Annotated in this window: 54 protein-coding genes and 1 pseudogene; 39 read left to right on the top strand and 16 right to left on the bottom strand. The window is 51.4% G+C overall.

The genetic code is table 11. From position 1 onward, the window contains the following. Positions 1 to 125: 125 nt before the first annotated feature. From ACFPQ4_RS13125 to ACFPQ4_RS13105, 5 genes are read left to right on the top strand one after another with little or no spacing between them, the layout of a single operon-like run. Positions 126 to 560 (top strand): hypothetical protein, encoded by a 435-nt coding sequence (locus ACFPQ4_RS13125; RefSeq protein WP_378112316.1) that lies wholly within the window; start codon positions 126 to 128, stop codon positions 558 to 560. A gap of 24 nt (positions 561 to 584) precedes the next feature. Next, positions 585 to 2156 carry a methyl-accepting chemotaxis protein gene (locus tag ACFPQ4_RS13120; RefSeq protein WP_378112315.1) on the top strand — a complete coding sequence of 524 codons (1572 nt, stop codon included), beginning with the start codon at positions 585 to 587 and terminating at the stop codon, positions 2154 to 2156. A gap of 13 nt (positions 2157 to 2169) precedes the next feature. Further along, positions 2170 to 2601, top strand: coding sequence for a chemotaxis protein CheW (locus tag ACFPQ4_RS13115; RefSeq protein ID WP_378112314.1), 432 nt, complete (start codon positions 2170 to 2172; stop codon positions 2599 to 2601). Next, positions 2598 to 5126 carry a chemotaxis protein CheW gene (locus tag ACFPQ4_RS13110; RefSeq protein ID WP_378112313.1) on the top strand — a complete coding sequence of 843 codons (2529 nt, stop codon included), beginning with the start codon at positions 2598 to 2600 and terminating at the stop codon, positions 5124 to 5126. Before ACFPQ4_RS13115 ends, ACFPQ4_RS13110 begins: the two co-directional genes overlap by 4 nt. 19 nt (positions 5127 to 5145) lie before the next feature. After that, positions 5146 to 7311 carry a GGDEF/EAL domain-containing response regulator gene (locus ACFPQ4_RS13105; RefSeq protein WP_378112312.1) on the top strand — a complete coding sequence of 722 codons (2166 nt, stop codon included), beginning with the start codon at positions 5146 to 5148 and terminating at the stop codon, positions 7309 to 7311. On the opposite strand, the gene ACFPQ4_RS13100 is transcribed toward ACFPQ4_RS13105, so the two are convergent. Beyond that, complete coding sequence (locus tag ACFPQ4_RS13100) at positions 7280 to 9847, bottom strand: hybrid sensor histidine kinase/response regulator (RefSeq protein ID WP_378112363.1); 2568 nt, start codon at positions 9845 to 9847, stop codon at positions 7280 to 7282. The two genes, ACFPQ4_RS13105 and ACFPQ4_RS13100, sit on opposite strands and share 32 nt — an antisense overlap. A gap of 246 nt (positions 9848 to 10093) precedes the next feature. Continuing rightward, positions 10094 to 10705 carry a superoxide dismutase gene (locus ACFPQ4_RS13095; RefSeq protein ID WP_378112311.1) on the bottom strand — a complete coding sequence of 204 codons (612 nt, stop codon included), beginning with the start codon at positions 10703 to 10705 and terminating at the stop codon, positions 10094 to 10096. Between the two features lie 363 nt (positions 10706 to 11068). Between ACFPQ4_RS13095 and ACFPQ4_RS13090 the strand changes: the two genes are divergently transcribed. From ACFPQ4_RS13090 to ACFPQ4_RS13055, 8 genes are all read left to right on the top strand, one after another. After that, positions 11069 to 11491: a GNAT family N-acetyltransferase gene (locus ACFPQ4_RS13090; RefSeq protein ID WP_378112310.1), complete on the top strand. Its 423-nt coding sequence runs from the start codon at positions 11069 to 11071 to the stop codon at positions 11489 to 11491. Between the two features lie 111 nt (positions 11492 to 11602). Next, on the top strand, positions 11603 to 12166 hold the full coding sequence (locus ACFPQ4_RS13085) for a DUF402 domain-containing protein (RefSeq protein WP_378112309.1): 564 nt from the start codon (positions 11603 to 11605) through the stop codon (positions 12164 to 12166). A gap of 17 nt (positions 12167 to 12183) precedes the next feature. Beyond that, positions 12184 to 12786 carry a signal peptidase I gene (gene lepB / locus ACFPQ4_RS13080; protein ID WP_378112308.1) on the top strand — a complete coding sequence of 201 codons (603 nt, stop codon included), beginning with the start codon at positions 12184 to 12186 and terminating at the stop codon, positions 12784 to 12786. 14 nt (positions 12787 to 12800) lie between these two features. Next, entirely contained in the window at positions 12801 to 13940 is a 1140-nt protein-coding gene (gene queG / locus ACFPQ4_RS13075; RefSeq protein WP_378112362.1) for a tRNA epoxyqueuosine(34) reductase QueG, read from the top strand. A 53-nt stretch (positions 13941 to 13993) separates the two neighbouring features. After that, entirely contained in the window at positions 13994 to 15016 is a 1023-nt protein-coding gene (locus ACFPQ4_RS13070) for an HD-GYP domain-containing protein (RefSeq protein WP_378112307.1), read from the top strand. Positions 15017 to 15106: 90 nt separating this feature from the next. Continuing rightward, a complete protein-coding gene (locus tag ACFPQ4_RS13065) occupies positions 15107 to 15373 on the top strand; it encodes a YneF family protein (protein WP_378112306.1) in 267 nt (88 codons plus the stop codon). 20 nt (positions 15374 to 15393) lie between these two features. Further along, a complete protein-coding gene (gene folE / locus ACFPQ4_RS13060) occupies positions 15394 to 15987 on the top strand; it encodes a GTP cyclohydrolase I FolE (protein WP_378112305.1) in 594 nt (197 codons plus the stop codon). A gap of 160 nt (positions 15988 to 16147) precedes the next feature. Continuing rightward, on the top strand, positions 16148 to 17224 hold the full coding sequence (locus ACFPQ4_RS13055) for a Gfo/Idh/MocA family protein (protein WP_378112304.1): 1077 nt from the start codon (positions 16148 to 16150) through the stop codon (positions 17222 to 17224). A 92-nt stretch (positions 17225 to 17316) separates the two neighbouring features. On the opposite strand, the gene ACFPQ4_RS13050 is transcribed toward ACFPQ4_RS13055, so the two are convergent. Further along, the gene (locus ACFPQ4_RS13050; protein WP_378112303.1) at positions 17317 to 18450 is read right to left on the bottom strand and encodes a superoxide dismutase; all 1134 of its coding nucleotides are present in this window, start codon (positions 18448 to 18450) and stop codon (positions 17317 to 17319) included. Positions 18451 to 18530: 80 nt separating this feature from the next. Beyond that, positions 18531 to 19565 (bottom strand): alpha/beta hydrolase, encoded by a 1035-nt coding sequence (locus tag ACFPQ4_RS13045; protein WP_378112302.1) that lies wholly within the window; start codon positions 19563 to 19565, stop codon positions 18531 to 18533. A gap of 215 nt (positions 19566 to 19780) precedes the next feature. Between ACFPQ4_RS13045 and ACFPQ4_RS13040 the strand changes: the two genes are divergently transcribed. Beyond that, complete coding sequence (locus ACFPQ4_RS13040; RefSeq protein WP_378112301.1) at positions 19781 to 20524, top strand: IclR family transcriptional regulator; 744 nt, start codon at positions 19781 to 19783, stop codon at positions 20522 to 20524. A gap of 26 nt (positions 20525 to 20550) precedes the next feature. Here the strand turns inward: ACFPQ4_RS13040 and ACFPQ4_RS13035 are convergent, their stop codons facing one another. Together ACFPQ4_RS13035 and acnA are read right to left on the bottom strand one after the other, a co-directional pair. Then, complete coding sequence (locus tag ACFPQ4_RS13035; RefSeq protein ID WP_378112300.1) at positions 20551 to 21615, bottom strand: SepM family pheromone-processing serine protease; 1065 nt, start codon at positions 21613 to 21615, stop codon at positions 20551 to 20553. Positions 21616 to 21778: 163 nt separating this feature from the next. After that, a complete protein-coding gene (gene acnA, locus ACFPQ4_RS13030; protein WP_378112299.1) occupies positions 21779 to 24490 on the bottom strand; it encodes an aconitate hydratase AcnA in 2712 nt (903 codons plus the stop codon). 231 nt (positions 24491 to 24721) lie between these two features. Between acnA and ACFPQ4_RS13025 the strand changes: the two genes are divergently transcribed. Both ACFPQ4_RS13025 and ACFPQ4_RS13020 read left to right on the top strand, forming a co-directional pair. Next, the gene (locus ACFPQ4_RS13025; protein ID WP_378112298.1) at positions 24722 to 25813 is read left to right on the top strand and encodes an amidase domain-containing protein; all 1092 of its coding nucleotides are present in this window, start codon (positions 24722 to 24724) and stop codon (positions 25811 to 25813) included. Between the two features lie 13 nt (positions 25814 to 25826). After that, a complete protein-coding gene (locus ACFPQ4_RS13020; RefSeq protein WP_378112297.1) occupies positions 25827 to 26981 on the top strand; it encodes a D-alanine--D-alanine ligase in 1155 nt (384 codons plus the stop codon). A 107-nt stretch (positions 26982 to 27088) separates the two neighbouring features. Here the strand turns inward: ACFPQ4_RS13020 and ACFPQ4_RS13015 are convergent, their stop codons facing one another. Next, positions 27089 to 27739 carry a DNA-binding response regulator gene (locus ACFPQ4_RS13015; protein ID WP_378112296.1) on the bottom strand — a complete coding sequence of 217 codons (651 nt, stop codon included), beginning with the start codon at positions 27737 to 27739 and terminating at the stop codon, positions 27089 to 27091. A 184-nt stretch (positions 27740 to 27923) separates the two neighbouring features. Between ACFPQ4_RS13015 and ACFPQ4_RS13010 the strand changes: the two genes are divergently transcribed. The 6 genes from ACFPQ4_RS13010 to ACFPQ4_RS12985 all read left to right on the top strand — a co-directional run bounded on the left by ACFPQ4_RS13010 (position 27924) and on the right by ACFPQ4_RS12985 (position 32668). After that, positions 27924 to 28247, top strand: a complete 324-nt coding sequence (locus tag ACFPQ4_RS13010) for a hypothetical protein (protein WP_378112295.1) — start codon at positions 27924 to 27926, stop codon at positions 28245 to 28247. A gap of 33 nt (positions 28248 to 28280) precedes the next feature. After that, positions 28281 to 29300 (top strand): UV DNA damage repair endonuclease UvsE, encoded by a 1020-nt coding sequence (gene uvsE / locus ACFPQ4_RS13005; RefSeq protein ID WP_378112294.1) that lies wholly within the window; start codon positions 28281 to 28283, stop codon positions 29298 to 29300. 151 nt (positions 29301 to 29451) lie between these two features. After that, entirely contained in the window at positions 29452 to 30222 is a 771-nt protein-coding gene (fabI, locus tag ACFPQ4_RS13000; protein WP_378112293.1) for an enoyl-ACP reductase FabI, read from the top strand. Positions 30223 to 30537: 315 nt separating this feature from the next. After that, complete coding sequence (locus ACFPQ4_RS12995; RefSeq protein ID WP_378112292.1) at positions 30538 to 31389, top strand: inositol monophosphatase family protein; 852 nt, start codon at positions 30538 to 30540, stop codon at positions 31387 to 31389. Between the two features lie 192 nt (positions 31390 to 31581). Next, positions 31582 to 32406 carry a sulfite exporter TauE/SafE family protein gene (locus tag ACFPQ4_RS12990; RefSeq protein ID WP_378112291.1) on the top strand — a complete coding sequence of 275 codons (825 nt, stop codon included), beginning with the start codon at positions 31582 to 31584 and terminating at the stop codon, positions 32404 to 32406. 22 nt (positions 32407 to 32428) lie between these two features. Then, on the top strand, positions 32429 to 32668 hold the full coding sequence (locus tag ACFPQ4_RS12985) for a hypothetical protein (RefSeq protein ID WP_378112290.1): 240 nt from the start codon (positions 32429 to 32431) through the stop codon (positions 32666 to 32668). 48 nt (positions 32669 to 32716) lie between these two features. On the opposite strand, the gene ACFPQ4_RS12980 is transcribed toward ACFPQ4_RS12985, so the two are convergent. Beyond that, the gene (locus tag ACFPQ4_RS12980; RefSeq protein WP_378112289.1) at positions 32717 to 33799 is read right to left on the bottom strand and encodes a sulfate ABC transporter substrate-binding protein; all 1083 of its coding nucleotides are present in this window, start codon (positions 33797 to 33799) and stop codon (positions 32717 to 32719) included. A gap of 294 nt (positions 33800 to 34093) precedes the next feature. On the opposite strand from ACFPQ4_RS12980, the gene ACFPQ4_RS12975 reads away from it, so the two are divergent. Together ACFPQ4_RS12975 and ACFPQ4_RS12970 are read left to right on the top strand one after the other, a co-directional pair. Further along, positions 34094 to 35119: a sulfate ABC transporter substrate-binding protein gene (locus ACFPQ4_RS12975; protein WP_378112288.1), complete on the top strand. Its 1026-nt coding sequence runs from the start codon at positions 34094 to 34096 to the stop codon at positions 35117 to 35119. A gap of 26 nt (positions 35120 to 35145) precedes the next feature. After that, a complete protein-coding gene (locus ACFPQ4_RS12970) occupies positions 35146 to 36516 on the top strand; it encodes a WG repeat-containing protein (RefSeq protein WP_378112287.1) in 1371 nt (456 codons plus the stop codon). Positions 36517 to 36588: 72 nt separating this feature from the next. Here ACFPQ4_RS12970 and ACFPQ4_RS12965 read toward each other — a convergent pair whose 3' ends face one another. Together ACFPQ4_RS12965 and ACFPQ4_RS12960 are read right to left on the bottom strand one after the other, a co-directional pair. Then, complete coding sequence (locus ACFPQ4_RS12965; RefSeq protein WP_378112286.1) at positions 36589 to 37905, bottom strand: glutamate-1-semialdehyde 2,1-aminomutase; 1317 nt, start codon at positions 37903 to 37905, stop codon at positions 36589 to 36591. Between the two features lie 5 nt (positions 37906 to 37910). Continuing rightward, positions 37911 to 38930: an LCP family protein gene (locus ACFPQ4_RS12960; protein WP_378112285.1), complete on the bottom strand. Its 1020-nt coding sequence runs from the start codon at positions 38928 to 38930 to the stop codon at positions 37911 to 37913. 145 nt (positions 38931 to 39075) lie between these two features. Between ACFPQ4_RS12960 and ACFPQ4_RS12955 the strand changes: the two genes are divergently transcribed. Genes ACFPQ4_RS12955 through ACFPQ4_RS12945 form a run of 3 tightly spaced genes read left to right on the top strand, consistent with a single transcriptional unit; the run spans position 39076 to position 41738 of the window. Beyond that, positions 39076 to 40155, top strand: coding sequence for an ABC transporter ATP-binding protein (locus ACFPQ4_RS12955; RefSeq protein ID WP_378112284.1), 1080 nt, complete (start codon positions 39076 to 39078; stop codon positions 40153 to 40155). Further along, positions 40148 to 40942: an ABC transporter permease gene (locus ACFPQ4_RS12950; RefSeq protein ID WP_378112283.1), complete on the top strand. Its 795-nt coding sequence runs from the start codon at positions 40148 to 40150 to the stop codon at positions 40940 to 40942. The genes ACFPQ4_RS12955 and ACFPQ4_RS12950 overlap by 8 nt, the downstream gene beginning before the upstream one ends. A 7-nt stretch (positions 40943 to 40949) precedes the next feature. Next, positions 40950 to 41738: an ABC transporter permease gene (locus tag ACFPQ4_RS12945; RefSeq protein WP_378112282.1), complete on the top strand. Its 789-nt coding sequence runs from the start codon at positions 40950 to 40952 to the stop codon at positions 41736 to 41738. An 874-nt stretch (positions 41739 to 42612) separates the two neighbouring features. On the opposite strand, the gene ACFPQ4_RS12940 is transcribed toward ACFPQ4_RS12945, so the two are convergent. Next, entirely contained in the window at positions 42613 to 43284 is a 672-nt protein-coding gene (locus ACFPQ4_RS12940; RefSeq protein WP_378112281.1) for a DNA-binding response regulator, read from the bottom strand. Positions 43285 to 43579: 295 nt separating this feature from the next. On the opposite strand from ACFPQ4_RS12940, the gene bcp reads away from it, so the two are divergent. The 5 genes from bcp (at position 43580) to ACFPQ4_RS12915 (ending at position 48107) form a co-directional block, all read left to right on the top strand. Beyond that, complete coding sequence (bcp, locus tag ACFPQ4_RS12935; protein ID WP_378112280.1) at positions 43580 to 44107, top strand: thioredoxin-dependent thiol peroxidase; 528 nt, start codon at positions 43580 to 43582, stop codon at positions 44105 to 44107. Between the two features lie 81 nt (positions 44108 to 44188). Next, a complete protein-coding gene (gene guaA / locus ACFPQ4_RS12930; protein WP_378112361.1) occupies positions 44189 to 45709 on the top strand; it encodes a glutamine-hydrolyzing GMP synthase in 1521 nt (506 codons plus the stop codon). A 159-nt stretch (positions 45710 to 45868) separates the two neighbouring features. Further along, entirely contained in the window at positions 45869 to 46834 is a 966-nt protein-coding gene (locus tag ACFPQ4_RS12925) for a tyrosine-type recombinase/integrase (RefSeq protein WP_378112279.1), read from the top strand. Positions 46835 to 47134: 300 nt separating this feature from the next. Continuing rightward, positions 47135 to 47467, top strand: coding sequence for a hypothetical protein (locus ACFPQ4_RS12920; RefSeq protein WP_378112278.1), 333 nt, complete (start codon positions 47135 to 47137; stop codon positions 47465 to 47467). Between the two features lie 34 nt (positions 47468 to 47501). After that, a complete protein-coding gene (locus tag ACFPQ4_RS12915; RefSeq protein WP_378112277.1) occupies positions 47502 to 48107 on the top strand; it encodes a DUF4304 domain-containing protein in 606 nt (201 codons plus the stop codon). 74 nt (positions 48108 to 48181) lie between these two features. Here ACFPQ4_RS12915 and ACFPQ4_RS12910 read toward each other — a convergent pair whose 3' ends face one another. From ACFPQ4_RS12910 to ACFPQ4_RS12890, 5 genes are all read right to left on the bottom strand, one after another. Next, a complete protein-coding gene (locus ACFPQ4_RS12910; RefSeq protein ID WP_378112276.1) occupies positions 48182 to 48364 on the bottom strand; it encodes a hypothetical protein in 183 nt (60 codons plus the stop codon). A gap of 41 nt (positions 48365 to 48405) precedes the next feature. Beyond that, complete coding sequence (locus ACFPQ4_RS12905) at positions 48406 to 49212, bottom strand: hypothetical protein (RefSeq protein ID WP_378112275.1); 807 nt, start codon at positions 49210 to 49212, stop codon at positions 48406 to 48408. Positions 49213 to 49544: 332 nt separating this feature from the next. Beyond that, a complete protein-coding gene (locus tag ACFPQ4_RS12900; RefSeq protein WP_378112274.1) occupies positions 49545 to 50849 on the bottom strand; it encodes a hypothetical protein in 1305 nt (434 codons plus the stop codon). A 480-nt stretch (positions 50850 to 51329) separates the two neighbouring features. Beyond that, positions 51330 to 51899, bottom strand: coding sequence for a hypothetical protein (locus ACFPQ4_RS12895; RefSeq protein WP_378112273.1), 570 nt, complete (start codon positions 51897 to 51899; stop codon positions 51330 to 51332). Between the two features lie 199 nt (positions 51900 to 52098). Continuing rightward, entirely contained in the window at positions 52099 to 52359 is a 261-nt protein-coding gene (locus ACFPQ4_RS12890) for a hypothetical protein (RefSeq protein WP_378112272.1), read from the bottom strand. A 361-nt stretch (positions 52360 to 52720) separates the two neighbouring features. Here ACFPQ4_RS12890 and ACFPQ4_RS12885 point away from each other — a divergent pair, with 361 nt between their 5' ends. The 7 genes and pseudogenes from ACFPQ4_RS12885 (at position 52721) to ACFPQ4_RS12855 (ending at position 57609) form a co-directional block, all read left to right on the top strand. Beyond that, the gene (locus ACFPQ4_RS12885; protein ID WP_378112271.1) at positions 52721 to 53035 is read left to right on the top strand and encodes a hypothetical protein; all 315 of its coding nucleotides are present in this window, start codon (positions 52721 to 52723) and stop codon (positions 53033 to 53035) included. 181 nt (positions 53036 to 53216) lie between these two features. Further along, complete coding sequence (locus tag ACFPQ4_RS12880) at positions 53217 to 53792, top strand: recombinase family protein (protein ID WP_378112270.1); 576 nt, start codon at positions 53217 to 53219, stop codon at positions 53790 to 53792. A gap of 117 nt (positions 53793 to 53909) precedes the next feature. Next, positions 53910 to 54692, top strand: coding sequence for a sce7726 family protein (locus ACFPQ4_RS12875; protein WP_378112269.1), 783 nt, complete (start codon positions 53910 to 53912; stop codon positions 54690 to 54692). A gap of 16 nt (positions 54693 to 54708) precedes the next feature. Further along, positions 54709 to 55653, top strand: coding sequence for a sce7725 family protein (locus ACFPQ4_RS12870; RefSeq protein WP_378112268.1), 945 nt, complete (start codon positions 54709 to 54711; stop codon positions 55651 to 55653). Next, positions 55654 to 56742 carry an RES family NAD+ phosphorylase gene (locus ACFPQ4_RS12865; RefSeq protein WP_378112267.1) on the top strand — a complete coding sequence of 363 codons (1089 nt, stop codon included), beginning with the start codon at positions 55654 to 55656 and terminating at the stop codon, positions 56740 to 56742. It begins immediately after the preceding gene. Positions 56743 to 56879: 137 nt separating this feature from the next. Then, positions 56880 to 57068, top strand: a pseudogene (locus tag ACFPQ4_RS12860) (GMP synthase (glutamine-hydrolyzing)); the annotation flags it as partial. Positions 57069 to 57231: 163 nt separating this feature from the next. Then, on the top strand, positions 57232 to 57609 hold the full coding sequence (locus ACFPQ4_RS12855) for an SMP-30/gluconolactonase/LRE family protein (protein ID WP_378112266.1): 378 nt from the start codon (positions 57232 to 57234) through the stop codon (positions 57607 to 57609). Positions 57610 to 57671: the final 62 nt, after the last annotated feature.

The raw sequence follows: 57671 nt of genomic DNA, 5'->3' as shown, positions 1-57671 counted from the left end.
ACATGCTTTTATAACATTCAGTAAAGAGAAGATCACATATTTCATTGGTATCTTTAGCTTATCAACTAATGAATCGAAAGTGATGAACCGAAAGGGGCAATCACCATGAAAGAGCGTGATTATCGATGACTTTAATCGAGTTTTACAAAAATCTAATCGTCGAGGCGTTCCAAAAGTTCGAGCCGGTGTGGCAAGAAGATCTTAAGTATGGGCTCGGTTTTAGATGGATCAAGCGCAACTATCCGCAAAAAGAGCAATTTCAAATTACGGATTTGATGTCCGAGCCTCCCGTACTCATGTACTCGATCGTGCTTCCGGAGCCGTACTTGCATACGACGATCTACGAAGAAATCAAAAATTATAAGTCGCAGTACGAATTAACGTTAGCCATCTTGGATCGCAAGCTCTGGTTGAACGCAACGATCTCTACGGCCAACCTGCAAGATTCCATCATGGGCTTCATTAACCAGGCGCGCAGCCAATTGATGAATATCGTCGATTGCACGATCGCGCTCCAGGACGACATCCAGTCATCGGCAATCGGCGAGTCAATACACTAATCGAAAAACAGGGAGCGATAATTAATGAAACTTTCTATCCGCGCTAAACTATTGGGCAGCTTCACGATCATACTCGCATTGCTTGTAACCGTAGGCATTACGGCGGTCATGCAAATGAAATCGCTTAATACGTCCGTCAAAGTCGTCCAGAACAACTGGTTGCCGAGCATTAACAAGTTGTCGGAGATGCGCAGCGACTATAGCGGCCTCACGGGGTCTATTCTGGCCATGGCGATCACGCCGGACATGGAAAAGAAAGCTAACTATGAGAAGTCGCTTGCCGATACGATCGCAAAGTTCAATACGGCGCTTGTAGATTACGAGAAGTTAGTTCTACCCGAGGAAAGAGTGTACTTTGATGCGGTTAAAACAAACTCAGCAACGCTCTTCGATCAGCTCTCGGTTATCGAAAGCGCGATTAACGAAGGCAAGTCCAACCCGGAAATTTTAGCGTTGCTGACTACGGCAAGTCCGCTTGTGCAAGAAGGCAAAACGAAATTAAACGAATGGATTCAATTTAACGTCGACGGATCGGCAGGCGAAGTCAAACACGCCAACGACTCGAATACGAGAGGCGTCACGATCATTATCGTACTTAGCGTGATCGCAGTACTCGCCGGTCTAGCGCTCGCAATCGTTATCTCGGAGAAAATACGCCGAGGCGTGCAATCGGTACTTAACGTCGCGACGAAAGCGGCGAATGGAGATTTGCGAGAAATCGCGACGGCTCGCAGCAAAGACGAGATCGGCGTGCTGGCGACTTCCTTCAACGGTATGATGGATAATTTGCGCAAGCTGATCGGTCAGACGCTCGATTCCGCCCAAAGCGTAGCGGCGGCCGCGCAAGAAATTTCGGCTACGACCGAGGAGATCGCCAAGGGCAGCACCGGCCAAGCGGAAGCCGCGCAGACGATCAGCGAGCTCGTGCAAGAGATGACCCGCGCGGTGAACGCGGTAGCCGACAACGCGGAATCGGTGGCAACGCTATCCGATCGGACGCGTCGCGGCGCCGAAGAAGGCGGAGCAGCCGTACTAGCTTCGATTAAAGGCATGGAACGGTTGTCCAAGCAAATGCATCTGTTAGAGCAAGATTCCGAGAAAATCGGTCAAATTATCGAAGTCATCGACGAAATCGCCGAACAGACGAACCTGCTCGCCTTGAACGCGGCGATCGAAGCGGCTAGAGCTGGCGAGCAAGGGCGCGGATTCGCAGTCGTCGCCGACGAAGTTCGCAAGCTGGCGGAGCGCAGCGGAGAAGCTACCAAGCAAATCGCGACGATTATTAAAGGCATGCAAAACAATACGGATCATAGCGTGAAGGCAGTGGAAGAAGCATCCGAGCTGTCGGCGAAGACGGGAGCCACGTTCGACAATATCGTTCGCATGGTAGGCGAGACTGCGACGCAAGTCGCCGAGATCGCGGCAGCCAGCGAAGAACAAGCGGTTCAATCCGAGGAAGTGCTGCGCGCCATCGAGACGATCGCGGCGGCCAGCGAACAATCGGCCGCGGCCGCGGAAGAGACGGCAAGCTCCTCGCACGCGCTGGCCCAATTGTCGGACGAGCTGAATCAGAACGTAACTATCTTCAAGGTGTGAGGAGCAACATCAAATGAGCGATCATATCGTCATCGGTCTTAACGAAATGAAATACGGTCTTGCGATCGCCGAGATTCAAGAGATTATTAAAATACTGCCGATTACGGATATTCCTAACGTGCCGCATTACATCGAAGGCGTCATCAATTTGCGGGGAACGATCGTGCCGGTGATCGGACTACGGGCGAGATTTCAACTGCCGGCACGCGAGGCGGATGCTTCCAGTCGAATCGTTATCGTGAATACGGCTGCGGCCGAAGAGGCAATCGGATTGCTCGTGGACAACGTAATGCAAGTCGTACCTTTCGAGGAAGTGCTGCCCGCACCGGACGGCGTAGGCGGAGGAGATCAATCTTACGTTAAAGGCATCGGCAAACTGGACGGCCAGCTCATTAGTTTGCTCGACTTAAGCAAAGTGTTAGGGATGGGAGAGAACGGACAATGAACGATTCATTCGCCTCGGCGTACCTAAGCGTGTTTTTGGACGAGCTGGAAGAGCAACTGCAAGTCTTGGACCATTCCATTCTCGAGCTCGAGGACGGCGGCAATTTGCCGGAGACGCTTCAGACGATATTCCGTGCGGCGCATACGCTTAAGGGCTCGACCGCAGCGATGGGCTTTAACAAGATGAAAGACGTTACGCACAAAGTAGAAAGCGTGTTCGATCTCCTTCGAAACGGGCGTCTTACGGTTAACGCGACGCTCATCGACACTTTGTTCCAGTGCATCGATTATTTGAAAAGCCAGAGGGAGCTACTGCGGCAAGGCAATTACGAGGAACAGCCGAACGACAAGCTGATTCAGCTATTGGGCGAATGCTTGAACGGTCCGTCGGAAGCGGTATCGGAAGCAGCTCCGGCCGCTGCCGAACCGGCGCCAGCTGCGGAAGCGGCCTCTGGTGAGTCGTTCGTGCCGAACGTGGAACCGGGAACCGTGTACCGCTTAGTGGAAGTCAAGCTGGCGGAACAAGCGGACATGCCGATCGTCAAAGCGATGGTCGTGCATCGGAATTTGAGCGAGCTAGGCGAAATCGTAGGCGTGTTCCCTTCGATGGATGATTGGGAGGAAGAAGCGCTGTTGCTTGCCGGACCGATCACGTATGCGGTAGTGACCGAGCACGATAGCGAAGCGATCGTAGCGAATTTGCTGCAAATTTCCCAAGTGGCTGAAGTTCGCATCGTTGCCGGAGCCGAAGTCGTAAGGCTGGAATCGCAGCCGATCGTTGCTGCGGATTCGGAAGACGTACTATCCGACGCCAAAACGGCGGAAGCCGGCGCCAAGCCTGGCAAAGACGCCAAAGTGCAAATTCAGCAGACCGTTCGCGTAGACATTAACCGGTTAGAGCACCTGCTCAACCTTGTCGGCGAGCTCATTATCGACAATACCCGTCTGCAGGACGTCAAACGTAAATTCGGAGAACGCTTCAAGCAAGAGCCTGAGAACGCGCTGCTAAGCGACGTGACTGATCATCTGAGCCGTGTCGTGTCCGAGCTGCAGGACGGCATGATGAAAACCCGTATGATGCCGATCGAGCAGCTGTTCAATCGGTTCCCGCGCATGGTTCGCGATCTTGCGCAACAAGCGGGCAAAGAGATTACGTTGTCTATCGAGGGCAAGGAAACGGAGCTCGATCGGACGCTTATCGAGGAAATCAGCGACCCGATTATCCATATTTTGCGCAATTCGGCAGATCACGGTCTGGAAACGCCGGAGGAGCGGGAAAAGCTCGGCAAAAGTCGCAAAGGCAACATTATGCTTCAAGCGAGCCACCAAGAGAACGCGATCGTCATTAAAATCGCGGACGACGGCCGCGGGATCGACGCGAACAAGATCAAGCGCAAATCGATTCAAAACGGATACGTGACGCAAGAGGAAGCCGACAGAATGTCGGACAAAGAGCTGATCGCGCTAATCTTCCGTTCGGGCGTATCTACGGCGGAGCAAGTGACGGAATTGTCCGGTCGCGGCGTCGGTATGGACATCGTCCGCGCTCATATCGAGAAGCTGAACGGGATCGTCGATATCGATACATCGCTGGGAGAAGGCACCGTATTCACGATCAAGCTGCCTCTCACGCTGGCCATTACAAGATCGTTGCTAGTCGAGCTGGGTAAACATCGCTTCGCGATTCCGCTCGTGAACGTGCTGGAAACGTTCCGTCTAAGCTCGGGCGATATACAGAACGTGCACGGACGCGAAGTATGCGTCGTACGCGGCAGCATTCTGCCTCTCGTCCGCATGCATCGCGCGTTCGGAACGACGGAGAACGGCGCGGGAGATCGCGGTTATGCCGTCATGATCGGTATCGCGGACAAACGCGTCTGCCTATATGTCGATCGTCTGATCGCGAATCAGGAGATCGTCATGAAATCGCTAGGCACGTATTTGGGACAGGTGCCTTACGTATCCGGCTCCACGATAATGGGTGACGGAAGCATTGCTCTCATACTCGACGTCAACGCCGTCATTCGCGAAGCGGGCACGATCGTGGCGCAGTCACGCGAGACGGAAGACAAGCATATCGCCAGCTTGAACAAGCTAGTTATGTTCCAACTGGAGCAAGAGCATTACGCGCTCGATATCGGACGAGTGAAAGAAATCATTAAAGTGCCTTCGATCTTGCGAGTAGCGAACGCTCCGAGAGAAGTGCTCGGCTTGATTAACCTGAGGGGCTCGCTGCTTCCGGTCATGGACGTTCGTCCTTGCCTCGGATTGCCTCAAGCGGTGCATAACGAGGCGTCCCGCATCTTGATCATGAACGAGGCAGGCCGCGATGTCGGAGTTCTCGTCGACGAAGTGACGGAAGTATTCAATATTCATGCCAACGCGATCGAGCCTGCCCCGGATCATATCGCGAACGTGTCGCAGCACTATATTCGCGGGATTTGCAAGCAGAAGGACCGCTTGGTCATCCTGCTTAAGATGGACGAACTGATCGGAAAATACGAGCTTGAAGCCCTGCATGCGTAGGACGAGGCGGTGATCGGATTTGGATAAAAAGCGGGTATTGGTCGTCGACGACTCCGCCGTAATGCGCCGGATGGTATCCGTATTATTGGAAGAAGAAGGCGGTTTCGAAGTCGTTGGCACTGCAGTGAATGGGGTTGACGCGCTGCAAAAGGTCGGTCTGCTGCTCCCCGATCTCGTAACGATGGACATCGAAATGCCGGAGATGGACGGGTTGACCGCGTTAGGCCAACTCATGGAGATCGATGCGCTCCCCGTCATCGTGCTAAGCACGCACGCGCACGAAGGCTCGATGTATGCGATTAGGGCGCTTGAGTTGGGCGCGGTCGATTTCTTCCACAAAGACAAGCTTTTGCAGCACCCGCGCAATCGGCATGCGGAGGAAGAATTTCTGTTGCGTTGCCAAGCCGCATTGACGAGCCGCCCGTTATTGCGGCGAGGACTCGAGGCCGGCCATAAAGTGAAGCTTATTAAAGAGCTGCTCGAGATGATTGCCGGCATGCTTCAGGAAGAGTCGTGCGCCGCGTCTGCCATTTCCGGATGGCGGAGCGCCTTGGGACTTAACGGGTTGTATTTGAAGCTGCGTCGCGAAGGAGGACGATTCGTCGTTGTCGACGGCGAAGGCTCGATGCTGCGGAAGCTTGGCTATCAAACCGACATTCTGGTGAACAGGGAAATCGAAGAGCTGTTCCCGGTGGAGCACATACACGAATGGCTATCGCATTGCGAAAGGGCATGGAACGGGGAAGCCTCCGTAAGCTACGATAAGGATTGGAAAAGCCTGTCGGTCATGACGGTGTTTCGTCCGATCAGGCGCGAGGGGGAAGTCGTGGAAGTCATCGCTCTATCGGTGGATACGTCGGAGCAAAGACGGCTTGAAGCGCGGATGCACGATATGGCGAACCATGATCTTCTGACGGGGTTGCCGAACAGGCGATACCTTGTGAGCCGGCTTGGGCGCGCCGTGCAAGAGATGAACGGATTCGCGGTGCTCAGCGTCAACTTGGATCATCTTAAGTTAGCGGTCGACACGCTTGGGCAAGAGATCGGCGATCAGCTGCTGCAGCTGATCGCCAGAAGATTGCGGAGCAGCGCCATCGGCCAGGTTAACGTATTCCGTTCCAGCGGCAATCAATTCCTATGTTTGCTGCCGAATGCCTCGCGAGAGGATGCGAGCGTGTTCGCGGATAAAATCATCGAAGCGATCCGCCAGCCGATTCGTCTTGGCGGGCACGACGTCTATTTGTCCGCTAGCGTAGGGGTAAGCTTGTATCCGCAGGATCATGCCGATGCCGAGCATCTGATTCGGTACGCGGAGATCGCCAAGGATCAAGCCGAGCTGCAGGGAGGCGACAATTGTCAATTTTACGATCCGCGCTATCAAAGATTGATTCAACGCAGAATGGAGATCGAATTCCATCTGCGCAAAGCGCTGGAGAACAACGAGTTGCTGCTGCAGTATCAGCCGGAGATGTGCATAACCGACCATAGGATCGTCGGTTTTGAAAGTTTAGTTCGATGGAACAGTCCGAAGCTCGGGCTAGTGTCGCCGGCCGAATTCATCCCGGTCGCGGAAGAGACAGGGTTGATCTATCAACTCGGAGAATGGGTGCTTCGCGAAGCTTGCAGGCAGAACAGAAAGTGGCAGGATGCCGGCATATCCGGGTTGTTCGTAGCGGTCAATTTGTCTTCGAGGCAATTTTACGATCAGAAGCTAGCGGACAAGGTCGGCGCGATTTTGCAAGAAACCGGCTTGTCCCCGAAAGGCTTGGAGCTTGAAATTACCGAAAGCATGACGATGAACAGGCAAAGCGCGACGCCGACCCTGCAGACTCTGAGACAGCTTGGCCTGTCGGTGGCGCTCGACGACTTCGGTACCGGATACAGCTCGCTCGCTTACTTGAAAGAGCTTCAGATCGACAAGCTGAAAATAGACAGGTCCTTCGTATCGGAAATTACCAAAAGCACAATCGACGCTTCGATCGTGAATACGATAATTACGCTCTGCAAAGATTTGAAACTGTGCGTGACGGCAGAAGGCGTAGAATCGGAGGAAGAGCTCCTTCTTCTAAGCCAACTGGGATGTAATATCGCGCAAGGCTTCTTGCTCAGCAAGCCGATCGACGCGGATCAAGTTCCTGGTTTCTTGAAGCGGTTCAGCGACGGATCAGTCGCTTCAATAAGCTGAACAGTTCGATCGGATCGAACGGTTTCGTAATATAGGCGGCCATACCCACGTCTAGCACTTGCTCTTGCACGCCTTTCATCGCGTCGGCTGTCATCGCGACGATCGGCGTTTGTTTGGCTTCGGGGAGTTGCTTGATGCTGCGCGTCGCCGTTATGCCGTCCATGACCGGCATGTGCAGATCCATCAGGATCACGTCGTAACGATGTAATCCGGCAAGCTTAACGGCTTCGATGCCGTTCTCGGCAACGTCAACCTGCACGCCCATTTCTTTCAGAATCTCCGAGGCGACAAGCTGATTGATTTCGTTATCTTCCGCGAGCAGGACGCGGGCGCCATGCAATTCGGTGAACTTATCGGATTGCTCGATCCGCTTCGTCGCGGCATGTTGCGGGTAAAATTGCTGCTTGAATAGTCCGACAAGCTCGTTATACAGCTGGGAATGGCTGATTGGATAGTGAAGCAGCTTCTCGATGGCAGGCGATTGTACGCCCGTCAAGTAGCCCGACTCGTGAGTGGCGGTCATGAGCACGATGACTTGAACGGTTGCGAAGGATTCGGCCTTTAATTTCTCCGCAAGTCGAACCGCGTCTGTATTCCGAAGCTTCCAATCGATGATAGCGAGCTCGAAATTGCGATTGCGGCGGAGCAAGTCGAGCGCTTCCTTTTCATTTTCGGCCGTGTACACGGTGCAATGGAATTGCTCTAGCTGGCTCTTCAGAACGAGGAGCAACTCGGCATTATCGCAGACGAGCAACGCGCGCAGCTTCGTTAACGGGGAGCTCGCCGCATTCAATAGGGACGCATCGTTTGCTTTACCGAATCTCGCGGTGAAGGAGAAGCAACTGCCTTGGCCGATCGCGCTCTCGACTTCGATCGTTCCTCCCATGAGCGAAACTAAATTTTTGCTGATTACGAGACCGAGTCCGGTGCCTCCGTATTTGCGAGTCGTTGACATATCGGCTTGGGTGAATTCCTGGAAGAGCAGCTTTTGCTGCTCTTCCGTCATTCCGATGCCCGTATCGCGTACGGCGAACGCGAGCGTCAAGCTTTCCGCGTCCTTGCTCGCTACGCGAACCTCGAACGAAATAGACCCGTTGTCGGTAAACTTCACGGCATTGTTGGACAGATTGAGCAAAATTTGATTCAGCCGAATCGGGTCGCCTACGATCATTTGGGGGACTTCGTGGTGAATGTCGTAATTCAGCTTCAGGCCTTTATCATAGGCTTTGAGGCTAATGAGATTCGACACTTGGCTGAATACGTCGTAGAGATCGAACGCGACATGCTCGATGTCGACTTTATTCGCTTCTATCTTGGAGAAATCAAGCACGTCGTTAACGAGCGCGATTAAATTATGGGCGGACATGATCGTACGATCGACGTTCATTCGTTGTTGATCGCTCAGCTGCGACTGCTGAAGCAAATAGCTTAAGCCGATAATGCCGTTCAGCGGCGTGCGGATTTCATGACTCATGTTGGCCAGGAACGAGCTCTTCGCACGATTTGCGGCTTCGGCGGCTTCCTTGGCGTCGGCCAGCATCGCGTTTTTGCTTTCCAGCTCCGCCGTCCGTTCCGCGACCAGCTCTTCGAGATGCTCCCTGTATTGCAATAGCGATTGCTCGTGCATTCTTAGTTCGGTAATGTCGTGTCCGGTACCCGAGATTTGAACGACTTTGCGGTCGGAGTCGAAGATCGGCGATAGCGTAATCTGAAGGGTGTACCGATCGTCCCAGCCCGTACGTAGCGACGTTTCGAAGCTTAGCGATTGTTTGGTCTCAAGCACATGATGGAAACATTCCCACCAAGCTTGCCTTACCGGCAGATCGACGATGAGATCGGGCACCAGCTTGCCTACCAATTCGCTGGTCGAAATCTTCGTCATCTCGGCTAACCTTTGATTGGCTTGCGTAATGATGCCGTCGAGATCGCAGCTATAGATGATGTCGGGAGAGTTTTCTACTAGCGTCCGGTAGCGTTCCTCGCTCTCCTTGAGTTTCCGTACGGTCGAGAGCCGCCTGAACTCGAACGAGATCAAGGAGTAATACAGCGGCACGGCCACGGTATGGAAAATGAGGAAAGTGGCGCCGAGCTCTTTCAAAAAGTAGGTTTTAGTTACCTCGGGAGCGATGAACGTCCACAATAAGGTCTGGACGCCTACGATCAGGCCGAGCAGCCAACCGAAATTATCTAGGAGGGACGGCTTAGTTATTCTCCACCGATAGGCAAATAGGCTAATTAACGTAGTCGTCAAGATCGCGGATACGGGAAACAGCAGCGTTCCGCCCAAATAAATGCGATAGCCGACGACGGCAACCGTCGTAATGCACACGGAGATAGGCCCGCCGACGATGCCCGACAGCAGTACGCTGACCAGTCTCGCATCCGCATGCAAGCCGTGCTCGGTCGTGATAGGCATTTGCATGACGATCAATCCTATGATGGAGAAAGTCACGCCGTAAATGATAGATTGTATGCGTTCTGATCTTATGGCGAATAGAGGATGGAGCCATCTTAATAAGAAAACGAAGGTAACCATAATAGCGCTGTACTGAGCAAAGTAGACTAAGATGTTCAAGCGACTTACCCCCGGCTTTGATTCTATTATTAGATTTATTAGAATCAGCATACTACCGCGGCAGAGCGGCAGGCAAGACAAATTAAACCATTATCCACGTTAATTCGACTTCCATAATATGGGCGCATTGTGACCTGGCAGAAGACAAAAAAAAGAGGAGATGCAGGGGGTTCCCCCGGCATCTCCTCTTGGGCTATAAACGGCTTATTATTTCGCAGCGTCGTACGTTGCGCCGACTGCGTTCCAGTCAACGACGTTCCAGAAAGCGGCGATGTAGTCAGGGCGTTTGTTTTGGTATTTCAGGTAGTAAGCATGCTCCCATACGTCGAGTCCGAGCAAAGGCGTGTCGCCTTCCATGATCGGGCTGTCTTGGTTAGGCAGGCTGTATACTTTGAGGTTGCCGTCTTTGCTAAGCGCGAGCCAAGCCCAGCCGGAGCCGAAACGCGTTGCGCCGGCGGCAGCGAACGTTTCTTTGAATTTATCGAATCCGCCAAGCTCGGCGTCGATCGCGGCAGCTAGCGCGCCGGACGGTTGTCCGCCTCCGCTTGGGCTGATCGTCTTCCAGAACAAGGAGTGGTTCGCGTGGCCTCCGCCATTGTTGCGAACCGCGGTACGGATAGCTTCCGGAACGCTATTCAGATCGGCGATAAGGTCCTCAACGCTCTTGCTCTCCAATTCAGGAGCGGATTTAAGCGCGTTGTTCAGGTTCGTCACGTAAGCATTGTGGTGACGGCCATGGTGGATCTCCATCGTAGCGGTGTCGATGTTCGGTTCGAGCGCGTCGTGCGCATACGGAAGTGCAGGCAATTCATGAGCCATGAGTAAGTACCTCCTAATAATAATTGTTCTAATGTAGCTAACGAACCTTATTATCCCTTATTTCGGAAAGTAAAGCAACGTGTATGTTTGTAAAGTCGGCCCGACGTCGCCAAAGCTTCCGACGTGAATGGGAAGGCCTAGAATGAAGATAGGATCTCCATTATTCGATCGCTTATTCCGTCGAAAAATAGACCTGCCCCAGATATTGGATGAATAAAGCGGTTTCATTGAAATTTCGTAAGTTTCTACAAAAAAATTTAATGTTTTTTTAACAAAAGTGAAGGAATTATCGCGAAATTGTCGTAAGATTAAACTTGCATAAAACACGGCTGTAAAACTTTTTGCCCGAGGAGATTGTACACCATGCAGATTCGTTCTTTCCAATTGTCGGACTATCGGTCCGTTGCGGAGCTTCTAGAGGAAGTGTTGTCTGAGGAATGCTGCGAGGAGACAATGGGCGCTTTCGCCAGACAATTGTCTTGGGACAGCGAGCTCGTTCTCGTCGCGGAGTCGGCCGGATCGATCGCGGGCGTTCTAATCGGAACAATCGACAAGCAAAAAGGATACGTATATCGGATCGCGGTCTACGAGCAATATCGGGGTCAAGGCGTCGGACGAGCCTTGGTGGCGAGCATGAGCAGTCGGTTCCGCCAACGCAAAGTGCAGAAGATGCTAATCGCGGTGGACAAGCACAACGAATATCTGCGTCCATTCTACGAGTCGCTGGGCGTCGGATCGTCGGATTTCGCGCATTTGACGCAGCCGCTATCGATCGTAGCCGGTTAAAGAAGCAGAATAAGAGATTGTCCTTGATAGCATATCTTCGAGCCGTTGCTTTTGGCAGGAAGATATGCTTTTCTTATAGTATCGCGGTAGGACGAGGGGGTCGTAACGCGCGTGAAAACAACCGAAAATCCTTACGAACGGTTCGTGATCAAAAGCTTCAAACATGACGGTTCCCTTCACCGGACGTGGATGGAAAATTGGCAGGTACCGCGCGAATCGTTGCATCCCGAGCATGCCGAGGGACAACCGGCGTGGGTATATTTGAACGATCAGACGACGATTGTCGAGAGCGACGGCAAGACGTGGGTCAGCAAAATTCCCGCGGTATCTTTTTTCTTGCCGAACGAATGGTTCAACGTCGTGGCTTTGCTTGAAGATTCGGGCATTCGATATTACTGCAATCTTGCCTCCCCGCCGTATCGATACGGCGACGTGCTGACGTACATCGATTACGATCTCGACCTCGTCGTGCTTCCGGACGGCTCCGTTCACGAGTTGGATCGGGACGAGTTCGTACGGCACAAGACGGATTACCGTTACGGTGACGAAGTTCTAGATCAGATCGATATCGCATTGGGCAGGCTTCGCGAAACGATTCGCAAACGGTCGTCGCCTTTCGGAGACGACGTCGCCTACCGATATTATGAACAATGGAAGAAACAGACGAACGCATAAGGAGAGAGCTCGCAGCCATGAGTGAGATAAGTCAACAACCGCGGGCTTTGGGCCCCAAGGGGAAGACCCGCACCGAGAAGAGCCCTTATTTGACCGGCTGGAAAAAAGAGCTGTGGGACTGGTCCAAGGCGCTTATCGTCGCATTCGTCATCGTACTTCTGCTTAAAGCATACGTATTTCAGCTTTCCACGGTAAAGCATCAATCCATGCAGCCAACGCTCTATGAGAACGAATGGCTGTTCATTAATAAGATCGCGTACGAATTCGGCGATCCAAAGCGCGGCGACGTCGTCATCCTGAAGGATCCTAGCGAGGATGATACCCGCAAAGAACATCTCGTCAAGCGCATTATCGGGATGCCCGGCGATACGCTCGAAATTCGCAACGGTCAGCTGTATATCAACGGAGAACTGAAAGTCGAGTCGTACACCGACGTGAAAATCGAAGACGGCGATTACGGGCCGGTAACGGTCACCCCGGATCACTACTTCGTCATGGGAGACAACCGGCATTTGAACGGCAGCAAAGACAGCCGCACGTTCAACGAAGTACCGATCTCCATGATTGAAGGGCGAGGCGACTTTATTTTGTGGCCGATTAGTAAGTGGGCTAAGCTGTGAGTCGGCCGGTAACGATGGACGTAGGCTTCTGGCAAGCGTTCAAGGAAGACATGCTCGCGGCGGCCGGGGAGATGGGCATCGACAAGCTGGGCGTTACCACGGCCGATCCTTTCCTGGAGTTGAAGCAAAGATTAGTGCGCCATCGCGAGCTAGGCTTCGAATCGGGCTTCGAAGAGCCGGACCTGGACAAGCGGACGGAGCCGGGTTTGCTGTTGCCCGGCGCGCGCAGCATTATCTCGATTGCCGTCGCCTATCCGTCCAAGCTGAAGGATGCGCCCGTATCCGAGCCGGGCTTGAGGCGGGGGATCCTGTCTCGCTCCGCTTGGGGAGAAGATTACCATCAGGCGCTTAGGCGCAGGATGGTACGACTGTCCGAGTGGATCGTTGCCAGGTTGCCGGACGCCGAGTTATTGTCGATGGTCGATACGGGGGCGTTGTCGGACAGGGCGGTCGCAGAGCGCGCGGGTATCGGATGGAGCGGCAAAAACTGTTCGGTCATTACGCCGGAGCTCGGTTCATGGGTCTATCTCGGCGAGATGATCACTAACTTGCCATTGCCGCCCGATCAATCGCTCGAGGACGGCTGCGGCGACTGCACGCGCTGCATCGACGCTTGTCCAACCGGGGCGCTCGTCGGCCCCGGACAGCTGAACGCGCAACGCTGCATCTCCTATATTACCCAGACCAAAGGATTCGTCGAAGACGAACTGATGCTGAAAATCGGCAACAGGCTGTACGGTTGCGATACGTGCCAAATCGTCTGTCCCGTTAATCGCGGTATAGACGTCCGGCTGCACGAAGAGCTGCTTCCCGATCCGGAAGTCGCCAAGCCGCTTTTGCGGCCGATATTGACGATGGGCAATCGCGAGTTCAAGGAACGGTTCGGCAGCAGCTCGGCGGCTTGGCGGGGAAGGAAACCGATTCAGCGCAACGCGCTTATCGGTCTCGGCAACTTCAAAGACCGGGAGTCCGTGCCGGACGTAGTTCGCGCGCTGAACGATGATCCGCGCCCGGTGCTAAGGGCAACCGCGGCTTGGGCGCTCGGGCGAATCGGCGGAGATGAAGCTAAGCTCGGCTTGGAGCAAGCGAAGCTAGGAGAGCAAGATCCAGACGTACTCGCCGCGATCGATCGCGCATTAACGGCGCAAGCATAGTTACTCGTACATCTAGAATTGACTTCATACGCATAAGGCGGGAGTGAACGACTATGAAATTCGTCGACATCGAGACAGTAGAAGCCGGGCAAATGCTTGGAAGAACGATTTTTTCATCTAACGGTACGGTTTTGTTGTCCGCCGGGGTTCAATTGACGGTATACATGATCAGCACGTTGAAGCGGCTTGGCGTGACGGTCGTCTATCTCGACGATCCTAAATTCCGCGATATTACGCAAGACGAAGTGATTTCCGAAGAGACGAAGCGTATGGTCGTGGGCCAAATGTCCGAGACGTTCGAGGCGCTGCGTTCCGGCAAGCCGTTCAATACGAAGGCGATCAGCCAGTCGGTAGACCAATTGCTCGACGACGTCATGCGCAATCAGAACATGCTTGTCCAGCTCGGTGATATTCGCACGGCGGACAACGCGATGTTCCTTCATGCGATCAACGTCTGTATGATGTCTTCGCTTCTCGGATTGAACATGGGGCTGAACATGCTTCAGTTAAAAGAACTTGCGATCGGCGCGCTGTTGCACGATATCGGCAAGCTAGACGCGCCGGAAGTGGAGGAAGGCCGTACGCACCATACTTGGAGAGGCTTCGAAATGCTGAAGATGAAGCGCGAATACAGTTTGCTCTCCGCCCACGTTGCGTTCCAGCATCATGAGCACGTGGACGGTACGGGCGTTCCGCGCAAGCTGTCCAGCGAAGATATTCATCTTTACGCCAAAATAGTGGCGGTAGCGAATCGCTACGACAACATGATCTTCGGCTCGAACGGAGAACCTCCGATGCAGCCGCACGTAGCTTGCGAACGGCTGAACGCTTTGTCCGGGACGGAACTGGACCATGAAGTGCTCGTTCAATTCATGAGAATCGTATCCGTCTATCCGAACGGGTTTTCCGTCAAGCTGTCCAATCGGCAGACGGGCGTCGTCGTTAGCCAGCATCGCGGCTTGCCCGGAAGACCGGTCGTACGCGTCATAGACAAAGACGGCGAAGTCGCCGTCGGCGCGGCGCAGATCGATCTCGCGCAGCAGACGACGCTGTTTATCGAAGAAGTAATGCAATAGGGACGGCACGATCGCCGTTTGCGCCTGCGCATTGAGCCATGCTATCATAGTACGACAGATTCATAATGACATTGCCTTGGGGGTATTCCTATGTGGTCTTGGTTAATTCCGATTCTTACGTTAATCGTCGGTCTGATCGTCGGTTTTGTAGTCGGCGTGTTCTATTTGCGCTCCCAAATGACGAAGATGCAAAACAATCCCGAAATGCTACAGAAGATGGCGAAGCAAATGGGTTACAATATGAACAGCCAACAGCTGAAGCAAGCGCAACAAATGATGAAAAACCAAGGCGCGGGCGGCAACCAGAAGCCGGCTCCGCCAAGCAATAACAAAAACCATCCGAAGTTCCGCAGATAGGATGGATTGGGGGAATCGCCGTGGCGGGAGCCAAAGATTACGTCAATTCGCAGGTCGGCCGTAACCGCGAACAGATCGAGTTTCATGTCCGCGAAATTTTGAAGCTCGTCGGTGAGAACGTGGAACGGGAAGGTTTGCTAGAGACGCCTGCCCGCGTTACCCGCATGTACGAGGAAATTTTCGCCGGTTACGAGGTTGATCCCCGCGAGGTGTTAGGGGTAACGTTCGACGAGCAGCACGAAGAGCTAGTAATCGTGAAGGATATCGTCTATTACAGCCAATGCGAGCATCATATGGCGCCTTTCTTCGGAAAAGCGCATATCGGATATATTCCAAGCGGCAAGATCGCCGGATTAAGCAAGCTGGCGCGTCTGGTCGAGGCGGTATCGCGTCGTCTGCAAGTGCAGGAGCGGATTACGTCGCAAATCGCGGATATACTGGACGAAGTGCTGCAGGCGCATGGCGTTATGGTCGTCGTGGAAGGCGAGCATCTGTGCATGTGCGCGCGCGGCGTCAAGAAGCCGGGCAGCAAGACGGTCACGTCCGCGGTCAGAGGTCAGTTCCGTCAGAGCTCGGCGCTTCGCGCGGAGTTTCTGGGGCTCATTAAACAATAACAAGATCGAAGAAGGCCGGGGCGCGCATGCCTCGGCTTTTTTTGCGCGACAAATGACCATAAGAAGTAAGCCAAATTGGCTCTCACCCCGCGAAACGTTCTGATTTATGATAAGGGAAGCAAAGTTATCTATCGACCATCCACTGGAGGAATTGATTCCTATGTCTAAAGCTAGCAAACTTCGCCTCGGTCTGATCGGCGCGGGCAATATCGGCAACGTGCATTTGCAAGAGTTCGGCAAGCTGACGGATACGTGCGAATTCGTAGCGATTACGGACGTATACTTGCCGCTTGCGGAGCAAAGAGCGCAGCAATACGGCATCGCGGTCGTATCCCCGTCGCCGGAAGAGCTTATTCGCCGCGAAGACGTGGACGCGGTTATCGTCGCCGTTCCGAACTCGGCGCACGCGTCGCTGACGATCATGGCGCTGGAGCATGGCAAGCACGTGCTCGTCGAGAAGCCGATGGGCCTTGACTCCGAAGCAGCCAAAGAAATCGTTCGCGCTCAGAAGCGGACGGGCAAAACCGTCATGGTCGCGCACCAAATGCGCTGGGAACCGCTCGCGCTTCAAGTGAAAAGCCAAGTCGAGCGCGGCGAGCTAGGTAACATTTATACGGCGAAAACCGGCTGGTACCGTCGCAAAGGCATTCCGGGCTGGGGCACGTGGTTCACGCAGCACGCGCAATCCGGCGGAGGCCCGCTTATCGATATCGGCGTTCATATGCTGGATCTGGCATTCTTCCTTATGGGCGAACCGAAGCCCGTATCGGTATACGGCTCGACGTACGCGGAGTTCGGCCCGCGCAAAAAAGGGATCGGCAGCTGGGGCAAACCGGATTGGAACGGCATCTATGACGTCGAGGACTTGGCGACGGCGATCATCAAGATGGAAGACGGCAGCTCTTTGACGCTGGAAGTAAGCTGGGCGGTTCATATGGATACCGACAGCTCGCCATTCTTGCACCTGATGGGCTCCGACGGCGGCGCCGTATTGCGCGGCAACTCCGGCAAGTTCTTGACCGAGCGCTTCGACCAAACCGTCGATATCGATCTGGCGGCGCCTGCCGATGACGAAGGCGCGCGCGTTCGTCTGAGCCGCCACTTCCTCGAGTGCGTTCGCGAAGGCAAGACGCCTTGGACTTCCGCGGAAACCGGCTTGCGCAGCAACCTGATCATCGACGCGATCTACGAGTCTTCCCGTAGCGGCCGCGAAGTGAAGCTGGACTGGAGTTTGTAACATGCGAACATTCGCATAGAAACGAATAAGTTAGGGCTCTCCCGCAAGGTCGTCGTTGTACGCGACCGCTGGGAGAGCCCTTTTTTATCGGATCAGAACGGATTCCACTGCAGCTTCATCGCTTCATGATGCCTAGCGGCGACATAGGGCCAATTCACGACGTTCCACCAATCTTTCACGTAACCCGCGCGGTCGTTTTGATGCTTCAAGTAATAGGCGTGCTCCCAGACGTCCAGGGGCAGCAGAGGCACGACATCCCACTGGGACAGGTTCTGATGCTTCTCGGCCGTTAGCACTTCCAGACGGTGGCTTCTCGGGCTCCAGACGAGTATCGCCCAGCCGCCACCCTCGACTTTGTTCGCCGCCTCCGTGAATTGCTTTTTGAACGCCTCATAACTGCCGAAGCTGCGCTCGATGTCTTGCAACAGAAACCCGCTAGGCTTGCCCCCGCCCCTAGGGGACATCGATTCCCAGAAGATCGTGTGCAAGTAATGGCCGGCGCCGTTAAAAGCTAGCTCGCGCTCCCAATGCTTCACGAGGTCGAAATCCCCGGTTTTCCTAGCTTCCGCAAGCTTTGTTTCCGCTTTGTTCAAGCCGTCGACATAGCTCTGATGGTGCTTGTCATGGTGAATTCGCATCGTCTTCTCGTCGATCCACGGTTCAAGCGCTTTATAGGAATAGGGCAGAGGAGGGAGCTTATGGCCGCCGATCGGCACTACGTTGCCCGGCAAAGCCTGATCGCTCATATCGCCCATCGGTTCGCCCGGACTCGGCCGCGAGTATGCATCCGCCGGTTCGGGTCCGCCATAGCCTTCGGGAGTGTCCGTCGACGCCTCTTCGTTGCGCGGCAGCATTTTCGGCAAAACACCTTCGGGCAAAGCGCGAATAGCCTCGCTGTTCGCTTGCAGCAAATGCAGGTGCTGGGCGAACACCCGAGATTGATGCAACGTCTCTTGCACTAGCTGAGGCAAGCGGACGCGCCATTCATCGGCGGAATCCACGGGTCGGTTCTTGTCCGAATTTCGGACTTCTTGCTTGGCCAGCTGCACGATTTCCCGCGTCCGGGCAAAAGCGCTCTCCCAATCGCGGAGCAGTTGAACGTAAGGCGGCTCCAGTTCAGGTATGAGCTCGCGAATCGCCGTCGAATGCTCAAGTTCTTGAAGCTTGCTTGCTATAATGTCGTCCAACAAGCGAATCGGCAAGCGATCACCGTAAGTCGGCAACATGAATAAAACCCCTCCTCGTACGCTACGTTAAGGTCGTCTTCTTACCCAACGTATGCACGGGAGAGGGGTTCTTATGCAAGTTATATCGCCGCTAAGGCGCTGGTATTGGCTTTGGTTATGGCTACGGCGTCGACTTCGTCCAGGAACGCGGTCGTGCGCGCGATATATTCCTCGGGATGCGTCCGGAAAATCATCTCGTGAATCGCGCCGGGCACGATCCACAGTTGCGACAACGCGTTCGTCTGGGCGCGTGCGATGTTCTCGGCCAGGTAGGTCGGCGCTTTGTCGTCCGCGGTCCCGTGAATGAGCAGAATAGGGAAATCGTATGCCGTCGTCTGTACTTGCTCGGACGGAATGTCCGCAAGAGAGGCGCCGCTGACTAGCGGGAAAAACCAGCGGATCAGCGAGACGGACGGGTCTTTCGGTACGTTGATCTGCTTGCGCAAATTATAATAGAGCGTATCGTCGTCAGGGAGGAACGTGCTGTCCAAGATCATCGCGTCGACAGGATCCGATTTCAGAGCGGCTTGCAACGCCGTGCCTGCTCCCATCGAGAATCCCCATACGACGAGCTCGTCGCTGCCTTGGGATCTCGCATATTGGATGGCGCCTAGCAATTGCTCCGATTCTATGCGTCCGCCGGTCGCGGGCGTGTGGTGGGTTTTGCTCGCGAAACCGTAGTCAAACATAAGAACGTTATAGTTCCGAGCGTGAAGCAAGGAAGCGAGGTCGTACATCGGCACCCAGGACTCTTCCCGGTTCGTGCCGTAGCCGTGGCTGAGCACGACCGTCTTGCGGCTGTCCGCCGCGGGTATCCACCAGCCGTCGACTAACGAGTTGTCGTCGATGCTAGGGAACGTAACTTCCGAGTAATCGAGATGGATGGCGAGCTTCGGATTGGAAGCTAGCGGAGCGACATAGGGATGGGCAAGCCGATAGGCCGCGTAACCGTGGAGACCTAATATAATGGCAAGCAGTAGACTGAGCAACACTAAAGAAACATTGAACGCGATGCGCCATGCGCGGTGCGCGGGTCTGCTCTTAGTCGGGGCTAACGGTGCCGGTAGCGTTCCGGCGCCGCCGCCGAGAGGTAGTGGCGTAGACAGTGTTGTCATGATCGATCGCCTCTCTTTGCAAGCGCTTGCTTATCTTTGTACCTTCATCCTAGAATGCCTGCGAGGTAGCGTCAATGCGACGCGGACACTTGTAAGCGCCGCGTAATCAAATTGTAATAAAGCGCTTCCAACATTTACGCGACGGACGGATTGCGTTATACTAGGCGTAACAGGGTTTCATACAATGAAACGTAATAAGAGGAGGTTCGATGACGATGGAAGATGACAAAAAGACGGTTAGAGCCGTCGAGCGGGCGCTGGACGTGCTGCTCTGTTTCGCCGCGAGGAGCGAGTGGGGACTAACGGAAATCGCCGGACGGGTCGGCCTTCACAAAAGTACCGTATTCCGGCTGCTAGCGACACTAGAAGCGCGCGGTTTCGTGAAACGGGACGACGCGACGGAGAAATATAAGCTAGGATTGAGCATACTCGAATTGTCGGCCCATCTATCAGGCTCGGACGATCCTTCCGTCGTTTTGTTGCCGGAGATGGAGCGATTGCGTGACGAGCTTAGCGAGACGGTGAGCCTGTATGTGCGGGACCGATCGGAGAGGGTAAGAATTCAAGCGGTGCAAAGCACGCAGGCGATCCGCCGCGTCGCTACGGTCGGCGCGAGGCTGCCGCTGTCCGTCGGCGCGTCGAGCAAGGTGTTGCTCGCCTTCGCGGAACCGGGCGTACGCAGCATCGTCATGTCCGACCCGTCGTGGCCGGCCGGCCTGCATCGCCAAGCGTTCGCCAAGCAGCTCGACGATATCGTGGCATCCGGCTACGCTACGAGCTTCGAGGAGCGCGAACCGGGGGCGGCCGCCGTATCGGCGCCGATCTTCAACCGCTCGGGCAAGCTTGTCGCGGCGTTGTCGGTGTCCGGACCGTCCAACCGGTTGACGCCCGACAGAATGCACGAGCACGCGCCGGCGATCATGGAATCGGCTAGAAGAATGGGCGCGTTGCTGGGATAAAGGAAAAGCGGAGCCGGAGGGCTCCGCTATTTTTTATGCTGATCCGGGTTCGGGTTTGCCGGAAGGCTCTTCAGGAATTTAACGGCGTCCGCCAGAGTAGCGACCTTCACGAGCTTAGGCGAAAGCTTCAGCTTAGCGACCGTCTCCTCGGCAAGTTTCCAGTTGGAGAAATCTCCGGAGTTCGGAACGAGGAAATAATCGGCGTGCTCGCTGTCCGCTGCCATCAGCTTATAGTTGATGCCGCCGATCTGTCCGACCGAGCCATCTGCGGCAATCGTGCCGGTTCCGGCTATTTTATAACCTTTGGTGAGGTCTTCGTCTGTAAGCTGGGCAATAATCTCGAGCGTCATCATGAGCCCAGCGGATGGCCCTCCGATATCGTTGAAATCGAACTTGACCGGATCGGGCGGCGTAACCTTGAGCACCAGGTCGCGTTGGAAGCCAATTCCGGTACGGCCGTCGTCCAGCTTCATGAGCGGGATCGTCGCTTCGAACGTTTTGTCGTCGCCGCGTTTGCCGGACACTTTCACTTTGTCTCCCGGCTTCTTGCCGGATATGTAATTATAAAACGACTCGAAATTAAGCGTCTCTTTGTCATCGATGCGCGTGATGATATCGCCTTCCTGCAAGCCGCTTTCCCGGGCCTTGGAGCCGGGTAGGAAGCTGACGACGATGACCCCTTGCTCTTCCACCTTGATCGTTTTGTTCATCGTCCGGTAGGCGGCTAGCATCGCGTTATTCTCCGAGCTGTCGCGCATCCAGGCCAGCAAGTTGCGATAGGCGTCCATATTCGTTCGGCCGCCGGTAGCCGTCTGCTCGGATTGGATGTCCAGCCTCGGGCTCAGCTTAGCGTAAAGAAGCGAAAATAAGTTCGGCTTGGATCGCGAAGAGACGGTCGTAAATAAAAATTGGCCTTTCTCGTCGAGCTTGTGGCCGGTTTCCACTCGCGAATGGATCGGTTCGGCGGAGCCGGGGCCAGAAATGACGTACGGCCAAGGTTTTAGGTAAGCGAATAAGTAAAGCGCCACCAGCAATAGGATGAGTAGCGGCTTCCAAGATTGGCGGAACGAAAACTTCTGTCTCGAGGTCAACGGGAATCACTCCTAAGTCGTACGAATCGATGGAAGAGGTCGGTATCATTATAACCTATACGAGCGCGATTACGAAAATACGCCGCGCGCAATAAAGCCCTCCCCGCATCCGGGAACGGATACGGGAAGGGCTTCTTTATGCGGTGCGAAGCTTATGCTTGGATTATGCTTGGCCTGCGAGCATTTGACGCAGAACCGTTTGCAGAATACCGCTGTTACGGTAGTAATCTACGTCGACGAGGGAGTCGAGACGAGCGATCGCTTGGAACTCGAAGGACGTGCCGTCCTCGCGTTTAGCGGTAACCGCGATCAATTGACCCGGTTGAACGTCGTTGGACAGACCGTTGAATGAGAACGTCTCGCGTCCCGTGATTCCGAGCGTTTTCCACGATTGGCCCGGTTGGAATTGCAGCGGCAGAACGCCCATTCCGACGAGGTTAGCGCGGTGAATGCGCTCGAAGCTTTCGGCGATGACCGCTTTGACGCCGAGCAGGAACGTGCCTTTAGCCGCCCAGTCGCGGGAGCTTCCGGTGCCGTACTCTTTGCCTGCGATAACGACGAGGTTCGTGCCCGCATCTTGATATTTCATCGACGCGTCGTAGATGGACATCACTTCGTCCGTCGGCAAGTACGTCGTTACGCCGCCTTCGGTGCCTGGAGCCACTTGGTTGCGGATCCGGATGTTGGCGAACGTACCGCGCATCATCACTTCGTGGTGACCGCGACGGGAGCCGTAGGAGTTGAAGTCTTCTCTCTTAACGCCGTGCTCGAGCAAGTATTTGCCGCCCGGGCTGTCGGCTTTGATGTTACCGGCCGGCGAGATATGGTCGGTCGTTACGGAATCGCCCATAAGAGCGAGTACGCGTGCGCCTTCGATATCGGCGATGTCGCCAGGCTGCGGTGCAAGGCCTTGGAAGAACGGCGGGTTAGCGATGTAGGTCGAATTGTCGTCCCACTCGTAAAGCTCGCCTTTCGGAACCGGAATTTCGTTCCATTGTTGGTTCTGCGTAAACACGTTCTCGTATTTCGCGCGGAACATGGCTGGCGTAAGCGAAGCGCCGACCGCTTGTTGAATCTCTTCGTTCGTCGGCCAAATGTCTTTCAAGTACACCGGTTTATCGTCGTTGTCGTAACCGATCGGATCGTTAGCGAGGTCGATATTGACCGTGCCCGCGAGAGCATAAGCGACGACAAGCGGCGGAGAAGCCAAATAGTTCGCTTTAACTTGGGCATGAACGCGTCCTTCGAAGTTACGGTTACCGGAGATTACGGCAGCTACCGTCATATCGTTGTCGGTGATCGCTTGGCTAACTTCGTCCGGCAATGGACCGGAGTTACCGATACAAGTCGCGCAACCGTAGCCGGCGACGTAGAAACCGATTTTCTCGAGGTATGGAAGCAAGCCTGCTTTAACCAAGTAATCGGTAACGACGAGCGAGCCCGGAGTCAGGGAGCTCTTCACGTAGCCCGGTTTTTTCAATCCGCGTTCGACGGCTTTCTTAGCCACTAGACCCGCGCCCACCATAACGCTCGGGTTGGAGGTGTTCGTGCAGCTCGTGATCGCCGCGATTACGACAGCGCCCGTATCCATCGCGCTAGTCGCGCCGTTTTTGTGTTTAATCGATACGGATTGCGCGATTTTGTCGTCGGAAAGTCCGTAGCCGCCTTTTTCGATCGGGGTGCGGATGATTTCGTTAAATTGTTTCTTCATGTCCGTCAGCTCTACGCGGTCTTGCGGACGTTTCGGGCCGGCAAGGCTCGGAACGATCGTCGACAAGTCGAGTTCGAGGATATCGGAGAACACCGGGTCCGGCGTCGCGTCCGTGCGGAACATGTCTTGCGCTTTGTAGTAGTCGGCGACGAGGGCGATTTGATTGTCTTCGCGGCCCGTCAGGCGCAAGTAGTTAAGCGCCTCTTCGTCGATAGGGAAGAAACCGATCGTCGCGCCGTATTCAGGTGCCATGTTAGCGACCGTAGCGCGGTCTGCAAGGCTGATATTGGAAAGACCAGGGCCGAAGAACTCGACAAATTTGCCGACGACACCTTTTTTGCGAAGCATTTGGGTTACGGTAAGCGCGAGGTCGGTAGCCGTAGCGCCTTCCGCGAGCTTGCCCGTCAGCTTGAAGCCGATAACTTCAGGCATGACGAAGTACAGCGGTTGGCCAAGCATGCAAGCTTCGGCTTCGATACCGCCAACGCCCCAACCTACTACGCCGAGACCGTTGATCATCGTCGTATGGGAGTCGGTACCGACCAAGGAGTCCGGATATACTTCGGTTACGCCGTTTTTCGTTTTCGTTGCCGCAACGGATGCCAGGTACTCAAGGTTAACTTGGTGAACGATACCCGTTCCCGGAGGAACCGCGCGGAAGTTATCGAATGCGGTTTGGGCCCAACGAAGGAAACGGTAACGTTCGCCGTTGCGCTCGAATTCGATGTCCGTGTTCGTCTTAAGCGCTTCGGGCGTGCCGAAAGCGTCAACCATGACGGAGTGGTCGATTACGAGGTCGACCGGAACGAGCGGGTTAATCCGGTTAGGATCGCCGCCGGCTTGTTTAACCGTTTCGCGCATCGCGGCTAGGTCGACTACGACCGGAACGCCGGTAAAGTCTTGCAGTACGATCCGGGCAGGAATGAGCGGGATTTCTTTGTCTTCGCGACCGTTAGCCCAGTTGGCCAACTGCTTGACGTGCTCTTGGGTAATTCCACGGCCGTCGTATTGACGGATTGCGGCTTCCAGCAAAACTTTGATCGAGAACGGGAGTTTGGAGATCGGCCCTACGCCTTGTTCCTCCAACGCTTGCAGACGATAGTAGCGGTATGAGTTACCGGACGACTGAAGGTCTGCTTCAACTTGATACGGCAATTTAGACAATTAAACGCGCCTCCTAACTTTGTTTCATACAGTGAAACACGATTTCAAAATTCAACTCTACAGGTTCAAGTATACTCGTTTAAGCATTTTCCGTAAAGACGTAACGCGCCTATTCCATTAGAATACCGCAGGCGACGCCACTTTCATCCCTGGGCATTCAGGCATTGAAAGCCAACGATGGACATAAAATGTACCGACGCCTCTATGTCTTCATCCGGGAGGGAATGAGCGGTGCCTAATCAAACGCCCAGAGCGGCGGAATGGAAAGACGCGTTGTTCCGTTACGTGAATGCCATGAACGAAGCGGTATTGAGCCGGGACTCGGGCGTGCTGAAGCAGATCGCCGACGTCGGGCAGCGGGACCGGCTCGCCAAGCGGATGCGGGTGACGATATTGCGGGAGAAAAAGTCGGGGATCAAGCCGCTGCATAGCGAAATGCGCACGCGGATCGAAAAGCAACGCGTTAACCAAGGGGAAGCCGTGGTTGAAATCGCGTTGCATACCGTGCGTTCCTTCGAACAAAGCGGACAGCCGTGGCAGGAAGAGCGAGTCGACCGGGAGCGGGTCAAATTCGTTCGCGTAGGGCAAAGCTGGCGGGTGGACTCGGTGTTGCCGCTAGTGTCCGAGTCGCATCCTGAAGTCGACGTCGTCGTCGATCCGGAGCCTCGTCATTATCGCGAGGAAGATCCGGACAGAAGAACGGTTATTCCGTCGCTTCCTTATATGAACCCGAATGCCATGTACGGCTTCAAATCGCGCGTATATGCGGGCGCGGTTGCGGGAGGCGACAATGCGTACGAGTACGCGATGCGCGGAACCCCTTACCGTCGGGAGGCGGCCGTCGCTTACGCGGAAAGATGGTGGAACGAGCCTAACAACGCCTACGAAAATTTCGACGTGAATTGCACGAACTACGTCTCCCAATGCATCTTTGCAGGGGGAGCGCCTATGAACTATACTGGGAGAAGAGAATCGGGCTGGTGGTACAAAGGACGTCAGAACAATCTTGAGCTATGGAGCTACAGCTGGGCGGTGGCGAACGCGCTGCAGCACCATCTGACGCAGCCCCGCGTATACGGTTTGCGCGCGGAGGTCGTTCCGAGAGCGGATATGCTCCAATTGGGAGACGTCGTTTGCTACGACTGGGAAGGGAACGGCAGGTTTCAGCACAATACGATCGTTACGGCGTTTACGCCCGAGGGGATGCCCCTAGTCAACGCGAATACGGTGAGCAGCCGTCATCGCTACTGGGATTATCGCGATTCGTACGCTTGGACGGAGAGGACCCAGTACCGTTTCTTCCATATTACTAATGATATTTGACTCGGAGGTCCTTATGGGGAACAAAATTCGCATCGGTCTTGTATACGGCGGACGTTCGGGCGAACACGAAGTTTCGTTGCAAACAGCGTTGGCGGTGTCCAAAGCATTCGATTACGACAAATACGAACTTATTCCATTCTATATTACGGCGAAGGGACAATGGAGATCCGGTCCCGCGCTGTTGGCGGCGCCTTCCGCGGTGGCGGAATTGCAATTCGCGACGGCAGCGGAGAGCGCGGCCGGGGATGATACCGGTGCACTGAGCGGCGGCGGAAGCGTCGGGAACGCGTTGCTGCCGGTGCTTCAAGGCATTACCGAAACCGCGTTGGTTAGTTCGGGTTCGGACGATGCGGGGACGATCGATGTTATGTTCCCGCTCTTGCACGGTACGTTCGGCGAGGACGGCACGATCCAAGGGCTGTTCGAGATGGCCGGACTGCCTTACGTGGGAGCCGGCGTATTGGCGTCGTCGGTCGGCATGGACAAGGTAGCGATGAAGACGATGTTCGCGCAAGCGGGCTTGCCGCAAGTTGGTTATCGTCACTTCATTAAGCATGCGTGGAAGAAAGATCGGGAGAGCGTGATTCGGAACGTAGAGGAGCTCGGTTATCCGTGCTTCGTCAAGCCGGCGAATCTCGGTTCTAGCGTCGGCGTGTCGAAAGCTCGAAATCGCGACGAGCTCGTGTCGGCGGTCGAAGAGGCTTTGCGGTACGACCGCAAAGTTATCGTAGAGGAGTTCGTCGACGCGCGGGAAATCGAAGTCAGCGTGCTCGGCAACGACGAGCCGCGCGCTTCCGTTCCGGGCGAGATTTGCAGCTCCAATGAGTTTTACGACTATAAGGCGAAATACATCGACGGCAAGTCGGTCATGGTCATCCCCGCGGAAATTCCGCCGGAGACGGCGCAAGCGGTTCGGTCGATGGCTATTCGGGCGTTCCAGTCGATCGACAACTCCGGGCTTTGCCGCGCGGACTTCTTCATGCGCCGAAGCGACGGCGAGCTGTTCATTAACGAAGTGAACACGATGCCGGGCTTCACGCCGTTCAGCATGTACCCGCTCATGTGGAAGGAAACCGGCGTTTCCTATCGCGAGCTGCTCGATACGCTCATCCAACTTGCGATCGAGCGCCACGCCGAGCGCCAATCGCTGGAGTACGGCGGGGAATAAGTTGGCTACATCGACGGAGTGGCGCTTAGGCGCTACTCCGTTTGTGTTTTTGCGGCGATGAGCGCAGCCAATAGCAGGCCAAGCCGCAATAGCGGAACGAGGTTCCGCTATCTCGCAAGCCGATAGCTTCGTACGCGCGAAGCGCCGGAAGCCGGCTCAATAATCCCTTTGCCAACCAGCCCATGCAACAGATCGCGGACAAAACGATCGCTTTTCTCAACCAGCTCGCACGCGTCGCCCGTATTGAAAGGTCTAATCGAACGGGTCGCAAGTCGAACGATTTCCCGTTCATATACGTTTAATCCGCTCAATCGCATTGGATCCTCCCCGTACCAACTTTCGACCATTTTACGGAGCGTGCGTTGGCCGTAACCAGGGTCTTCCTTCAACTTGTCGATCGAAAAACGAAGGATATTCCAGTCGGACAAGAGGATCGCGTTCTGTCGCTCCAACCCGCGGGAGAACGAGTCGCGATCCGCGTCGCGCGCATGGATGCCGAAGCTGTCCGACTCCAAGCAGGTCGCTCGAGGCGAGCGGACATATACGAGATCCATAAAATAGTGATTGCCCTCATCGTCGACGAATTCGAACTCCGGCACCAAATGATCGAAATTCCCGAATACCGGCCACCATGCCTGCTGCAACAGCAATTTTTCCCCGTATCCATGTCCTTTCATGAGCCGCCTCAACCTTTCTCCGCTAGCCGCCGCCCGTTGCTCCTTCAGCCAGTAATCATATGCCGTCTCGAATTTACTCACCCGACAACTCCTCCCCAGGACAAAAAATAACCGCCTAACCCCGGGTGCGAGGATAGACGGTGTGCTTCACACGTATGCAAATATTATAGAGCCCGCGTTGCAATTAAGGCAAGCCGGGGATGCAATCTCCGCCCCCGGAACGTTATAATGGTATCATCCAGATTTTCAAGGAGGACGATCCCTGATGGGCTTCCAAACCGAATTCAATTCCGTCTGCAAATTCAAGTCGGACGGCGAGCTGTACGAGTTGCTCGAATACGGCCGCGGCAAAATGGTCAAAAAACATTTCCGCATTTTCCCGACCGGGCAGAAGGTCATAGCATACGCGCCGGACAATACGGCGGTCGCCATCGTGCGCATTCTCGCGTCGATCGCGGAAAGAAATTTTCAAGGCGAAGAAGTGACGCAAGTCGAGATGGAGCTGATCCGTCGGTTGACGCCCGATGAATCCCGCGTTCAAACGGCGCTCGCTTATGAAATGTTTTTCGGCGATAAAGAGCAAGCTTAGTAAGGTAGACGACTAAGCTTGGAGGAAGGCAGCATGATCGTAAGGTTCGGATTCGTCGCTATGTCGGTACAATTAGAAGATGCTTCGCCTTCTCGCACGATGACGATGGCGACGTTCTCCAAGCTCGCGGACCGCGAAGCGGCGTTGCGCCGGCTGGAATTGATCGCGGAGCAAAACTTGCATAACACGCTAAAGCTTCTTAAGCATTGCCGGTACATGGGCGTGAAGCTTTACCGCATGACCTCGAAGATTATTCCTCTAGCCACGCATGAACAGCTGAAAGACTGGGATCCCTACCCTGCGCTCGCGCGGGGCTTCGCGGATGTCGGTTCTTTCGCGCGGGAACACGGCATTCGCGTATCGTTCCACCCGGACCATTTCACCGTGCTTAGCACGCCACGCGAAGAAGTGTATCGCAATTCGATCATCATGCTCGATTACCACGTGCGCATGCTGGAGGCGATGGGGCTCGACGATCGGGCGACGTGCAATATTCATATCGGAGGAAGCTATGGCGACAAGCCGACTTCCGGACAGCGATTTATATCGCAGTTCAACAGCATGGACGATCGCCTGAAGCACCGAATTACGTTGGAAAACGACGATAAAACGTTCACCGCGCTCGAGACGCTGCGAATAAGCGAGCAGGTCGGCGTCCCGATGGTTCTCGATATCCATCATCATGCGGTTAACCCGGGGAACGAGGAAGCGGAGGCGCTGTGGCCCGACATATTGCGCACGTGGGAACGGTCGAGCTGGAACTCCCGCAACGGAGTGACGATGGGCGATCCGCATTGGCTTCCGCCGAAGCTTCACGTCTCAAGCCCGAAGAGCGTCTCCGACCCGCGCGGGCACGCGGACTACGTGGACCCGCAGCCGCTACTGGCTTTCCTGTACGCGATCGCCGGTTCCACCTCCGCTGTGGACGTCATGATCGAAGCGAAGCGCAAAGACGAATCGCTTCTCAAGCTGATGGATGATTTTCGCGAGGCGGAAGCCTCGGGCGCACCTATACGCGTCATTGATGGCGGTAGCGTAGAGGTGCTCAGTTAAGCGTTTACACGAAATGTGGGACAACTGTTGCAATCCCGACTCAAATGCGTTACGTTGGAAAATGCAGGGGCGTTCTACCAGTAAAATGGCGGTCGATCAAGGCTGCCGCTGGCACGGCGCTTCTATTTTCGGCGAGGGGGAAATTGAGCGAATGAGTGGATTGCTGCAAGGGAAAAATATCGTAGTTATGGGCGTCGCGAACGAACGGAGCATTGCCTGGGCCATCGCCCAATCGCTTGCGTCGCAAGGCGCGAGATTGATCTTTACATACGAGAGCGAACGCGTCGAAGAACGCGTGCGCAAGCTGGCGGATACGATACCCGGCTCTCTGACGCTGCTCTGCAACGTGGCCGTCGACGAAGATATCGAAGGCTTGGCTCACCGGCTTCAAGAAGAAGTAGGCATCGTGCACGGACTGGCGCATTGCATCGCGTTCGCGAAAGCGGAAGAGCTGGACGGCATGTACGTCGACACTTCCCGCGCGGGCTTCGCGCTCGCGCACGACATCAGCGTGTACTCGCTTACGGCGGTCGCGCAGCGGCTGCATCCGCTCATGACCGAAGGCGGCAGTATCGTCACGCTAACGTACCTCGGCGCGCAGCGCTCGCTCAAAAACTACAACGTCATGGGTGTCGCCAAAGCCGGACTCGAAGCTTCCGTCCGCTACTTGGCAAGCGATCTCGGACCGCAACAAATTCGCGTCAACGCGATTTCCGCGGGACCTATCCGTACGCTCGCGGCCAAAGGCATCGCGGGTTTCAACACGATCCTCAAGCAAGTCGAGGAGAAAGCTCCGCTTCGTCGCAACACGGAAGCCGCCGAAGTCGGCGACACCGCGCTTTTCCTCATGAGTAACTGGGCACGCGGAATAACGGGCGAAGTACTGTACGTGGATAATGGGTATAATACGGTTGGGATCTAACATCCTGGCACATACAATCCTATAGAGAACCCGATTGGATAAAGTTCTCGAGAACTTTATCCAATCGGGTTATTTTGCGTCGTCTTTATTCGCAATTATATGAATTACATTCCCGAGAAACGGGCGATGGTAAATAATCTTAAATATTAGTATAATTGGTCGTCTAATGTATGCTTATTATAGTATGCAGCTTAAAAGCGGCTAATTATGTTAAATTATCCGACCGGCAGCAACCATAAGGCATGTTTTTCGTATATGCTTAAGGAGAAAGAATGGTTTATTTAATCATGAACTATATGAATAGAGGGATAGTTGATGGATACCAACCTGCAGCCAAATAGCACGATCGGCGGCAAAAGCTATACGGCCGTCGCGATCAATTGCGCGGCGAAAGCCGGGGAATGGATCAAGAGTAAAATAGGCAACTTCACGCAGCTGGATACGAAATATTCAATGCACGATTTGGTGACGGAAGTAGATAAGGGATCGGAAAGGATGATCCGCAACTTGGTCGGGACGCACTTCCCGCACCATGCGTTCCTCGGCGAAGAAGGCGTAGAGCCGGGGCCGGAAGCTGCGGCGAAAGCTATTCGGGATATGGGCGACGAGGAGTATTTGTGGATCGTCGACCCTGTCGACGGCACGACGAACTTCGTGCACGGGTTCCCGTTCTATTCCATCTCGATCGCGTTAGCTCATCGCGGACAGGTTATCGTCGGCGTCGTGTACGATCCGTCCAGGGATGAGTTGTTCGTGGCGGAACGAGGCAAGGGCGCCTATGTCCATGGACGCGCCATGAGAGTGTCGCCGGAGCCTGCGCTTAGCCATAGCTTGATCGCCACCGGATTTCCCGCCGATCATCACGTAGCGTTGCCGGCGAACTTAAGAGAGATCCGGGCGCTCGCGCCCAAGGTGCGCAATTTGCGCTCAGGAGGATCAGCAGCGTTGCATCTCGCGTACGTGGCGGCAGGCAGGCTCAGCGGCTTCTGGGAGCACAATCTGAGCGCATGGGACATCGCGGCAGGCGCGCTCCTCGTTGAGGAAGCGGGAGGGCGCATGTCGGATATGTCCGGAGAGCCTTATCATCTTGGCGTCAGGAACGTGGCAGCGACGAACGGGTCAATCCATGACGAGCTGATAAGCGAGCTCAGAGCCGCCAACGGGTAATCGAACGAACGAAAGAAGCATCCGGAAACCGCGCTAAGCCAGGCGAAGGCTCCGGATGCTTTTTTGTCATGACAGCTGTGGAAGCTTTCCCGTAAGAGGGAAGGCTTCTTTTTTCGCGTTGGGGATGTATACTGTAACTTATCGGTTCAACGGAAGTCCTCATTCATCTTGGATATTGGAGCGTGAAGCGCGATGTGGATCGCGGTAGTGGCATTAGTATTAATCGGAATCGTATCGGCCGTATTCGGAAGCATCGTCGGGCTTGGCGGCGGGGTTATTATCGTGCCCGTCTTGGTGTTGCTCGGCGAGCCGATGCTGGGAGATCCGGTAACTTCGCAAGTTGCGGTGGGGACATCTCTCGCCGTACTCATCTTTACGGCTTTATCGGCTACGTATACTTACCATAAGCAAGGCAAGGTCGATTTTCGCACGGGATGGTTGTTCTTCGCGACGAGCGGCCCGGCGGCGATGGTCGGGGCGCAGCTGACGAACGGAATCAAGCAGGGGCCTTTCCAGTTATCATTCGGCTTGTTCATGTTGGTCATGTTCGGGCTAATGATGGCGAGAGAAAAGCTGAAACCGCTGAACGTCAAATGGGCGATCGAGCGCAAGTTCACCGATGGCGCGGGCAAAGTGCATACGTACGGCTATAACGTGACGCTCGCGTTGATCATCGGATGCGCGGTCGGAATATGCTCGGGGTTGTTCGGGATCGGCGGAGGATCGCTGTTTGTGCCGTTGATGGTACTGTTATTCCGGTTTCCGCCGCACGTGGCGACGGCGACTTCGATGTTCGTTATTTTGCTGTCGTCGTTCCTTGGCAGCGGGGTACATGCTTGGCACGGCAATATCGACTGGGTACTGTTCTCGGCGCTAGCTCCCGGAGCAATCGTCGGCGGACGGATCGGAGCGGTGATCGCCTCCAAGCTTAGCGGCAAACAGCTGCTTTGGCTGCTTAGAACGACTTTGTTGGCGATGGCGATTTACCTTATTATTCAAGGAATTAGGGAAATATAACGAGGCGAAGGGGGCGAGAGTAATGGAGCACGATGACAAAGACAATCAATCAAAAGAGGCGGAAGCGTTGTTAGCCGAGCGGTTGACCGAAGGACAGCAGGGAGTCGGGGCGCCCGAGGTCGAAGCGGTGAAGGTGCTGTCGCCCCGGTGGGAAATTCGCGTTCAGGCCGAGCGGGATCCCGTTGTGGAAGAAACGAAGCTATACAGGGCTATGGCGGACGAAGTCGACGGAAGATATGACGGCAAATTAGACGGCAAATAAGAAAAGGGCAATCCAGCGGCTTCCGCCGGGGATTGCCCTTTTCTTACGTTATTTCGCCGGCAATTGGCCGTACAGCCCGCCGTCCGCGAACAGCGCGGATTGAAGGTCTTCCCAGCCCGTCAAGTTGTCGTCCACCGTAAGCAGCGTAATCTCCGAGAATTGCTCTGCGAACTGCTCGGTTACCGACGCGAACCTAGGGCGATAAAAGTGCTGGGCCGCAAGCGTCTGCGCTTGCTCCGTGAACAAGAAATCGGCGTAGCCGTTCGCTGCTTCGCGGGCGCCTTTGGCATCGGCGTTGGCGTCTACGACGGAGACGATCGGCTCGACCGCGAGCGTCACGGAAGGGACGACGACATCGACCTTGCCTTTTCCCTCGGCGTTGGAGACCCGAAGCGCGTTGCTCTCGGTCGTTACCCAGACGTCGCCTTTATTGTCGTTAAGGAATGCCGTTTCGGCGGAAGCGTCATCCTGCGCGAGTACGGCAACGCGCTCGTGGAAGCTCGTGACGTACGCTTTAGCGGCTTCTTGGTCCTCCGGGGATTGATCCAGCGAGACAGCCCATGGTGCCGCATAATACCAACGGGCATCCGAGTACGTCGCGGGGTTCGCCACGACGACTTGGGCGTCGGATTGAACGAGATCGTCCCATTCCGCGATCGCTTTCGGGTTGCCCGTACGAACGACGAACGCTACGGCCGTCTCGAACGGCGAGCTGTTATAATCGTAACGCTGCTGCCAGCCTTCCCCGATCTTTCCTTTTGCCTGTATAGCATCAATATCGATTCCGACTCCCAAAGTGACGAGGTCCGCTTGAATCGTTCCGTCAATGACCGCTGTTTCTTGAGCGGAGGAGTTCCCCGCCGATTGCTCGACCTCTGCCGACTGTCCCGTGCGTTCTTTCCAATAGGGAACGAACGCGCCGTCGATGGCTTTGAACAGCTCGGCCGTACCGTCCGATACCGCATTAACCAGATGAACGGGCTTAGTATAATCGGACGTCGGAGAGGCTTCTTCCCCGCCCGCCGACTTCGAGTCGTTGCCGCCGGAGCAAGCGGTAACCGTTAGGACCGTAAACGTTAGCAAGCCGGCAAAGATGGAACGCGCGCGTATTTCGCGTAGACGTTGATACATGTAAATTCCCCTTTTCGAAAAATATTTTGTTAATCCGATAGAAATAATTGGATTTATGATAGGAAAATCATAACAGCGAAATAAATTGACTGTCAACGATTAATTCATAGTTGACAACTCGGATTAGTGTGGAATATGATGGAGTCATTCAAATGGATTGCGCCAAAGCGCCGACCGGTACACCGGAGGCCTCGGTTCCAAGATCGCGTTCCCCTTCTATCGGGGCATGCGTCGGAGTCGAGGCCTTTTGCGTACCGCGAGATTACATCCAATACCCAAAGGAGAGTCATTCGCATGAAAAAGCCGATTCGCCTCATCTTGTTCATCGCATTCGCCTTTATCCTATCTTCGACTACCGTGTTCGGAGCCGTAACGAAAAAGACAGAGAAAAAGAGCGTCACCCTGCTTAATGTCTCCTATGATCCGACCCGCGAGCTTTACGTAGCTTACAATGCCGCATTCGCGAAGTACTGGCAGAAGAAAACCGGCCAGACCGTTACGATCAAACAATCGCATGGCGGTTCCGGGGCTCAAGCCCGCTCGGTCATCGACGGTTTGGAAGCCGACGTCGTGACGTTGGCGCTGGAATACGACGTATCCGCGATCGAAGCGAAAGGGCTTATCGCCAAAGGTTGGCAGAAGCGTCTAGCCAACAATAGCGCGCCTTACAAATCGACAATCGTCTTCCTCGTACGCAAAGGGAATCCGAAGAACATCAAAGACTGGAACGATCTCGTTAGATCCGACGTGAGCGTCATTACTCCGAATCCGAAGACGTCCGGCGGCGCGCGTTGGAACTTCCTGGCGGCTTGGGGCTATGCGCTCGAGCATAACGCCAATAGCGAAGCCAAAGCTTCGGACTTCGTGAAGAAGCTGTTCGCTAACGTACCGGTATTGGATACTGGGGCGCGCGGTTCGACGAACACGTTCGTGGAAAAAGGAATCGGCGACGTCTTGATCGCATGGGAGAACGAAGCGTACTTGTCCAAGAAGGAGTACGGCGACAAGTTCGAAATCGTCACCCCTTCGCTGAGCATTTTGGCCGAGCCGACCGTAGCGGTCGTAACGAAGAACGTTAACAAGCACGATACGCGTCAAGTGGCTACCGCTTACCTCGACTATTTGTACACGGAAGAAGGCCAACGGATCGCAGCCAAAAACTTCTACCGTCCGATTAACGCCAAAGTAGCCAAAGAATTCGAGAAAAACTTCCCTAAACTGAATCTCATCACGATCGACAAGTTCGGCGGATGGGATAAGGCGCAAACGAAATTTTTCGCGGACAACGGCGTGTTCGACCAAATTTATATTAAAAAATAATTTCAGAAGACGAGGGGAAATCCACTATGACGACAACGCGTATCCGTTCAACATTCGGCAAAGGAGCTTTATTCGCGGCAGCGGCGCTGACGGCGGTTCAAATCGCCAGCTTCGGCCCGGCAACACAAGCCCACGCGGCTACGCCAACCATCGGCGTTTCCGTCGACGGCATAGCTCAGACTGGTTGGAAAGTAAAGACGATCCAGCAAACCGAATTCGTTCCCGTCAGACTGCTGGCTGCGGCGATCGGTGCCTCCGTCGCGTGGGATGAATCGACAAGCACGGTTTCGCTAACGCAAGGCACCCGCGTCGTCAAGCTGACGAACGGCTCCAAAGCCGCTTCCGTGAACGGAAAACAAACGCAGCTTAAGTTCGCCCCGGTCGAAAAGTCCAACACGCTGTATGTACCTGCGGTAGCCGTCGGCCAGCTGTTCGGCGCCGACGTGGCGGAAGATATCGCAGCTTCCAAGCTCAACATCGTGCCGAAGCTTCACCCTTATGCGGATGGGAACAAGCAAGGTTATCTCAACGTATTCGGAGAAGCGGTCATCGCGGCTAAATACGAAGCGGCGAACGGCTTCAGCGAAGGACTTGCGATCGTTAAACAAGACGGGAAATACGGATACATCAACGCGTTGGGAGAAGCGGTTATTCAACCGCAGTTCGACGAAGCGTACGATTTCTCCGACGGGTTGGCTCTAGTGGATAAAGCAGGCGTCTCCACTTACATTAACGTCAAAGGAGAAACCGTTCTTTCTCCTTCCGGCTACGACGAGCTGTACGATTTCTCCGAAGGGCTCGCTCTCGTAAGAAAAGGAGATTTGTTCGGCTACATCGATCATACGGGCAAAGAAGTCATTCCGGCGCAATTGGAAGACGCGTTCTATTTCTCCGAAGGCGTGGCAGCGGTTCAGATCGAGGGACGATACGGGTACATCGACCGTACGGGGAACGTCGTCATTAAGGCCGTCTATCAGAGCGCTTCCGATTTCGAAGCCGGCTTAGGCTTGGTGCAGTCGGAAGGCGAGAACGGCGAAGGCTCGTTCGGCTTCATCGACCTGAACGGAAAAGCGAGCATCGCGACAGCCTATGCGAAAGCTTTCTCATTCAGCGAAGGAGTGGCCGCGGTAGAGGGAGACGATACGTTCTTCTATGTAAATTCGATAGGCGAGAACGTTCTGCAAACCGCGTATGAGGACGTAGGCAGCTTCCATGAAGGATTGGCCTCGTTCGAGGACAACGGCAGATACGGCTACATCGATCGCAACGGCAAAGTCGTTATCGCCGCGAAGTACGACTCGGCCGGCGATTTCAATAAAGGCTATGCGGTCGTAGAGACCGGCGCGGGATCTTTCCTGATCAATGCTCAGGGCGTAATCGTCGCGGAAGCTCCTTAAGTAACCAATAAAATGAAAAGACCGGCTATCCGGCGGACGATCGCGTCCGCGGGAATAGCCGGTCTTTATTGTTTATATGGCGGCGAAGGCCGATTGCGCGGCGGCAATCGTCTCGTCGATGTCGGCGTCCGTATGCGCGGTCGTCAGGAACCACGCCTCGTACTTGGAAGGAGCAAGGTAAATGCCTTGGTCGAGCATGAGCCGGAAGAAGCGGGCGAATTGCTCGCCGTCCGTATCCTGCGCCTCGTCGTAATTCGTGACCGGATGATCGCAGAAGTGCGTCGAGAACGCGCCCGCGATCCGGTTAATCGTGATCGGAACGCCATTCTTGTCGGCGGCGTTTTGCAACCCGTCGATGAGCCGGATCGCTTGACGCTCCATTTGCTCGTATACGCCTGGCGTTTGAAGCACTTCCAAGCAAGCGATTCCCGCCAGTACCGAAGCCGGGTTGCCGGCCATTGTGCCCGCTTGATAGGCGGGTCCGAGCGGCGCGACTTTCTCCATCACTTCCGCGCGTCCGCCATAAGCGCCGATCGGCAAGCCGCCTCCGATGATTTTGCCTAGCGCGGTCAAGTCCGGCCGAATCGCGTCTTGTTCGGGGAAGGCGGAGAACGTCTGAGCCGAACCGTAGTGGAAGCGAAAGGCGCATATGACTTCGTCATAGATGACGAGCGCACCTGCCATGCGACTTAGCTTGCACAATCCCTCGAGGTAGCCTTCATGCGGCATAACCATGCCGAAGTTGCCGACGATCGGTTCGACCATGACCGCGGCTACTTCATCGCCCCAACGCTCAAGCGCTTGCTTTAAGCCGTCCAAATCGTTAAACGGCACCGTAATGACTTCGCTCGCGATGCTGGCCGGTACGCCCGCGCTATCGGGTATGCCGAGCGTCGAAGGGCCGGAGCCGGCAGCCACTAGCACGAGGTCGGAGTGGCCGTGATAACAACCGGCGAACTTAATGATCTTATTGCGGCCGGTATAGGCTCTGGCGACGCGAATCGTCGTCATGACCGCCTCCGTGCCGGAATTGACGAACCGGACTTTATCCATGGACGGTATAGCCTTCTTCAGCATTTCCGCCAACCGGATTTCGTGCTCGGTCGCCGTACCGTACAGCGTGCCGTTCGTCGCCGCTTGCACGATTGCCTTTGTAACGTGCGGATGAGCATGTCCGGTAATGATGGGGCCGAACGCCGCCAAGTAATCGATGTACTTATTGCCGTCGACGTCCCAGAAATAAGCGCCTTCCCCGCGCTGCATGAAGACGGGCGCCCCGCCGCCCACCGCTTTGAATGATCGGGACGGACTATTCACGCCTCCGACGATATGTTGCTTGGCTTCTTCGTATAGTTGCGCCGATCTGACGCGTTGATGCTGTTGCGACATTGCTTTTATTCTCCTCCCGCGCTGCCCGATGGCGAAGACGACGGCGTCGGCGACGGTGTTGCCGCCGTTACGCTCGTATCTTTGTCCAGCGTCAGTTGCACGAACGCTTTAAGCGCTTCTTTGTCTTTGATGGCGAGCACCGACGATCCTCCAACTTTCTCGTCGGCTAAGAGCTCGTTCGGCGGTGCTTGGACAGAGCCGGCTTGGTGCGATTTGTAGCCGAGTCTCGAGAGCTTCAAAATATCGCCCGACGACATGTTCGTCTCGATATACGGGGTCACTTTGCCCAAAATATCCGGCAGCTTGACCAGATTCCAGCCGGACTGCATTTTGTCGGCGATCGCCTTGAGTAATTCGCGTTGCCGACCTGTACGAGTGAAATCCGATAGTCTGTCGTGGCGGAATCGTGCGTATTGCAGCGCTTTGTCTCCGTCGAGATGCTGGAACCCTTTTTTCAAATTGATATCGTACTTGTGTTCGTCCGCGGAATCCGACCAATGCATGTCCTTCTCCACGTAGAAGTCCACGCCGCCGATCGCGTCCACTAGCTTAATGAATCCTTGGAAATCGACATACACGTAATATTGAATATCGAGGCCGAGCATGTTGCCGATCGTTAGCATCGATAAATTCGGACCGCCAAGCTGTAGCGCCGAATTCGCCCGGTTGTTCTTATAGCCGGGGATATCGACGTACGTATCCCGGAGGACGGAGAAAAGGTGAATCGTCTTAAGCTTCGGATCGATCGACGCGACGAGCATCGAGTCCGACCGCGCGGTTTCGTCTTCCCGAAGTCCGCGTTCGTCTCCGCCCATAAGCAAAATATTGACGCGCTCGGAGCCTTCCCATTCTGGCGGCTTCTCTTCGGCTTTCTCCTCGAACTTCCCGAAACGGGACTCTTCCTTCGATTTGTGAGCGCTGCTAAGCTCGTCGTTGAACCGATATACCCACCATCCGACGAAGCAAAAAGCGATGAACAGCACGCTTAGGAAGCCGAATAGCGTATATCTCCATTTTTTTGACATCTGCTTGTCCCTCTTCGTTGTGCAATGGCCTCGCTTGTTCTATTGGAGGCGTCATTGTATGCTGAATCGAACGTGATGTAAGATAACATCATAGAAATTATAAAGTTTCATGAGCGGGACAAGCAAGTTTCGCCGGGAGGTAGTTATGTTAGCCATCGAAGTGAACGAGCTGAGAAAGCAGTTCAAAGTGCAAAAAAACCGCGAAGGCGTGAAGGGCGCGCTCAAAGATTTGTTCAAGCGCGAGCATACGGAAGTGACCGCGGTCAAAGATATCAGCTTCCAAATTCCGCAAGGCGAAATTTGCGGTTATATCGGGGAGAACGGAGCGGGCAAATCGACGACGATCAAAATGCTGACCGGCATTCTCGTTCCGACGTCGGGCAAGCTGCTCGTTAACGGATACGTACCTTATAAAGACCGGGAGACGTTCGTGCGCGGCATCGGCGTCGTATTCGGACAGCGCAGCCAGCTTTGGTGGGACATTGGCGTAATCGAGTCGTTCCGTCTGCTCCGCAAAGTGTACCGCGTCGGCGAGACGGACTTCCGCCGCCGGCTGGACGAGCTGGTCGAGACGCTTCATTTGCAGGAGCTGCTTAACCGTCCGGTCCGCAAGCTCAGTCTCGGACAGCGCATGCGCTGCGAACTCGTTGCGGCGTTGCTGCATAACCCGTCCATCGTATTCCTGGACGAGCCTACGATCGGTCTCGATATCGTGGTGAAGACGGAAATTCGCGAGTTTTTGAAGCGGATGAACCGCGAACACGGCACGACGATTTTGTTGACGACGCACGATTTGCAAGACATCGAAGCGCTTTGCTCCCGTGTCATTATGCTGGACGACGGACGCATTATTTATGACGGCGGACTGGAAGAGTTGAAGACGCGATGGGGCAAGGGGCGCGAGGTCCAGTTCCAATTCAATGATCCGGTTACGCTGGCGGCGATGAACGGATTGACGAACGGACTGGAAGTTCGCTGGTCGCTAGAAAACGATCAGACCGCCAAAGTGTGGCTTCCTCGCGAAATGAACGTGTCCGAGGTGTTGTCGCGCGTCGTCGGCGCATCGATGGACATTAGCGATATTAAAATTTTCGAGACGAACACCGACGAAATCGTGCGCGAAATTTACCAATCGGGAAGCGCGGACAAGCCTAAAGAAGTAGAAGCAGCCGTGCAAACGCCGGAATCGGAGAAGACGGAAGCGGGGGCGGGCACCCGTGGCTAGCGCCTATCTCGAGCTCGTCCGCATTCGTTTCCTCATGATGCTCGCGTATCGGGTGAACTACTATAGCGGAATTATTATTTACGCGATCAACATCGGCGCGTATTACTTTCTGTGGAAGGCGATCTACGGCGATGCGGATACGCTCGCGGGCTTTACGGTCGCCCAGATGACGACTTACGTGGCGGTATCCTGGATGGCGCGCGCTTTCTACTTCAACAACCTGGACCGGGAAATCTCGAACGATATCCGGGACGGCAGCTTGGCGGTTCAGATGACGCGTCCGTACAACTATTTGCTCGTGAAAATGATGCAAGGGTTCGGCGAAGGCTTGTTCCGGTTCAGCTTGTTCATGATCCCGGGGATGATCGTCGTGTCGCTCATCTTTCCGATTTCGTTCCCGAGCGATCCGATGCGGTACGTCGTATTTTTCATCATGCTTTGGTTCAGCTTCCTCATCAACTCGCAACTGAATATTATGACCGGGTTGTTCGCGTTTTTCGTGGAAAATAACGAAGGCATGATGCGGTTGAAGCGGGTCATGATCGATTTGTTGTCGGGCGTTTTGCTGCCGATTGCCTTCTTCCCGCTGTGGGCGAGATCCGTGCTCGACTGGTTGCCGTTCCCCGCGATCACTTACTTGCCGAGCTCCGTGTTCACGGAACGGTTGAACGGCGCGGAAGTGTGGCAAGCGCTGCTCGTGCAAGTCATTTGGTTCGTCGTGTTAATAGTACCGATAATGGCGATGTGGCGTTCGGCGCGCCGCAGGCTGTTCGTGCAAGGAGGGTGAGCGGATCATGAATTTCACGATGTCATTGTTCCGGGAATATATAGCGAACTATTTGAAAACAAAGCTGACCTACCGCACCGACTTCTGGGTGGAGGTTCTGTCCGACTTGATGTTCAGCGCGATGAACTTGATCTTCATCTTCATCGTGTTCGAGCATACGCCGGCTCTTGGCGACTGGAGCGAGGCGGAAGTCGTCTTCGTGTACGGTTACTTCATGATCGCCTTCGGCGTGTTCAGCACGTTCTTTAACTTGTGGAACTTCAGCGAGCGGTACATCGTCAAGGGCGAGATGGACCGGGTGCTGACCCGTCCCGCGCATTCGCTAACCCAAATCATGCTGGAAAACGTAGACCCGCCGTCGATCGTCGGCGCGTTCGTCGGCTTGGCGATCATGTGCACGGCTTGGGGGACGCTCGATCTGTCGTTCGATTGGTACGATCCGATCATGCTGATCGTAATGGTACTCGGTTCGGTACTCATCTATGCTGGGCTGTATACGACGCTGGCGGCGATCTCGTTCTATTCGGACGCGCCGACAGGCATCGTACCGCTCATGTTCAATATTCAGAACTACGGCCGTTACCCGGTTCAAATTTATAACAAGGGCATTCGCTTCCTGCTCACTTGGCTGCTGCCGTTCGCGTTCGTCGGCGTCTACCCGGCGTCGTTCTTCCTCGACCGGCACCGTGATTTGACGATGTCGCTGCTCACGCCGGTCGTCGGCATCGTCGTCGCGGCGATCGGCCTCGGCGTCTGGAATCGCGGCGTCCGTAGGTACCGCGGCGCGGGGAGTTAGAGGGGAGAGACCCCAATAATCGCGCCGAACGGGAACTTGGAGTAACCTGTTTTAGCGCTACTGCTCACCATAACCGTGTAACTGCGCCTAATAGCAACAATCGCTCTTACCGCGTACTTGGAGTAACCGGGTTTTGCATAGCGGCATTGTATGCCGTTATTGGGCGGAATGTTAGTCATTCTTGCGCGATAACGGCACGCGATGCCGCTAGTTCTGTCCTGAGCGGCGTAATCGCGCGAATACTCGAAATTTTACGGCATCGATTGCCGCTATCACTTGCTCCAACGCTATTCCCTGCGAAATAGCGGCACCGCATGCCGGTCGGGCAATGCGGTGAACGAATAGGATGCGCCGTAAACTCCATGTATCCTCCTTACTCGCAACTACCGCGCACTTGGAGTAACCGGGTTTTGCATAGCGGCATTGTATGCCGTTATTGGGCGGAATGTTAGTCATTCTTGCGCGATAACGGCACGCGATGCCGCTAGTTCTGTCCTGAGCGGCGTAATCGCGCGAATACTTGGAATATTACGGCATCGATTGCCGCTATCACTTGCTCCAACGCTATTCCCTGCGAAATAGCGGTACCGCATGCCGGTCGGGCAATGCGGTGAACGAATAGGATGCGCCGTAAACTCCATGTATCCTCCTTACTCGCAACTACCGCGCACTTGGAGTAACCGGGTTTTGCATAGCGGCATTGTATGCCGTTATTGGGCGGAATGTTAGTCATTCTTGCGCGATAACGGCACGCGATGCCGCTATTTCTGTCCTGAGCGGCGTAATCGCGCGAATACTCGAAATTTTACGGCATCGATTGCCGCTATCTCAGGCTCAGATGCCATCTCTCGCGTAATTGCGGCATCATATGCCGTTATGGCAAATACAGATATGCTGCTTTGCTTGTGAGACGATAGCTGCGAACGCGAACATGCCCGCCCGCGGCTTCGAGAAGCCCAACCGCTAACATGTCGTGCAACAAATCGCGCGCATGCCGATCGCGTATGCCCAATTGCTCACATACTTCTTTTGGCGTAAACGCCCGCTGCAACCGGTGCCCAAGCCGCAAGATCTCACGTTGTTTGAGTGTCAGAGCGATTTGTTCGCCGCCAGCTTGAGTCCCATACAACTTCCCCATCACCTGGAGCACGAACTGCTGGACTTGCTTCGGTCGTTCGCGGATGGCGTCCAAATTTAGTCGGAAGACGGTCCATCCGTCCAGTACGAGTTGGTTTTGACGGTCGCAGTTGTAGTTGTGGGTGCGTCGGGTGACGTTTTTGGCGTGCGAGCTGAAGTCGTCGACTTCCCAGTTAACGCAGTACGGTGGACGCAAATAAGCGAAATCAAGATAGAAGTTGCCGTTCATGTAGCTACGTACCTCGTACTCCGCATGGAGATCGTCGAAGCTGCCGATGGCCGGAAACCACACTTCCTCCAGGAACAGGCGCTCGTTATGCGCATGCCCTTCGACTAAACGACGCAGCGCCTCGCCGGTTAAGCCTCCTTTTTGCTTTTCCAACCATTCTTCATAACGAGTCTCGAACAAATCGATCTCTCCTTTAACGAACGCAAAAACACCGCACCTTCCCGATTCGGGACGATGCGGTGTTCTTCACGCGCCAACTTATAAGGACAGTCTATCGAAGACCGGCCGAAATGTCCATGCAACATTTTCATGCGCGCGTAACGATCATGCCCACGTATCGTTCATGTCCACGCAACCACGCAACCACTCAACGACCAAACGTCCGCATCGTTCCAAACGTCCGCGTCGTTCCCTTTTCCCCGCTGGAATGGTAAGCTGAGTCGTGTAATCGCGACCATCGAAAGGATTAACGCCTATGCCTAGAAAGCCTACACTGGAAGTCGGCAAACGAGCCCCGGACTTCGAGTTGCCCGCCGTCGGCGGAACCAGCGACTCCGATACCGTTAAACTAAGCGAATATCGAGGCCGCAAAGTCGTCATTTTCTTTTATCCGAAAGATTTAACGCCTGCCTGTACGCAGCAATCGTGCGATTTCCGCGATGCGAGTTCAACGCTCGCTAACGAAACCGACACAGTCATTCTCGGCATCAGCACGAACGATCTGAAATCCCACCGCAAATTCGCGGACAAATACGAGTTGCCGTACCCTCTTCTGGCCGATACCGAACACAAAGTATGCGAGCTGTACGGCGTGTGGCAAGAGAAACAACTATACGGCAGAGCTTATATGGGCATCGTACGTTCGACGTTCCTAATCGACGAGAACGGAAAGCTACTGAAAGAGTGGCGCAATATTAAGGTGAAAGGACACGTCGACGAAGTCGTCGCCGCGATCCGGGCGCTGCGTCCCAAGAAGCGCAAACCGTCACCCTCGTTGCCTTGACGCTTGGAAAGCCGCAAAGCTATAATACATTCAATTGATTTCAGGGGGCTCGGTTTAAAAGTGACTACGAATCAGCATGAAATGATCGTCGTACTCGACTTCGGCGGTCAGTACAACCAATTGATTGCCCGCCGTATCCGCGATTTGGGCGTATACAGCGAATTGCTGCCGTTTAACGTCTCGATAGACAAGATCCGAGCATTGCAGCCGAAAGGCATCGTCTTCTCCGGAGGGCCTGCGAGTGTGTACGCGGAAGGAGCGCCTCAAGTCGATCCGGCGATTTACGATTTGGGCATTCCGATCTTCGGCATCTGCTATGGCATGCAGCTGATCACGCACCAACTCGGCGGCAAAGTGGAGCCTGCGCATAAGCGCGAATACGGCAAATCGGACATCGATTTCATCGCAGGCGCGGACCTGGCGAAGAAACTCGACAGCCGTCAGACGGTATGGATGAGCCACGGCGACCACGTTACCAAGCTGCCTGAGGGCTTCCGCGTCGACGCCAGCACGGAGCATGCTCCCGTCGCGGCGATGAGCGATGCGTCCCGTCATTTTTACGCGGTTCAGTTCCATCCGGAAGTTCGCCACTCCGTGCACGGCAACGAAATGATCGGCAACTTCCTGTTCGAAGTGTGCGGTTGCCGCGGCGATTGGACGATGGGTTCGTTCATCGACGATATGGTGGCGGAAATCCGCAACGAAGTCGGCGACAAGAAAGTGCTTTGCGCGCTTTCCGGCGGCGTGGACTCTTCCGTTGTAGCCATCTTGATTCATAAGGCGATCGGCGAACAATTGACCTGTATGTTCATCGACCACGGCTTGCTTCGCAAAGGCGAGGCAGAGAGCGTCATGGAGACGTTCGTCGGCAAGTTCGGAATGAACGTCGTGAAGATCGACGCCAGCGAGCGGTTCCTAGGCAACTTGAGAGGCGTAGAAGATCCGGAGAAAAAACGCAAAATCATCGGTAACGACTTCATCCGCGTCTTCGAGGAAGAGTCCGCCAAGTTCGACGATTTCACGTTCCTCGCGCAAGGCACGCTGTATACGGATATCGTGGAAAGCGGCACGGCAACGGCGCAGACGATCAAGTCGCACCATAACGTCGGCGGCTTGCCGGAAGATATGAAGTTCAAGCTGATCGAGCCGTTGAAGACGCTTTTCAAGGACGAAGTCCGCAAAGTCGGCGCTGAATGCGGCTTGCCGGAAGCAATCGTCATGCGTCAACCGTTCCCGGGCCCGGGTCTCGCGATCCGCGTGCTTGGCGAAGTAACGGAAGAGAAGCTCGAAATCGTTCGCGAATCCGATGCCATTCTGCGCGACGAGATTGCCAAAGCGGGACTTGATCGCGAAATTTGGCAATACTTCACCGCGTTGCCGGGCATGAAGAGTGTGGGCGTCATGGGCGACGGACGTACGTATTCGTACACGGTCGGCCTTCGCGCAGTTACGTCGATCGACGGCATGACCGCGGACTGGGCGCGTATTCCGTTCGACGTGCTCGAGAAGATTTCCAACCGGATCGTCAACGAGGTTCAGAACGTTAACCGCATCGTATACGACATTACGTCCAAGCCCCCTGCGACGATCGAGTGGGAGTAAGGTTGATAAATTCAATACTTCTGGTCCCCGAGAAGCCTTGATACAAAAGGCTTTTCGGGGATGGGAGCATTGAATATTTCCTTAGACCTACGACAATAGAGTTCAAAATTACTCTCTTTTATTTGCGTTGTTTTTAGCAAATTGAAGGGAGTATTTTTTATGACCAAGATCAAGGAATTGATTGATGATTTCAGGTTAAATCAAGAAATCTTGGGAAGGGTAAGGAAGTACGTTGATCTCTGCATGTTTCGGTTGTATCGCTGGGAAAGGTTTATGAGTGATGAGTTAGGCGTTTATGAGGTTGAAGAAGTAACGCAACTTCACATCAAGAAATACATTCAGGAACGTCAACGTGTAGGAAGAGAAGTAAACAGAACGATCAATAACAATTTGGCGACGCTAAAAGTGTTTTTTCAGTATTTAGTGAGCGAAGAGTTCATTGATGAACATAGTAATCCTATGCGAAGGATTAAAAACCTCAAAGAAGCCAAGACAATCATTAGCACCTTCAATGACGATGAAGTGTCGCGGATAATCAATGATCTCAAAGAAGAGACGTATTCCAATGTTCGCGACAAGCTCATTCTTATCATGCTATTTGATACGGGCGTAAGGGTTTCTGAGCTATGTAACATTAAGAACAATGACGTTGCAAGGCGACATATCCTCATTCACGGAAAAGGCTCAAAACAACGTCTAGTGTACATAAGCAACATCATGCGGAAATACATGAGAAAGTACGAGTTGTTGAAACAGGAGAGATTCAAAAAAAGACTACAGGATGAAATAGAGGAATACTACTTCCTAGATCAGTCGGCAGTAAAATTATCTCGCTCCCGGATCAACAAAATCTTAAAAGAACATTGCAATAATGCTGGTGTAAGAAAGGAAATCAGATGCTCGCCCCATGATTGCCGTCATTACTTTGCACAGAAACAATTGAGAAATGGAATCGACATTTATAGTTTGAGTAGGTTAATGGGTCATTTTGATACGCAGATTACATCCAAGTATCTAAGGGGTTTAGAGCAAGAGGAGATTTTACATATTGGACGTTTGCATAGTCCTTTAAACGGTGTGAGGATAGAGCAGGACTCAAAAAAGCCGTCCAAGAGCAAGGTATAACGTGGTTCTGCTTCAAGCCCACTATGCGAATGCCTTTCTCGTGTCTCTGGGTGACATTTTAAGCGGCCTAGGTTCAAGACAGGCAGCTAACATTGTTCTCATCATTAAACCCCATACAATCCAATTTTGGGCGTTTGGGAGCATGGTTTATATTGAGGAGAACTAAAGTCCGTTAATTCGGACTTTTTTTCTTATGATGAAAGTAGCTGTAGAGCCAGTTTGGAGGAATTAAAATGTGTATGTCGAAAATTTGTGGCATGAATGCTACCAAGAGATTACATATTGCAAAGGAGTACATAAATGAAGGGTATACAGTATTCCATTTGGATTGAAGCTGAGCATTGGGCTGAAGGAGAATGGAACATACATGATGATAACACCGATGTAATAGTTACTTTTGAAGATGGTACAAGGTGGATTGCTTCATTTTTTACATACAAGAACATACATACTCTCGCACAAAAGAATCAACAAACTGGGGAGTGTTTGCGGGGGAAGTATTTTTGGGGTAGTGACATGGTACTGGTGGATGAATGTAGTCGTAATCGCATTGAAGAAGTAATTAATCATTTAATACTCAAAGGAGACTTTGAAGTTATATTTGAATGTGTCGAGGATAACATGGGCGAATGAAGGCAGGATTCTATCGCTAAGGGGATTGTTGAGCATGTCGATGCAGAACGTATTGAAGCAAGTCGTAAAAGAAACCATTGCTCCATTGTTTAAGGTAGAGGGGTATAAGAAGCAGGGCAATAACTTTGCTTACATGTGTTCTGATTTCTCTGCGACAGTGAACATTCAGTCATCAAAGTGGAATACAGAAGATGAGGTTGAGTTCTTTTTCAATACTGGAATTTATATAGAGGAATTATTTTTATCAGTTTATCAATATCCAAAACCACCATTCCCAATGGAGGTAAATTCAGTATTACGCATTCGAGGCACAGAACTAACGAACAACGAGAGTTGGTATAGGTTGACTGCCGATACTGACGTTGAACAACTTAAACGAATGATAACAAAAGATGTTACAGAGTATTTACTCCCTCACTTTCGGCAATTTGAAAGTATCAAAGATGTAATCAAAGTAATGGAGTTACGCGAGAAAGATGGGATTTATGAGAATCCCCATTACTTAACGGTACTCTATTGTTCAGTAGGTGAAATGGAAAAAGCACAGGAACGCATGGCAAGAGTATATAGCCAATTGAAGCTAGACTCGCAAAAAGAGTTTGCTAGAGGATTGGCTAACCGAATAGGTCTCAGAATATAACTTGAAGACAAGCAACCACTCCATGTCAGGTGTGGTTGCTTGTCTTCCCGCTTCTGTATCAATAAAATCCTGATTCAATTGAGTGTCATTTTGAAGGAGAATGCCGCAGCTTCAAATTCATTTACAAGCCTTTCAAATTTAGCTACTTTACCATCTAAGGCATCTACCTTGATGTTTAACTTTTGTTCTAGCGAGGAAAATTGTCGCTCTAGAGTAGTGAATCGCTGTTGCATTTTATCCAAAAGCTCCTCATCCATATGGTCACCTGCTTCCTTGGAAACTTAATAAAATGAAAGTTCTATTGATTCCTCTTCCGATATTCTACAAGCAACCGTTCGACCTCTTTTGTGATCTCCACAAGATTTCTTTTCACTTTGCTTTGTCTAACTTCCATTTCGAATTTTCGTCTAGCTATCATCTCTGAAACTTTAGTAGTCCTGAAATAATCCTTTGTTTTGGATGTGCCGAAAAGTTCAATAACGACTTGGATATTGAGATTCCGTCTCAATGCACGTTCAATCTCCCAACCAACAATCTCACCATTAGTTTCTACCTTTTTATTGATTCCAGTTGCCCATCTATCAGACTGAACTTCCATGTAGCAAGCATTAACACGGTTTGTGTAATCTGCCACTGACAAACCATTCTTTTCAGCCAAGTATTTCAAGGCTGCGTTCCATCTATCCGCTGAAATGTTGTATTTTTCACCATATCGTTCGAACAACATAACTGGATTCATTGCATTTTTTGCTGAATTGATTGATATGTGAAATGGAATCATGTTGGGGAATGTTGTTCCACCAAGACCGTATTTCAGAGGGGTGACTCCCCAATCAAGTGGAACAAAGTGGTCTAGGCATAGTTTATCTTTTAACCCAGTCAACGCACATGAATTGTTGAAGTGTTCAAAAATTGAGACTTCCTGTTCTTCCGTCAAGTATCTAGGCAATGACATGAGGTTTGCTCGTCTTCGATCAATGGACGCTTTGTTTCGTTCTTTGGAACAAGACTTACAAACAGCAATTTTACCAAACCGACCTTTTCCTTTGTTGTATTCATCTAAAGGCTTCGCTTGCCTACACTTCGAACATGTTTTATTCACCATCAATTCCTCCTACAACGACAGGTGAGAGTAGTTTACAGTGGAAATTTCAAATTGTGAAATAGGCATGAATGCCAAAGAAAATACCGAAAAAATATGGCTCACCAAGAGAGTAAGAAATCTCTGAGTGAGCCATTACATATCCATGTTTTCAGTTCAAACTGCCGCGCCAACGCTTCGCTTTTGGCTTGTCAACGAGCCGAACGCTTCGCCGTTCGACTCGTAACAGTGTAATCGCCTTTTTTATCACTGCTTTTCTTTAAGGAAATAAAAAAATAATCATGTATTTTATTGATGTTTTATGATGCCATAATGCACTCCACTGCATTGTGGCATCATAGATTCCAGTCACTTGGAGGTTCGTTTGTCACGGCTTCTACGGGAAGAGTTTCGAATTTGTCTGAGTTCAAATACTCCTTAAACAAGTCGCGCATTCTCTTACTTGGAATGTAGATAACTATTGGCTTACCGTCTGTATCACGGATACTACTACGCCAAACCCACTGAATCAACTCTGACAATGCCCAAGTGTCTTCGTCAACTTTAACATCGTACAGTTGAAAGAATCCCTTTTCGATTGGATTCATGAATCTATTGACCAGATATGCTAAGTGGTATTTATTTTTGTGAATGTTTGTCGCTCGTTCTGTCATCGGAATGAATGCCTTCTTGTAACCCTTAGGTGTGAGCCGCTTCTGAATACGTTCATTGTTTCCTTTAACAGTCGTCCACAAAGCTGTGCTGTTGTTTGCCTTACAGTGATTGGTCAGAAAACTAAAAGCGTTCCGTTTAAGTGTTGTAATTAGGTCTTTATTTCTACTATTCTCTAGCCAACTTTTAGACAATGTATTCCGATCGTCACCAATGTCATTAAGCTTGCCTTCGTAGATTGTAATCCGACTACGCAGTTCTTCTTTGTCGTGGACATCTCTTTCGTTGTATGGCACAAGAACATACTTTTGATCGACTTTAGCAACGGACAAATAGCGATACTCTATACCGTGAAGATCGTAATAGTATCGCTGAAACTGACCCTTGAACAAGTAAGTCAGGATGAATACGTCTTTGAACAGCTTGAATATGTCACATGGTAGATTCCACATTAAAGCTGTTTTTTCAGCACATAACATAAGATTATTGCCGATAGCATATTTCTTGAAAATATCGAATTGTGATTCGTGTTCTAGTTGGTCTTGCTTCCATTTGATATAGGTCAAACCTCTATTGTTGAGTTCATATTCAATTAGTCCAAGGGCTACCATTGACTCCAAGTCATCCTTTTTTAGAGGTACTTGTTCAATAACGTTCATAACCTCGTCCAGAATTAGAGTATAGTGATTACTTCGAATTAACTCTCTTGTTTCTGCATTTGCCAGTCTAAACAATGCGTGAGTTGTTGCAATGTCTTTACCTGCTCCTAAGAGGCGATGTAAATCGTCCAGCTTTGTTTCACCTTTTGAGGATAATGGCTCATGGAAGGTACGATATGAAACGCATTTCTGAACTCTGGCTACTTCCTCTAGAAAAGGAGTTACATAGATAAATCGATGATAACCTGTATCATGAGTATTCATGTACTCAATAGCCCACGAAGTCTTTCCATATCCGCAAGGTGCGTCTACTACATTAACGATTGTCATTTCTTCATTTCCCCTTTATGAATTGTTCGATTTTGTGCTTTAGCCTGTCTGAAAGCAACGTCGATTCATTGTGCAGCCAACGACTCAAATGCTCTCTTGATACTCCACATTTAACTGCTATGAATGTAATTGATGTTCCGTATTTCTGTTGGAACGTAGTTATAGCGTGTCGTAGTTCCGAATCATCCATTAAGTTCACCTCCTCACAAAATCGTGATGTTATATGCAAAACAAAAAACTCTCTGAGTTCTCTCAGAGAGTCAGTCATTTTGTATAGTGTTTTGGAACAACGCTGTTATCGCATTTTGGCAGCGTGCAGAGTCGTACATGTGTATCTATGTAGAAATACAGTCGAATCACACACATGCCTTTCGTATCGTGAGAAATTAATATCGAGTTATTGCATGAGAGTGTTATAGCCATTGCATTTGGGGCGTAGATCTTCTTGACTGTAATCCAGCCCCTGTCACGAGTCGCTACCTAGTTATGCTGAGAGAAGATTTCTTTGAGTCGATTCACATGTTTTCTGCCATCAATCTTCAAATAGGTTATTATCAAGTCCTCGTTCTTTTCTAATGTTAATTTTAGCTTCTCGTCTAGTTCAAGCGGGTGCAGCAGTTGAAAATATACCTTCAATAGCAGCATTTCTAAAATAGCGTCAGAAGGGTTACCTTTGCTGAATGGGAAGTAAAGCATGTATTCACCATTCATCTTGACTACACCCAAGCCAAGTTCAGTTGCAAGATCAATATCAATTCTGCCATGAATCTTGAAGAAAGCTTGGTTGTTGTGCTTAGGAAAGGGAGTTTCAGCAATTAAAAGTTGATCTTCGTTTTTGATGGACTCTTTAACACGGTGCAAGAGATTGCTTTTTGTTGTCAGGAGAATCTTGTTGCTACTTGTTCCAAGAAATCCACCTAAAGAGAAAACATCGTAATAATCGTCCATTACTACAAAGGATGCAACTTCAAAATCAATGCCCTTAGTCAAATCGGTTGCAAGAACTATCGAGTCAATATATCTCGATATGCCTGCGTCTTTTTTGTTCATGTAGAATAATTTCCCCATGTCAAATCACTCTCCCAATATGTTTGTTTTTCATATATATCTATTTGGAAGAGTCGGAGAATCACACGGCTTTCGAATCGTCATAAAAATAAAGATTGGATTTCTGTGTGTATGTGTTAACCCTGCTGTCACGGGGGCAATGATCCAACAGTCTGTTAACCTAAGCCCCCTCAATGGCGAATCATTCTCTACTGAACAAATCTAGTGCATCTAAATAACCAATCTCATAACCAGCTTGTGCCTCACATACTCGTAGCCAATTCACAGCATCTTCAAGGTCTAGGAGCAGTGTGAATTGTTCCTCAGGGATTATGTTGGCTACTTTATTGAAGAATGTGTAGAAGGCTTTGTGGGCTTCTGCAACGGCTTGAACATAGCTTGTCCTGTCATTGACAGCGTGAACCTTCCTTTTCATTTCTTCGAGAATTTTCTGTATGTGCAAAGTGAACGCCACCTCCCAATATATACGACTTCATCTTTATGTCCAACATTGAAGAGATATATAGCTATATGGAAGTGTGGAAGAATCAAACAGCATTCGTTTCGGTAGAAATTCAAATCGGGTTGCTGCGTGGGAGTGTTTTATTCGCTGTGATCGGAGTAACGTTCAAGATGGCTGTTAACCAGTTGCTCAAAATTGGGATTTAATCCCTATAGTATCTGTTGTACCCGCATTCTAAGCCTCCATTTCAAAGGGGCATATCCAATAATACTCAAAGGCAGTATTTGTGAACTGACTATTGCATAAATATTAATTGAAAAGAATAGGTTTAAGATTGAAAAAAACTTTGGGAGTGGAATCTATGGTTCAACGTTTTTTTAAGAACGAAGTAGGTTATGAGGATTGGTTCTCAAAGAATCCAGAAGGTCTAGTGTTGAATGTGTACGAGGAGAATGTTACGACTGATAAGCTGCACTTGGCTAACTGTTTTCATCTTAGAGCGGAGGGCGAAGAGGGGCGTCGCACGAACTCTTACGAAAAAGTATGCTCAGACAGTGCTGAGGAGTTAATGGTTGAGGCAACCAGGATTGGCATTAAGCGAAATAAAGTATGGGCTTGGTGTCCGCATTGCAAGAAGAAGTTTGATGAAAAAGCGGCGAGGTTCTTAAAACTCTAAGTACGAGTCATCTCAAAAACGAAGGTTTATGAGTCATTTCCAAGGAACACGGGGAATGACTCTTTTTGTTTGATTGAATCCTTGGATATGTATCAAAACTCATATCAAAATCTATGTATCAAAAAAAAGCGTTTATATGGTATAATTATCCTATATAGAAACTTAAACAGGAGATGATGAAATGGGAGTACGAGTATATGGCTATGCAAGGGTATCAACAGCAGATCAAACGTTAGACATGCAAATCGATGCGTTAAGCAAGTACGGAGTATTCAAAATTTATCAAGAGAAAGCTAGTGGGGCAAAAGATGATCGTGAAGAGTTAACCAAGGTGTTAGACAGATTGGATGAAGGCGACACGCTCGTAGTTTACAAGTTGGACAGGCTCGCCCGTTCTACTATCAAGCTAATTCAAGTGCTTGATGAGATTCAAAAAAAAGGAGCGCACCTAGTTTCTGTAAATGACTCCATTGACACCACGTCTGCTGCTGGAAAGGCTCTGTTTGGGATGCTCGCTGTCTTTGCGGAGTTTGAACGCAACATTATAATTGAACGTACACAGGCAGGATTGAAGGCGGCTAGAGCAAGAGGGCGTAAAGGTGGCAGACCTGTTAGTGACCAGAAGAAGTTGGAACAAGCTATAAAGCTATATAATACAGAGGCACATACTATAAAAGAGATTGAAGATCTTACTGGAGTTAAGAAAGCGACATTATATAGGGCAATAAAAAAACGAAAAGAAGAAGCAATAAGTTGATTCCATTAATGAGCCATAGTTATATTCATCTGAAATAACTATCTTGTACATGTCGAATTAATATATTACTTATATGGCAGATCGAAAGAAAGTGTGATAAAAGTGGATTTTAATTACTTGAATAGATTTTTTACAAAAAAGACTTTGGTGGAAACTTTGTATTCAAAGAATTTTAGTTCTGATTCGTATTTAAGCGAGCTTGAAAAGAATTATCAAACACTGAACGATGAATATAGAAATGAATTTTATTTTAAAAGTATTCTGTTTAACAAATTAGTTTTAGGGAAGTACAGTTTAAATACTTCTGCTGCATTTAGTGAGATCGTGATTGATAATTCCAAAGCTGATTTCATTTTGATAAATCATCATGATGGGTTCGTATATGAAATAAAAACAGATCTGGATAACCTTGATCGGTTAATCTATCAATTAAATGATTATTATAAGGTATTTAGTACAGTATACGTTGTTACAACAGAGAGAAACTACTATCCAGTATATAAACAATTAAAAGAATTATGTCCTTATGTAGGTATCATGGTGCTTACTAAGCGAAAACACTTAAGTGTCAGAAAGAAAGCAATTATTGATAGTAGATCATTAAACCATGAATCACTTTTTAAGTTATTACGAAAAAAAGAATATGAAACAATCTTATTAAAGAAATTCGGCACTTTACCTGTAGCAAAACCGGTATATTACTACAGGGCATCTCTTTTGCAGTTTAGGCAAATTGATGTTATGGAAGCACAAAATTTGGTATTTGAGCAATTGAATGATAGAGTTGAAACGACAGAGATGGGGATGTTGGAAAAATTACCCGAGTCAATTCGATGGTTGGTTTACTCGGGTAAATTTTCCAAACAACAATTATATGAAATATTTGAAAAGTTAAACTAATAAGGGGTGTATATGAATGTACTATCCTATTATCAGAGGCAGACAATACGATTTACTGGCACTTAGAGAACTACAAAGTAGAGGGATATTAAGTAATAAAATTATCCCCGTTATTGAACCAATTAAATTAAGCACCACTTTGATGTCCACAATTAGTATGTTCGTTGAACATAAAAACAGGGTTATTGTAATTACTAATCCTAAAGTGGGTTCATTATTGGGAGAATTAGAGTTATCCACCAGCAAACAAAAATTTGAAGAGATTATGAAACACGAGTATGTTACTGTAGCTCATCATTTTAATAAACACTCAATTAATCAAATAAACGTTTTAATTGAAGAGTATGAAACTCAATTAGAAAATATAGTGATAATTCATTCTGAAAAAAGCCTAGTAAACCTATATAAAGATAAATTTGAGGGAAAAGTTCCTTTGCTAAATTTGATACCTTTAGATAATGCATTTAGGAGACAATTAAATGATAAAAATTTAGTTGGCTTAGACGATAAATTCAACAAATTAACAAGAAACGCGGATTATTTAGAAAATGATAATGAGTTTTTCTCAGAAGAGCATTTATATTTTCAAGATGAAGGCTATATAGGATTCTCGGATTATTCCGTAGTAGGAGAAGAATATAATGAAGGTGGGTTTGCTCCATATGCGGTAGCAATTCATATTGTTTATCCAAATCATGAGAATGCATTAGAAATTAAGCATTTTGTTTCAGATTCTAATAACGATACAAGTGACCCGGCAGGTAAGTTTTCACAAGCACTGGAGAAGTTAATTAGTTGGTTTGAAGAATTTTCAACTGACAGAAGAATGGATACCTTAGCAATGAGAATTTTCAATGAACACTATGATGAAGGAACATACCCTGGACTGCCTACTCTGAAAAAATTATCTATTATGCATCATTTGGAGTTAATAGGTAATCTCTTAGAGGAGGATCGCTAGATGAAATGTTGTGAAAAATGCTTTTTATCTGAGGAGATAAAAAGCATTATTAGAAGCTTGAAGAATATTGGTGACTGTTATTTTTGTAATAGTAGAAATGTATTTGTATATGATCTAATGGAAGATTCAGGACTTGAAGACTTATTTAACGACATACTTAGTATTTTTAAACTTGCAACTGAGTTAGCTGCGTATGATTATTCACAATATAAACTAATAAGTATTAAAGATGAGTTTGAAAAAAACTGGAGTATTTTCAATAATTTCGATAGTGGTAAAATCCACCAGTTCTTAAATGTTCTATTATTGAAAAAATATCCTGATAAGCTACCATTCTTAAGTAATCAAGTTGGTATTTTGGAATGGATGAATGAGCAATATCTCAATGAAAACTCCGTATTAAGAGGAAAATCGTGGAGTGAATTTGTTGAATACATAAAACACGAAAATAGATTCCATTCAAAACACATAAACTATGGAGTGTTGAAAGATTATTTGAAAAGGCTAACTTCAATATTAGAAGATGATACCTTCTTTCGAGCTAGAATTTCAAATAATGAAGAACTACTGCCTGAAAAAATGGGAGCTCCACCAAAACATTTAGCAACTGCTGGACGTGCTAATTCGGAAGGTATTAGTCATCTGTACTTAGCAAGTGATACATCAACAGCTATAAGTGAAATTCGACCTAGTAAAAGTGATACTATATATGTGGGGAAATTTCCTATAAGAAGACAATTAAAAGTAGTAGATTTTCGAATGTTAAGGAAACTTGATGTGTTTGTATTTCAAGACCCTGTCATATATGCAATTAATCTTGAAACTTTTTATCAAATGAACAAAGCTATTTCAAAGCCGGTAAGAAGTGGGGACAGTAAGTTGGATTATTTGCCTACTCAATTTATAGTGGATTTCATTAAAAGCCTCAATGAAACTGAGGAAGCAGGGTACGATGGAATAGTATTTGAAAGTACTTTAAGTACAAGTGGATTTAACTTAATGGTTTTTGATTCAAATATAGTAACATGTAGTCGAGTTGAAAAACGAATTGTTGAATCTTTAAACTATAATCACATTATATACGAGTGATAGTAGATTTTATTGATTTTCCACTATACTGAGAGAGTCCTAATACTAAAGTGGAGTAGTTGAATTTTCTTAATTCACCCGCTACAATTGATATACAAAAACAACGCAATAACTGAATAGTAATAAACTCTATTGTTCGCACCTATTCGCACACCGTAGGCATCCGCGCGGTAACCTCGATCGACGGCATGACCGCCGACTGGGCGAGAATCCCGTTCGACGTGTTGGAGAAGATCTCCAACCGTATCGTCAACGAAGTGAAGAACGTGAACCGGATCGTCTACGACATCACGTCGAAACCGCCTGCTACGATCGAGTGGGAATAAGCGCGATATAGTCAACCGAACAGATACCCGAAAGATGGACACTTTGACAAGAGTGGCAACCATCTTTCGGGTTCTTTTGCGTCTTGGGAGAATTTTGAGAGCGCGGTGGGCTATGCTCCTACGTGGCGGATTTATTCGCATATTTAAGTGGGAGCGTGCATTTATGCAAAAGGGAAAATGGAAACGAACGTTGCTCGTCGGGCTGATCGGGGCGATTGGGCTTAGCGTCTTATTGACCGGGGAAGATCGGCACTCGGCTTCCGCGACGGGTTACTGGGATCAATGGGAGGTTTGGGGCTCTCTAGGGACCGGGGACGGGCAGTTTAATCATCCGTCGGGTATCGCGATCGACTCGGAAGGATACATATACGTAGCGGATTCCGGCAACAATCGCATCCAGAAATTCGATAGCGAGGGCCGGTTTATTCGCAAATGGGCCAAGCCCGGCCCAGGGAAACCAGGGGTGGATCTCAAGAACCCGGCGGATATCGCTTTCGATTCGGCCGGTAACATGTACGTGACGGAGGCCGATGGGAATTGAGTATTTCGGCGCCATAGAGCCATTGAGTTAATGAGTGAGAGCCACCATGTTAATGAAATAGA

The sequence above is a fragment of the Cohnella yongneupensis genome, assembly GCF_042655785.1.
Classification (GTDB): Bacteria; Bacillota; Bacilli; order Paenibacillales; family Paenibacillaceae; genus Cohnella; species Cohnella yongneupensis.
The sequence above is the reverse complement of the archived record's forward strand: the minus strand, read 5'-3'. Positions and strand labels throughout refer to the sequence as shown.

Bases quoted from the DNA above. Each gene is read 5' to 3' on its own strand.
- ACFPQ4_RS13125 (WP_378112316.1), top strand. From the start codon at position 126: ATGACTTTAATCGAGTTTTACAAAAATCTAATCGTCGAGGCGTTCCAA.
- ACFPQ4_RS13120 (WP_378112315.1), top strand. From the start codon at position 585: ATGAAACTTTCTATCCGCGCTAAACTATTGGGCAGCTTCACGATCATA.
- ACFPQ4_RS13115 (WP_378112314.1), top strand. From the start codon at position 2,170: ATGAGCGATCATATCGTCATCGGTCTTAACGAAATGAAATACGGTCTT.
- ACFPQ4_RS13110 (WP_378112313.1), top strand. From the start codon at position 2,598: ATGAACGATTCATTCGCCTCGGCGTACCTAAGCGTGTTTTTGGACGAG.
- ACFPQ4_RS13100 (WP_378112363.1), bottom strand. From the start codon at position 9,847: ATGGTTACCTTCGTTTTCTTATTAAGATGGCTCCATCCTCTATTCGCC.
- ACFPQ4_RS13095 (WP_378112311.1), bottom strand. From the start codon at position 10,705: ATGGCTCATGAATTGCCTGCACTTCCGTATGCGCACGACGCGCTCGAA.
- ACFPQ4_RS13090 (WP_378112310.1), top strand. From the start codon at position 11,069: ATGCAGATTCGTTCTTTCCAATTGTCGGACTATCGGTCCGTTGCGGAG.
- lepB (WP_378112308.1), top strand. From the start codon at position 12,184: ATGAGTGAGATAAGTCAACAACCGCGGGCTTTGGGCCCCAAGGGGAAG.
- queG (WP_378112362.1), top strand. From the start codon at position 12,801: ATGGACGTAGGCTTCTGGCAAGCGTTCAAGGAAGACATGCTCGCGGCG.
- ACFPQ4_RS13070 (WP_378112307.1), top strand. From the start codon at position 13,994: ATGAAATTCGTCGACATCGAGACAGTAGAAGCCGGGCAAATGCTTGGA.
- ACFPQ4_RS13065 (WP_378112306.1), top strand. From the start codon at position 15,107: ATGTGGTCTTGGTTAATTCCGATTCTTACGTTAATCGTCGGTCTGATC.
- ACFPQ4_RS13055 (WP_378112304.1), top strand. From the start codon at position 16,148: ATGTCTAAAGCTAGCAAACTTCGCCTCGGTCTGATCGGCGCGGGCAAT.
- ACFPQ4_RS13050 (WP_378112303.1), bottom strand. From the start codon at position 18,450: ATGTTGCCGACTTACGGTGATCGCTTGCCGATTCGCTTGTTGGACGAC.
- ACFPQ4_RS13045 (WP_378112302.1), bottom strand. From the start codon at position 19,565: ATGACAACACTGTCTACGCCACTACCTCTCGGCGGCGGCGCCGGAACG.
- ACFPQ4_RS13040 (WP_378112301.1), top strand. From the start codon at position 19,781: ATGGAAGATGACAAAAAGACGGTTAGAGCCGTCGAGCGGGCGCTGGAC.
- ACFPQ4_RS13020 (WP_378112297.1), top strand. From the start codon at position 25,827: ATGGGGAACAAAATTCGCATCGGTCTTGTATACGGCGGACGTTCGGGC.
- ACFPQ4_RS13010 (WP_378112295.1), top strand. From the start codon at position 27,924: ATGGGCTTCCAAACCGAATTCAATTCCGTCTGCAAATTCAAGTCGGAC.
- uvsE (WP_378112294.1), top strand. From the start codon at position 28,281: ATGATCGTAAGGTTCGGATTCGTCGCTATGTCGGTACAATTAGAAGAT.
- fabI (WP_378112293.1), top strand. From the start codon at position 29,452: ATGAGTGGATTGCTGCAAGGGAAAAATATCGTAGTTATGGGCGTCGCG.
- ACFPQ4_RS12995 (WP_378112292.1), top strand. From the start codon at position 30,538: ATGGATACCAACCTGCAGCCAAATAGCACGATCGGCGGCAAAAGCTAT.
- ACFPQ4_RS12990 (WP_378112291.1), top strand. From the start codon at position 31,582: ATGTGGATCGCGGTAGTGGCATTAGTATTAATCGGAATCGTATCGGCC.
- ACFPQ4_RS12985 (WP_378112290.1), top strand. From the start codon at position 32,429: ATGGAGCACGATGACAAAGACAATCAATCAAAAGAGGCGGAAGCGTTG.
- ACFPQ4_RS12980 (WP_378112289.1), bottom strand. From the start codon at position 33,799: ATGTATCAACGTCTACGCGAAATACGCGCGCGTTCCATCTTTGCCGGC.
- ACFPQ4_RS12975 (WP_378112288.1), top strand. From the start codon at position 34,094: ATGAAAAAGCCGATTCGCCTCATCTTGTTCATCGCATTCGCCTTTATC.
- ACFPQ4_RS12970 (WP_378112287.1), top strand. From the start codon at position 35,146: ATGACGACAACGCGTATCCGTTCAACATTCGGCAAAGGAGCTTTATTC.
- ACFPQ4_RS12965 (WP_378112286.1), bottom strand. From the start codon at position 37,905: ATGTCGCAACAGCATCAACGCGTCAGATCGGCGCAACTATACGAAGAA.
- ACFPQ4_RS12960 (WP_378112285.1), bottom strand. From the start codon at position 38,930: ATGTCAAAAAAATGGAGATATACGCTATTCGGCTTCCTAAGCGTGCTG.
- ACFPQ4_RS12955 (WP_378112284.1), top strand. From the start codon at position 39,076: ATGTTAGCCATCGAAGTGAACGAGCTGAGAAAGCAGTTCAAAGTGCAA.
- ACFPQ4_RS12945 (WP_378112282.1), top strand. From the start codon at position 40,950: ATGAATTTCACGATGTCATTGTTCCGGGAATATATAGCGAACTATTTG.
- bcp (WP_378112280.1), top strand. From the start codon at position 43,580: ATGCCTAGAAAGCCTACACTGGAAGTCGGCAAACGAGCCCCGGACTTC.
- guaA (WP_378112361.1), top strand. From the start codon at position 44,189: ATGATCGTCGTACTCGACTTCGGCGGTCAGTACAACCAATTGATTGCC.
- ACFPQ4_RS12925 (WP_378112279.1), top strand. From the start codon at position 45,869: ATGACCAAGATCAAGGAATTGATTGATGATTTCAGGTTAAATCAAGAA.
- ACFPQ4_RS12920 (WP_378112278.1), top strand. From the start codon at position 47,135: ATGAAGGGTATACAGTATTCCATTTGGATTGAAGCTGAGCATTGGGCT.
- ACFPQ4_RS12915 (WP_378112277.1), top strand. From the start codon at position 47,502: ATGTCGATGCAGAACGTATTGAAGCAAGTCGTAAAAGAAACCATTGCT.
- ACFPQ4_RS12910 (WP_378112276.1), bottom strand. From the start codon at position 48,364: ATGGATGAGGAGCTTTTGGATAAAATGCAACAGCGATTCACTACTCTA.
- ACFPQ4_RS12905 (WP_378112275.1), bottom strand. From the start codon at position 49,212: ATGGTGAATAAAACATGTTCGAAGTGTAGGCAAGCGAAGCCTTTAGAT.
- ACFPQ4_RS12900 (WP_378112274.1), bottom strand. From the start codon at position 50,849: ATGACAATCGTTAATGTAGTAGACGCACCTTGCGGATATGGAAAGACT.
- ACFPQ4_RS12895 (WP_378112273.1), bottom strand. From the start codon at position 51,899: ATGAACAAAAAAGACGCAGGCATATCGAGATATATTGACTCGATAGTT.
- ACFPQ4_RS12885 (WP_378112271.1), top strand. From the start codon at position 52,721: ATGGTTCAACGTTTTTTTAAGAACGAAGTAGGTTATGAGGATTGGTTC.
- ACFPQ4_RS12880 (WP_378112270.1), top strand. From the start codon at position 53,217: ATGGGAGTACGAGTATATGGCTATGCAAGGGTATCAACAGCAGATCAA.
- ACFPQ4_RS12870 (WP_378112268.1), top strand. From the start codon at position 54,709: ATGTACTATCCTATTATCAGAGGCAGACAATACGATTTACTGGCACTT.
- ACFPQ4_RS12865 (WP_378112267.1), top strand. From the start codon at position 55,654: ATGAAATGTTGTGAAAAATGCTTTTTATCTGAGGAGATAAAAAGCATT.
- ACFPQ4_RS12855 (WP_378112266.1), top strand. From the start codon at position 57,232: ATGCAAAAGGGAAAATGGAAACGAACGTTGCTCGTCGGGCTGATCGGG.